The organism is Micromonospora sp. NPDC003197, from assembly GCF_053590565.1.
Window position 1 is genome coordinate 1 of record NZ_JBSFTE010000016.1, and the last position, 57671, is coordinate 57671.

A 57671-nucleotide genomic window follows, 5' to 3' on the forward strand; every position below is an offset into this window, starting at 1 on the left:
GTCGCCGGATTCGTCGGCGCACTCGGTTTCGGCGGGGCGATCGCCAGTGAACTGCTCGACGCCCGTTCGCCGGGGATGATCGCCGTGGCGGCCGCCGTCGGCATCATCGTCGCGATTCCCACCGGCTGGCTGACGGTACGACTCGCCCGCGCCGCCCGCAACATGCGTACCGACGCCACCCCCACCCGAGAGCACCTGGTCGGCTCGCTCGGTGTCGTGGTGACCCCGATCCCGGCCGGCGGCTACGGCGAAGTCCGAGTACGCATCAGCGGCCAGCCGGTCAAGCTCAACGCCAAGGCTGACGAACCAATCTCGACCGGCACCCAGGTCTTCGTCATCGAAGCCCTCAGCGACACCAGCGTCCTGGTCGAGGCAACCCCTCAGGTCGGATAAGGAGCTACATGCCACTGCTCGTCGCTATCGGCGGGGCGGTACTGCTCGCCATAGTCCTCGTTCTCTTCGTACTCTCCCGGATCAAGGTCGCCGGCCCCAACCAGGCCTTCATCGTCACCGGCCGCAAGGGCCGTACCACCCAGACCGCCGACGGCGGCCGGCTGACCGACACATCCGGCCAGAAGGTCGTGCTCGGTGCCTCGGTCTTCGTGCTGCCGATCGTGCAGAAGTTGCAGTCCCTCGACCTCTCCAGCCGGCGCATCGACGTCGGCATCAAGGGCGCGGTGAGCAAGCAGGGCATCCGGGCCGAGCTGCACGGTGTGGCGATCGTCAAGGTCGGCGGCACCGAGGACGCGATCCGGGCCGCCGCCCAGCGGTTCCTCAACCAGCAGGACGAGATCGAGGACTTCACCCGGGAGGTGCTGGCCGGTGCACTCCGCTCGATCGTCGGCCGGCTGACCATCGAGGAGATCATCCGGGACCGGGCCGCCTTCGCCAGCGCGGTCGCCGAGGAAGCCGAGCACTCGATGACCAACCAGGGGCTGGTGCTCGACACGTTCCAGTTGCAGGACATCCTCGCCGAGGGTTCCTACCTCCAGGACCTGGGCCGGCCGGAGGCCGCCCGGGTGCTCAAGGACGCGGCCATCGCCGAGGCTCGGGCTCGGCAGGCCGCCGAGCAGGAGCGGCTGCTCGCCGAGGAGGCGATCGCCGAGGCGAACCGGAACCTGGCACTCAAGCAGGCGGCGATCGCCGCCGAAATCGACGCGGCCAAGGCCAAGTCGGCGGCGGCCGGGCCGCTCGCCCAGGCCGAACGGGACCAGGCGATCCTCTCCGAGCAGCAGAAGGTGGCCGAGCGCAACGCCGAACTCAAGCAGCGCCAGCTCGACACCGAGGTCCGCAAGCCGGCCGACGCCGCCCGATACAAGGTCGAGCAGGAGGCGGAGGCGTCCCGCAACGCGGCCGTCCTGGAGGCGGACGCGAAGCGGCAGGCCACCATCGCCGCCGCGCAGGCCTCCGCCGAGCAGGCCCGACTGACTGGTGAAGGTGAGCGGGCCCGCCGGGCCGCGCTGGCCGAGGCGAACGCGATCGAGGGTGCCAAGGAAGGTGAGGCGGAGCAGCGGCGGCGTACCGCCATCGCCGACGCCATCGAACGGGAAGGCCAGGCGGAGGCAGCGGCGATCCTGGCCAAGGGACAGGCCGAGGCCGAGGCGATGGCCCGCAAGGCCGAGGCATTTGCGGAGTACGGCGAGGCCGCCGTACTCGACCTGCTGGTGAAGGTGCTGCCGCAGGTGGTCGAGGCGGCCAGCGCCCCGATGAGCAGCATCGACAAGATGACCGTCATCTCCACCGACGGTGCCTCCTCGCTGACCAAGTCGGTGGCCAGCAATGTGGCGCAGGGGCTCCAGTTGGGCACCGACCTGACCGGCATCGACCTGTCCGGGCTCCTCGCGAAACTGGCTTCCGGCGGCATCGGTGGGGCGAACGGCCCCGCCGAGGCTGGCAAGGTCATCGACGGCCGATAGGCGGCCACCCAGGTACGACCAGCGACCGGCCGGATCCGTTTGGATCCGGCCGGTTCCGTTGTTCGGACCAGCTCCGGCGCACGTTTCCGGACAATTCTTATACGCCCAGTTGGCGGTGATCATTCCCCTTTTAAAGTCGCCTTATACGACTTTTCGACAAGCTCACCTGTCAAGGCGCTAGCGTCAATGCGACAGTTGCCACCCGAGCCCGATAATGACCGGTAGCCTTCACTGCATTCGCCGACGGAAACCCAGGAAGTTCCCAGTCCACACACGGGTTCACGGCGGGAATATCCTCCAGCGGAGCAGCAAAGGGGCGGGCGACTGCAATGGACCGGCCGGAAAATGTCATCTGGGACACTACCTATGCCTGCCCACTCCGCTGCATCCACTGCTATTCGGAATCGGGTCGCCGAGCCTCCCAACAATTGAATCGCGACGCCCTTTTCCAAATAACCGACGCAATCATCTCCCTGCGGCCCCGGTCGGTTGCGCTCGCCGGCGGCGAGCCACTTCTGGTGCGGGAAGTATTCGAGATCGCCGCACGACTGACGCAGGCCGGAATCGCAGCGATTCTCTACACCAGCGGTTGGTCCCTGCGACCGGATCTGGCCGACCGGATCATGAGCGTCTTCCACCAGGTCGTGGTCAGTGTCGACGGCGCCACCCCGGAGGTGCACGACCGTATCCGGCAGCGCAACGGCTCGTTCGACCGCGCCATGAGTGCGCTCGACCTCCTCGACGCGGCTACCGTACGCAGCCGCGAATCCGGCCGCCAGCCGGCCCGCCTCAGCGTCGAGTACGTCGTCACCCGAAGCAACCTGCACCAACTGGAACAGGTCTGCACCGACATCGCGCCCCGATTCCCGAGTCTGCGTTTCCTCTCCTTCGGTGCCGTCGTACCGAGCGGACTGGCCAGCCGGATCAGCTTCACCGATCAGGAACTGCTCACCGACGCTGAGGCCGATGTGGTCGGCAGCCGGGACCGGATGGCTCGTCTCCAGTCCCTCGCCCCGGCCACCGTGCGGGTTTCCACGAGCGACAACCGGAATCTGCAGATGCGCCCCGACCAGATCAGCCGTGGCGACTTCGCCTCGCTGCTCCAGATCGAGCCGGACGGGGCGGTACGGGCAATGCCGATCTACGAGGGAACGGTCGGCAACCTGCGTACCGAACCGGCGGAACTGCTCTGGAAACGAGCCGTCGCCCGCTGGCACGACCCGTTCGTACAGCAGACCCTCGCGGCGGTGCACAGCATGGCCGACTGGGCCGAGGCGACCCGCCGCATCGACCTCCGCTTCGGTTCGGCCGCTGTCCGCGCCCGCATCGACCGTCGGCCCGAACTCTGACAACCGCGAAATCTCGGGGGAAACCGAATGGACAGCATGCACGCCACCAGGAGCCGTGCCGGCTCCGCCAGACTCCTCGTCAACTGTGTGCGGTCGGTGCTCGCCGGCGGGGACCCGGCAAGGTGGTCGGTGGAGGAATCCGACGACTGGTGTCATGTACGGCCGGTCGACCAGCGCCTCCCGGCGCAGGGATGGAAGTTGCACGTCTCCGCCACCCCGCTGTCGGCACCCCTGGTCCTGGACCGGGTGGCGCGGGTCCTCGTACGCCGACAGTGCCAGTTCAAGTTCGCCCCGACGATCGAGCGGGTGCGGGAGTTGGGTTCCCGGGAGGTGGACCGTGGGTCCGGCGGAAAGTTCCTGACCGTCTATCCCGAGCTCCTTGAGAACGAGTTGGTCGCCCTCGCCGACGAACTGCACCAGGCCACCCTCGGCCTACCCGGGCCGGCGATCCTCTCCGACCGGCGCTATCGACCGGGCAGCCTGGTGCACTACCGGTACGGCGTCTACGGCGGCGTGCGCATGCTCGGCAACGACGGCTCCTACGAGGCGATGTTGGTGACACCGGACGGAAGCATTGTCCCTGACCAACGAAAGGCGTGGTTCACCCCGCCGACATGGGCGCCACGGGACCCCTTCACTGACTCCCCGGCCGCACCGACCAGGGCAGCAGCGCCGACCTCCGTACTGCTCGACAAACGTTACGTGGTGGACGAGGTGATCCGGCACGGCTTCCCGGGCAGCGTGTACCGGGCCACCGACAAGACCACCGACCAGGCCGTCGTCATCAAACAGGCCCGTCCGTACGCCTCCGCCGACGAGTGCGGACTGGACATCCGCGACCGACGCCGGCACGAGGCCCGGATGCTCCACCAGTTTGGCTCCACCGGTTTCACCCCCCAACTGATCGGCTTCTTCGAACAGCAGGGTGATCTCTTCCTCGTCCAGGAGGCACTCCCCGGAAGCACCCTCCGGCAGTGGGTGGTGACCAACCTGGTGGCCGAGGCGGACAACGGCCCGTGGGGGCTGCCGCTGCCAGCGGCGCTCCGGGTCGCCCGGTGGCTGGTGGAGATCGTCCAACAGGTGCACGACCAGGACTTCGTGCTGCGTGACCTCAGTCCCAACAACATCATGGTCACCGACGACCGGCTGTGTCTGATCGACCTGGAGACGCTGGCCCCGGTGGACCAGCCGGCCGGAGTCGCGTTCACGCCAGGCTACGGAGCACCCGAGCAGCTCGACGCGCCGCTGATCATCACCGCCTCGAAGAGCGCCGACCTGTTCGGTCTCGGCGCAGTCCTCTTCTACCTGGTCAGTGGGGTCGATCCGGTGTTGACCCGGGACCAGCCGCAGGTCCGCTCCCGGCAGGAGCGAATCAACAACTGGTTGTCCCTCCTCTCGGTCGGGAACCCGGCCGCGCGGCACCTCGCCCCGCTCATCGAGGCGTTGATGTGTGACGACCCGGCGGGACGCCCCTCGCTCGACGCGGTGGCGGCGTTCCTCGCCGACAGCCCCGACCCGTCCCCCGCCCGGGTCCGGACGGAACCGGCCGACCATCCGCTCCGGTTCGACGACGACAACCTGCGAAGAGTGATCCGCGACGCGACCGACCACCTGGTGGCCACCATGGACCGGAGCGGTTCCGGACGTCTCTGGACACCGGGATCCACCGGGATGCGTACCGATCCGATCAACGTCCAGCACGGAGCTTCCGGGGTCCTGGCGGTGCTCGTCCGGGCGTACCAGGCTGAGCCGAACCCGGACCTGCGTCGTGCCATCACCGATGCCGCCCAGTGGATCAGCCAACGAGTCGTACGGGAGCCTCGCCTGCTGCCCGGCCTGCATTACGGGCGTTCGGGTACCGCCTGGGCGCTGCTGGAGGCGGGGAGAGCCATCGACGACGACCGGCTGACCAACCGGGCGATCGACCTGGCTCAGCGGGTACCGCTGCACTGCCCCAACCCGGACGTCTGCCACGGCATGGCGGGGGCCGGGCTCACCCAGCTCCGGTTCTGGGAGGCCACCGGCCAGGCGCTCTTCCTGGATCGGGCCCGTCAGGTGGCGGCCGACGTTGCCGCCATGGTGGAGCACCGGGACGGCCTGACCCTCTGGCCGATCCCACAGGACTTCCCGTCGGCACTCGCCGGGCTGGTCCATTACGGGTTCGCACACGGCGTCGCCGGCGTGGCGGCCTTCCTGCTCACCATCGGCCGGATCACCGGGGAGACCAGATACCTGGAACTCGCGGAATCGGCGGCGGAAACCCTCCGCTCGGTCGCCCTGGTCGAGGACGGTGACGCCCGGTGGACCAGCAGCGTCAAGGGCGGACCACGTCTGACGCACTGGTGCAGCGGTGCGTCCGGCATCGGCACCTTTCTCCTCGGGCAGTGGCAGCACGACCGGGACAGCCGCTGGGCGGATCTGCTCGACCAAGCCGCCCGGGCCGTTCGCCGGGCACGTTGGCAGGCCGGTACGGGGCAGTGCCACGGACTCGCCGGTGACGGAGAGTTCCTCCTCGACCTGGCCGAGGCGTCCGGAGACAAGCGCTACCGAAGCTGGGCGGAGGAACTGGCAAGCAACATCTACACGCCGGGAGTACTCCGGGACCGCCGGTTACTCGTCCCCGACGAGAGCCGTACGACGGTGGTCGCCGACTTCGCCACCGGACTCGCTGGTGTCCTCGCCTTTCTGCTTCGTCTGCGGGACGGCGGCCCACGGATGTGGCTGCCGGAGTCGTTCACCCGGATCGGCTCGGACCCAACGAACTGACGTTCCACCGCCTGACGTTCCACCGCCGAGTCGGGAAGGACCGATCGGCACTAAGCGACCGTGCCTGTGGTGTGCCACGGGCACGGCGGAGAACACCAGCGACGAAAGGAGGTGACTTTCTCATGGAGTCGAACATCGAGGCTCTCCAGATGTTGGAGGAGACCAACGTCGACGAGTTCGGTCGTTACCCGTGCACGGACGAATCCTGCACCGGCGCCACGTGCAACACGGTGGGCGGCGCAAGCTGCTCGGTGGCCACCATCTGGTGACCTACCACCGCGTGACCGGACAGATGACCGGAGTCGATCCAGCTACCGGTTACCGCCACCGGTGACGTGCTGACTGCCCCGGGCGGGTCTTCCGATCCGTCCGGGGCGGTTAGCGTCAGGGGGTCGGCTGGTCGGTCAGTCCCTCGGCCCGAGCCCAGCGCAGCAGTTCCGCCTCGGCCTCGTCCCGATCCAGCGGGCCGCGCTCCAGGCGTACCTCCTTGAGGTGCTTCCAGGCCCGCCCGACCACCGGCCCCGGCGGTACGCCGAGCAACTCCATGATCGCGTTGCCGTCCAGGTCGGGACGGACCCGGGCCAGGTCCTCCTCGGCCTCGATCCGAGCGATCCGCTCCTCCAACGCGTCGTAGTCGGCCGCGAGTTGGGCCGCCTTGCGCCGGTTGCGGGTGGTGCAGTCGGAGCGGGTCAGCTTGTGCAGTCGGGGCAGCAGGTCGCCGGCGTCGGTGACGTAGCGGCGTACCGCCGAGTCGGTCCACTCGCCGCGACCGTAGCCGTAGAACCGCAGGTGCAGCCCGACCAGCTTGACCACCTGGGAGGTCACGTCCTTGGGGTAGCGCAGGGCCTTCATCCGCTGCTTGGTCAGCCGGGCCCCGACCACCTCGTGGTGGTGGAAGCTGACCCGCCGGTCCGATCCGACCGCCTTGGTCGCCGGTTTGCCCACGTCGTGCATGAGCGCGGCCATCCGAAGTGCGAAGTCGCAGTCGCCCGCTTCGAGCCGGATCGCGTTGGCGACCACGGTCAGGGTGTGCTCGTAGACGTCCTTGTGCTGGGCGTGCTCGTCGATCTCCAGCTTCAGCCCGGACAGCTCGGGCAGGAACCGGTCGGCCAGCCCGGTATCCACCAGCAACCGCAGTCCGGTGATCGGATCAGCGCCGCAGAGCAGCTTGGTGAACTCGTCGCGGATCCGCTCGGCGGTGATCCGGTCCAGGTCGGTGGCCATCGCCGCCATCGCCGCGCGTACCGCCGGGTGCACGGTGAAGCGGAGCTGAGCGACGAACCGGGCGGCCCGCAGCATCCGCAACGGGTCGTCGCCGAACGACTCCTCCGGCGTGCCCGGCGTACGGACGACCCGGGCGGCCAGATCCTCCAACCCGCCGTACGGGTCGGTGAACTGGTGCTCGGGCAGGCTGACCGCCATCGCGTTGATGGTGAAGTCGCGACGCTTCAGGTCGTCGACGAGGTTCGTCCCGTACTCGACGATCGGGTTACGGGTGACCCGGTCGTAGGACTCGGCTCGGAAGGTCGTGATCTCCAACCGTAGCCCGTTGCGTTGTGCCCCGATCGTGCCGAACTCGCGGCCCGTCTCCCAGGTCGACTCGGCCCAGCCTTTGAGGATGCGCAGGGTCTGGTCCGGATGGGCGTCGGTGCAGAAGTCGAGGTCGTCGCCGAGCCGACCGAGCAACGCGTCTCGGACCGAGCCGCCCACCAGGTGCAACTCGTGCCCGGCCTGGGCGAAGCGACGGCCCAACTCGTCGGCGACTGGGGAGACCCGGAGCAGTTCGGCGACGGCGTTGCGTTGCGCGGCGGTCAGATCGCGCCGGTCGGGGGCGCTGGGTACGGAGGCTTCGGACATGGGATCGCCAGCCTATCGGGCGTCACCTGTTTCCCGACCAGCGGGCGGCGAAGAGCGGTAGCAGATGCCGGGCCGCCGGCCGGGGGTGCGGGTTGACTAAGGTCTGAGAGTGCTGGTGGGCAGACCGTCCGCCGTATCCCTTGGGAGGCTGGCATGGGTGGCGGGCTCTACCGCAGCGCGAACGCCACGCCCGACGGGGTTCCCCCACCACGCGACGGTGCCACCTTCATCTCGGTGGACCGGGTCGACCAGCCCATGGTCGAGACCACCGCGCCGGCACCGGAGCCACCCGTCGAAGGCAGCGCCGCCGGCAACAGCGCGATCATGGCGATCGGCAGTCTGGTCAGCCGGGGTACGGGTTTCCTGCGCACCCTGGTGCTCGGCTCCGCGCTGGGCACGTTCGCGGTCGGTAACGCGTACACCACGGCGCAGATCTTCCCGGGCATGGTCTACGAGTTCCTGCTCGGCGGCATCCTGACCAGCGTCCTGATTCCGGTGCTGGTGCAGCGGCGCAAGGTCGACCCGGACGGCGGCCAGGCGTACGCCCAACGGCTGCTCACCCTGGCAGTGATCGCCCTCTGGGTGGCGACGGTGGCCGCGCTCGCCTTCGCGCCGGTCCTGACCTCGCTCTATGGCAGCGACCAGACCAGCGGCGAGTTCCAGCGACTGGTCACACTGCTCTCCTACCTGATGCTGCCGATGATCTTCTTCACCGGCCTCTCCGCGTTGATCAGCGCGGTGCTCAACACCCGGGGGCACTTCGCTGCCCCGATGTGGGCACCGATCCTCAACAACCTGGTGGTCATCACCACCTTCGGGCTCTACATCGCCATCTTCGGGGCGGAGATCGTCGAGCCCAACCAGATGACCCCCGGCCGGATCATCCTGCTCGGTGGCGGCACCCTGCTCGGGGTGATCGTCCAGGCGGCCGGCCTGCTCCCGGCGCTGCGCAAGGTTGGTTTCCGCTGGCGCTGGCGCTTCGACTTCCGGGCCCTCGGCCTGCGCGAGCTGGGCCGGCTCGGCGCCTGGATGATCTGCTACGTCGCGGTCAGCCAGCTCGGTCTGGTCGTCCTGTTCAACCTGCTCAACCGCGCCGGCGACGAGAACGCCGCCGGTCCGCTGATCTACAACAACGTCTTCCTGCTGTTGAACATGGCGCACGGCATCATCGCCGTCTCGATCGTGACCGCGTTGATGCCCCGGATGAGCGCCGCCGCTGGTGATGGACGCTTCGCCGACATGACCCGCGACCTGTCCCGGGGCACCCGCATGATCACAGCGGTACTCGCGCCGGTCGCGGTCGTCTTCGGGGTGCTGGCGCTGCCGATCTCGGTGGCCCTGTTCAAATGGGGCGCGTACGGCGCGGACAGCGCGCTCGCCACCTCGACGGTGCTGATCGTCGCCGCGCTGGCGTTGGTGCCCTTCTCGATCAGCCAGCTCTTCACCTTCGCCTTCTACGCCCTGCCCGACACCCGGATGCCGGCCCTGATCAACATTCCGGTGGTGGTGCTACGGGTGCTGGTCCAGATCGGGCTCTTCGCCGCCTTCTCCGCCGAGTTCACTGCCTCCGGCCTGATGCTCGGCAACGCGGTGTCGTACGTCGCCGCCGCCGTACTCTCCGCCTGGCTGCTTCGGCCCAGAGTCGGCCGGATCGGCCTGGGCAAGATCATGCCTACCTTCGGGAAGGTGCTGGCCGCCGCGCTCGGTGCCGCAGTCCTCGGCCTAATCGTGATCAACCTGCTGCCGGGCGGGGATGACCTGAGCCGGGCGGAGGCGATCCTCCAACTGGTGGTGGGTGGTGCGGTGATCGGCGGCAGCTACGTCGGACTGGCCATGCTGCTGCGGATCCAGGAGATCAACGAAGTGGTCGGAATGGTCCGCCGCAAACTGGGGCGGTGATTCGCGCCACCTTTAGCGGGGCGGCTGTCCACACCAGGGAGCACAGCTGTGGATAGAGCTGTGGATAACTTGCTGATTTCCCTATCCACAGCCACGTCCAGCCTGTGGATAACTCACCGACCTGCCTGGTCCGCCCACCATTTCGGGGATCTTGGTCGAGGCTCGACACACCGGGTTGGCCGGGCTCGGACAGTCCCGACCAGTCCCGAGCAGTCCCGAGCGCTCCTGGCCGGCACGCTGGCGCGTCGGGCCCGCCCGACGCGCCGCACAAATCGGAAACTGCACTGACCTCGCATTTCACCAGCAGTCCAGACAAGTCCATCGATACAAACGGCGATTCTTCCGGTTCGCCATCAATTGTCGGAGCAGGCAACCCGGATGAGGCTCCCCGTACCCGGACGTAAGCCCGCACTCACGGCACCTTGGCGGGTACGACCGCAAGATGACATGTCGGGGATCAGTCGAACCCAGGTAAGGTCGCTCCCGTCGGGTGCGGCAAGCGCCTACGCTATGCAAGGACGCTGCCGGCCGGTCCCTTCGACGGCGGAGCGGGAAACCAATGCCCAGCAGTGCGGGTCCATCGATTGACGAGTTCACCGAGGGAGGACGGGTGACCCAGGTCGGCGAAGGCCAGGAGGCGGATGGAGCCGCCCCGCCGGTAATGACCTTTGGTGCGCCCGCGGTCGGTGAGCTCCTCGCCGAGCGGTACGAGTTGGCCGAGCACATCAACGACGACAGCGCCGGTCGCCAGGTATGGCGCGGCGTCGACGTGGTGCTCCGTCGACCAGTGGCGGTAGTACTACGTTACCCAGGTGGTGACTCGGCCAAGGAGATGTTGCAGGCCGCCGTCGCCGCCAGCCGCGTGATCCACCCCAACCTGGTCGGCGTCTACGACGCCATCGACGAGGAAGATCGCGCATACGTCGTACGGGAATGGGTGGCCGGCCGGTCGCTGCGTGAGATGGTCGCCGAGGGCGTCCTCGATCCGGCTCGGGCCACCAGCATCGCCCACGCCGTCGCCGCAGCCATCGCCGCCGTACACGCCACCGGAATGGTGCACGGCAACATCCATCCCGGCACCGTAATGATGGACAGCGACGGCCGCGTGGTGCTCGCCGACGCGCGCTCCGATGGTGCGGACACCCCGGAAACCGATGTACGTGCCGTCGGCGGCATCCTCTACTTCGCACTCACCGGTCGCTGGCCGCACGCCGAAGCCTCGCTCACCACCGGTTCGAGTGGCCGAGGCCGCTCGGCACTGACCGACGCGGTCCGCGACGGCAGTGGCGCAATCGCCGCACCACGCCAGGTCCGGGCCGGCGTCCCGACCTACCTCGACGACCTGACCATGGACCTGCTCGACTCCGAGCTCGCGATACCCGCCTCGGACGTGCTGGCCGCGGAACTCGCTCGACTCGACGCACCCGCCGAGGAGCAATACCTCGACACCGGGCCACTACGCTTCACGGCCAGCACCGAGGCGCTGCCGCCCCCAGTCAGCGGCGGCCGGAAACTCATCATCGGCGTCGCCAGCCTGCTGGTCATCGCCCTGGTCGGTCTCTTCCTCGGCGTACAGGCATTGAACAGCGACGACCAGCCTGAAGCTGGACCGGGTCCCTCGGCCAGCGCCAGCGACCCCGCCAACGGTGCATCCGCCCAACCGATCGGCAAGCCCGAGAAGATCTCGCTCAGCGCCGCTCAGGTACGGGTCATCGACCCCGACGGTGACGGCAGCCGCTCCGAGTCCCGGGACGCGGAAAAGACGGTCGACGGCGACACCAACGAGGGCTGGTACACCGAGAGCTACCGCGGTCGATCCAACTTCGGCAACATCAAGCGGGGAATGGGCATCCTCATCGACCTGCAACAGCCCCGCACCCTCAACTCCGTGCAGGTGCAGCTCTCCGCTCGGGGCGCCACCGCCCAACTGTTCACCGGCACCGTCAACCCACCAGCCACCCAGGCCGGCGACAAGCAACTCGTGACCGCCTACCTGAAGAACCCGGTCGGTGTGCCGTTCGAGAACGCCGGCTCCACCATGGACTTCAGTGCGTTCGACCCGGACGCGAAATACCAGTACCTGCTGTTCTGGATCACCGATCTGCCGCTCGACGAGCCGGGCAGATACAAGATCGGCGTCCAGGAGATCACGGTCATCGGGCTGTGACCAGCCGGTCCTGGCTGGTCGCCGGCCATCCGGCTGGGGGTCAACCATGACTGAGATGCTGCCCACCGGCCGGCCGGGTGAGCAGGCCAGGCCCGGGGACGGGACATCGCCCGGTGGCCTGCCCCGGCTCGCCGACCTGACCGACGAGCACCTGCTCCGCGCGCACGTCGACGGCGATCCCGACGCCTTCGCGGAACTCTTTCGCCGACACCGCGACCGGCTGTGGGCGGTCGCGGTGCGTACCGTCTCCGACCGGGAGGAGGCGGCTGACGCGCTCCAGGACGCACTGCTCTCCGCCCATCGGGCCGCCCCCCGGTTCAGGGGGGACGCCGCCGTCACCACCTGGCTACACCGAATCGTGGTCAACGCCTGCCTCGACCGGATCCGCCGTCGGCAGGCCCATCCCACCGTGCCGCTGCCCGATGGCTCCCGCCCGGCCGATTCCGACCGATTCAGCGGAGTAGAACCGGCCGCGCCCGCACCGGACCACGACACCGCGCTCGTCGTCCGACAGGCCCTGGCCGAGTTGCCCGTCGAGCAACGGACCGCCCTGGTCCTGGTCGACGTCCAGGGTTACCCGGTTGCCGAGGTCGCGGTCATCTTGGGCGTGGCCGAGGGCACGGTGAAAAGTCGCTGCGCCCGAGGACGGGCCAGACTCGCCCAGATCCTCGGCCACCTACGCACGGGCCCGACCGGCCAACGATCCCCAGGATCCGGCGGTGACCCAGCCCGAAGGCCCAGCGCGGCCCGATCCACGGACATCCCCGTACCCGCCCGATCCGGCACAGAGCGGCCCACCCGATCCGGCACAGAGCGGCCCACCCGATCCGGCGCTGACGTGCCCGCGGTCACCCTCGGGAACCCCGCGTCCGGCAACAGCGTCCGATCAGCGTCAGGTCAGTCGGGACACGACGTCAGCCAGGAGGAGAAGTGACGGGGGGGAAGTTCGGGGAGGTCGACTTCGACCTGCTGGCCGACTATGTCGGCGGGGCGCTGGACGGCACCCCCGACGAGGCCGAGGTGGCCCGGTTGGTCGCCTCGGACACCGCCTGGGCTCAGGCGTACGCCGAACTGACCACCGCCGTCGACGCGGTCCGGGTCGACCTGGCGAGTTGGGGCGCCGTACCGGAACCGATGCCGCCAGCGGTGACCGCCCGGCTGACCGCAGCGCTTACGACGGACGCCGCAGCGCTTACGGACGCCGCAGCGCTCACGACGGACGCCGCAGCGGTACGGGCTCCGAGGCCGGCGGCCGAGCCGGTCGACGCTGGCGAACGGTCGGAGCGGCGCCCGACGGGCGTGCCACCTGGGGGTGTCGCATCGTCCGGGCCGGGCCGCGCCGGCACCCGCTCCCGGCGCCGCTGGTCGCGGCTGGCCGGCCCCGTGGCCGTCGCCGCCGCCGTCACCGCGTTCGCCGGTTTCGGGATTCCTAGACTCACCGGTTCCCACGACACAGACACCACCCATGGGGCGGCGGTCAGCGACTCCGGTGCCGAACGCGCCACGACGGGTGACCAGCCACCCGCCAACATCCTCGGCAATCCACAGGCACCGGTGGATGCCGGCGCAGCGAGGCCGATCTCCAGCGGCACCGACTACGCCACCAGCACCCTGGGCCAGCGGGTGGCCGCCCTGGGCGGGCAGCGCATCAACACGACGGAAACGCACTCCGGCGAGCCCTCGAACGCGATACCCGAGCAGTCCCGGACCGTCGTCGCGTACGGCCTGGAACGGCTCTCCGATCGAGGCGCGCTCAGCGGCTGCCTCGACGCGGTGGCCCGCGCACACGGCGGCACCGGCACGTTGACGGTGGATATCGTGGACTACGCCAAGTTCGAGGGCAGCCCCGCTCTGGTGCTCTCCTTCACCGACCAGACCGGTACGCGGTGGGCCTGGGCAGTCGGTCCCGGGTGTGGTCTGCCCAACGTCGGCACCGACGAGCGGCATCACACCCGGGTAGGGTGATTCGACAGTCCCAGCGGGTATGGCCGTCCACGTGACGTGACCCACCGGATGACCGGCTCGGGAATGCCCGTCCATACGATGCTGTTCTGCTGTGCACGACCGGTGTCCCGCTGGATACCGGTGACGAGCCGGTGCCGGTACGCCGTACTGGTGACGAAGACACGACTATCGGGAGATGGCAGTGGACGAGGTCCGTAACCTGATCATCATCGGCTCAGGGCCGGCCGGATACACCGCGGCGGTCTACGCCGCACGGGCGAACCTCAACCCACTCGTCATCGAGGGTGTGCAGTCCGGTGGTGCGCTCATGACCACCACCGAAATCGAGAACTTCCCGGGTTTCCCGGACGGAATCCTCGGCCCGGAGCTGATGGACTCGATGCGCAAGCAGGCCGAGCGGTTCGGTGCCGAGTTCATCACCGACGACGTGACCCGGGTCGAGCTGGTCGACACCGGTACGCCGGGGTCGACGGCGGCAAGCACCGTCTACGTGGGGGAGACCGCATACCGCGCGAAGGCGGTCATCCTCGCCACCGGCTCGGCATGGCGTCCCCTCGGGGTCCCCGGTGAGCAGGAGTACCTCGGCCGGGGCGTGTCGTCCTGCGCCACCTGCGACGGGTTCTTCTTCCGCAACCAGGACATCGTGGTGGTCGGTGGCGGCGACTCGGCGATGGAAGAGGCCACGTTCCTGACCAAGTTCGCCTCGTCGGTGACCATCATCCACCGCCGGGACGAGTTCCGGGCCAGCCGGATCATGGCGGACCGGGCCCTCGGCAACGAGAAGATCCGGGTCGAGTGGAACAGCATCGTGGAGGAAATCCTCGGCGCGGACGGCAAGGTAGTCGGCGTCCGGTTGCGTAACGTGCACACCGGTGAGGCGAAGACGCTGGACGTCAGCGGGGTCTTCGTGGCGATCGGTCACGACCCGCGTAGCGAACTCTTCCAGGGACAGGTTGATCTGGACGAGAGCGGCTACGTCAAGGTCGATGCCCCCGGGACCCGTACCAACGTGCCTGGGGTCTTCGCCGCTGGCGACCTGGTGGACCACACCTACCGCCAGGCCATCACCGCAGCCGGCACCGGCTGTGCCGCCGCACTGGACGCCGAGCGGTTCATCTCAACGCTGGAAGAAGAGTAAGCACCGTCGAAAGACGAATAATCAGAAGTTGCCCGAGGAGGGTCTCAGTGGGAGCAGTAAAGCCGGTCACCGACGGTAGCTTCGTCGGCGACGTGCTTCAGTCCGACAAGCCGGTGCTGGTCGAGTTCTGGGCCGAGTGGTGCATGCCCTGCCGCAAGGTCGCACCGCTGCTGGAGGAGATCGCCGGCGAGATGGGCGACAAGGTGTCGATCGTCAAGCTCAACATCGACGAGAACCCGGAAACCGCCCGGGCCTACCGGGTGATGTCCGTACCGACCATCACCGTGTTCAAGGGCGGAGAGCCGGTGCAGTCGGTCGCCGGGGCCAAGCCGAAGGGCGCCCTGGTCAAAATGATCGAGGCAGCACTCTGACGGTTCAGTCGGTGCCCTGACCGCTGTACCGGACAGTCTCGTACACCGTCCCGTAACGACCACACCTCGCGCCTGCGGCCACCCGGCCGCAGGCGCGAGTCGTTCCTGCGGCGGCCCGGCGGCGAATCCGCGCGTTCGGCGCAATCAGTCCGGATGAACGCTCACCTGGGGCCGGGCGTGTTTCGCCGCAGGCAGGCCGGGTGTGCTGTCACCACAACGGCATCCGGCCAACCGGGCGCACCGCACATGGCGTCACGGTACGCTCCCGGAAGCGTGCTCACAGCGAAGCTGGAGTCTGCGTCGCCGGTCCCGGACGACCGACCGGGACGGACCCCACCAGCAGAGAATCGTGCAGAGGGGGGTGCTTCCGTGCGTCCGATCCGGCTAGGTGACCGCGGCCCTGCCGTCCAGGAGATTCGTGGCATCCTGGTCGGTCTCGACCTACTCGACACCGACCCCGTAGGGCCCAACGACGACCCGGTAGCGCCAGACGACGAGTTCGAGGCGAAAATCGAGCGCGCCGTACGCGCCTTCCAGCAGAGCCGAGGGCTGAGCGTCGACGGGCAGGTCGGCGCGGAGACCTGGCGGGCCCTGGACGCCGCCCGCTGGCGACTCGGCGCCCGTACGCTCTACCACGCCATCCCCGACCCGCTCACCGGCGAGGACGTACGGTCGCTCCAGGAACGCCTGCTGGAGATGGGGTACGACGTCGGTCGGGCGGATGGCGTCTACGGCGCCCGGACAGCCCGGGCGGTGGCCCAGTTCCAGCGCGAAGTCGGGTTGGCCACCTCGGATGGCGCGTGTGGGCCGCAGACGATGAACGCGCTACGCCGCCTCGGACGCAAGGTGGTCGGCGGCCGGCCGCAGTGGCTCCGGGAGGCGGACGCGTTTCGGCAGTCCGGGCCCACCCTGATCGGCAAGGTGATCATCATCGACCCTGGGCACGGCTCGTCCGACCCCGGCGTGGTGGTGCCCGATGGCCAGCTGCGCTGGGCCGAGTCCGACCTCACGTACGACCTCGCCACCCGGCTCGAAGGGCGGCTCGGTGCCGCCGGCATGCGGGTACACCTCACCCGGGGCCCCGCACCGGCCACCCCACTGCCGGACCTGGCCCGGGCGGAACTGGCCAACGAACTCGGTGGTGACCTCTTCATCTCCCTGCACATCGACCACCACGCCAATCCCGAGGCCAATGGGGTGGCCAGCTACCACTACGGCACGGACAACGGGGTCACCTCGACGGTCGGAGAACGGCTGGCCGACCTGGTCCAACGGGAGATCGTGGCCCGGACCGGGATGAAGAACTGCCGTACCCATGCCAAGACCTGGGAGTTGCTCCGCCTGACCCGGATGCCGGCGGTACGCGTCGACGTGGGCTATCTGACCTCGGCTGTCGATCGGGACCGGCTCATCGATCCGCGCTTCCGGGACCGGGTCGTGGAGGCGATCGTCGCCGCCGTACAACGGATGTACTACCCCATCGAGCAGGACGTGCCGACCGGGTCGATCGACGTCAGCGAACTCCGGGCGGCGATGGCGGCCGGCCGCTGAGCTGAGCCCGGACTGCGGGCTGATGTGCGGTGCCCGGGGCTGAACGTGACGCTGGCGCGGGGTCTCAGCTGATCGTGACGCTGGCTGTCGGGTCTCAGCTGATCGTCGTGGACCGGGTCGCCGGCCGTACCGGCCGGAGCAGGCTGTCCGGGCTCATCGAGCCGAGCAGCTTCTCCAAGGCGTACTCGACGTCGGACTTCCAGGACAGCGCCGTACGCAACTCCAGTCGCAGTCGGGGGTAGCGAGGGTGTTGCCGTACCGTCTTGAAACCGACGGAGAGGAAGAAGTCGGCCGGAGCGACACATCCGCCGCTCCCCTCACCCGCCTCACCGAACTTGGCGTCGCCAAACGCCTCGATGGCCTTGATGCCACGCTTGGTGAGATCCCGGGCGACACCCTGCACCAGCATCCGCCCCAACCCGCCTCCGGAGAACGCCGCCACGATGTGTGCCGTGGTGAGCAGCGCCGCATCAGCGGAGACCGGTGAGGTGGGAAACGCCATCGACCGTGGCACGTAGGCGGGCGGGGCGTACATGACGAACCCGGCGGGCATCCCGTCGACGTAGGCCAGCTTGCCGCAGGAGCCCCACTCCAGCAGGGTCTGGGATACCCAGGCTTCCTTCTCCAGACCGGGGTCGCCAAGCGTGCCGGCCCGTTCGGCCGCCACCGGATCCAGCTCCCAGTAGACGCACTGCCGGCATGGACGCGGCAGATCTTCCAGCGTGTCGAGGGTCAGACTGACCAGACGTCGCGACATTGGCGCATCCCCAAAGTATGGTCGGAGGCTGAAGCACCGTGCAGCATCGCCGCCTCCTTGCCCCCCGACGAGCGATCGTACGCTGGAACCACCCGCCGTGGGAGGGGTTGGGCGGTTTCGCACGGCTTCGGGTCGTGATCGGTGGTAAAACAGCAGGTCCGCGATGTGGACGGGGCCCTCGGTGCCGCTGACGTTGATCGTTGAGGCGGACTAGGATCGACTAGCCAACGCTGTGCCGCCCATTTTGTCGGCCCGCCCAGCGACCTGCCTGATCGAGGTGATGTCATGACCGGCACGACGCTCGACGACTATACCGATCGCTACGCCCGGCGCGTCCGCGGTATGACGGCATCGGAGATCCGAGCTTTGTTCGCCGTAGCCAGCCGCCCGGAGGTGGTGTCACTCGCCGGCGGTGCTCCGTACATCGCCGCACTGCCGCTCGACGCGGTGGGCGAGATGCTGGGTCGACTCGCCGCCGAGCAGGGCACGACCAGCCTCCAGTACGGCATCGGGCAGGGCACTCTCGAACTGCGTGAGCGGATCTGCGAGGTAATGGCGCTTTCCGGCATCGACGTGAACTGTGGCGCCTCCCCGGAGGACGTGGTGGTCACCGTCGGCGGGCAGCAGGCGCTCGACCTGGTCGCCCGCCTCTTCCTCGACCCGGGTGACGTCGTCCTCGCCGAGGGCCCCACCTATGTCGGCGCTCTCGGGGTCTTCCAGGCCGCCCAGGCGCAGGTGGTGCACGTACCGATGGACGACGACGGCCTGGTGCCCGAGGCGCTGGAGGCGGCGATCGCCGAGGTGGCCCGGTCGGGCCGGCGGGCCAAGTTCCTCTACACGATTCCGACCTTCCAGAACCCGACCGGCGTGACGCTGACCGACGAGCGGCGGGAACGGGTGCTCGACATCTGCGAGCGGGCCGGCCTGCTCGTGGTCGAGGACGACCCGTACGGGCAGCTCGGTTTCGACGGTGACGTGCCCGCCCCGCTGCGCGCCCGCCGCCGGGACGGTGTCTTCTATCTGAGCACCTTCTCCAAGACCTTCGCTCCCGGGCTGCGGGTGGGCTGGATCCTCGCCCCACACGCGGTACGCGACAAGCTGGTCATCGCCAGCGAGGCGCAGATCCTCTGCCCGAGCAACTACGCCCAGGCCGCGGTGACCACCTACCTGTCGACCATGCCGTGGCGGGAGCAGCTCAAGACGTACCGGGAGATCTACCGCGAACGTCGGGACGCGTTGCTGACGGCGCTGGACGATCTGATGCCGGCCAGCACCACCTGGACCGAGCCGAAGGGTGGCCTCTTCGTCTGGGCGTCCCTGCCGGATGGGCTGGACGCCAAGGCGATGATGCCGCGTGCCATCGCCGCACGGGTCGCCTACGTGCCGGGCACCGGTTTCTACGCCGACGGTTCCGGGGCCGGGAACGTACGGCTCAACTTCTCCTTCCCGCCGCCGGAGCGGATCCGGGAAGGGGTCCGTCGGCTGGCCAGCGTCATGGAGCAGGAGATGGCGATGCGCCAGGTCTTCGGCGCGGTGACGCGGCCCACCCATCGCCGCCGCGGCCAGGCCGGGGCGGATGTGCCAGGTCCCGACTTGGCATGATCTCCCCCATGAGTACGACCCCAGCCAGCAGCGCATATCCGACCGACCGGCCCGTGTCACCCCTGCCGGAAGCCCTTTCCGACTTTCGGGTCCTGGTATTGGCTGGTGGGCTCTCCTACGAGCGTGACGTGTCGCTGCGGTCCGGTCGCCGGGTGCTCGACGCGCTCCGGTCGGTAGGGGTAGAGGCGGAGCTGCACGACGCCGACAGTGCCCTGCTCCCCGTTCTGACCGCCGACCCGCCCGACGCCGTGGTGATCGCTCTGCACGGCTCGACCGGTGAGGACGGGTCGCTGCGCGGGGTCCTCGACCTGTGCGACGTGCCCTACGTCGGCTGCGACGCCCGATCAGCCCGGATGGCCTGGGACAAGCCGTCCGCGAAGACGGTGCTGCGTGAGGCGGGCATCCCGACGCCCGACTGGGTGGCCCTGCCGCACGACCGCTTCTCCGAGCTGGGCGCGGTCGCGGTGTTGGACCGCATCGCCGACCGCCTCGGGCTGCCGCTCATGGTGAAGCCGGCCCAGGGCGGTTCCGGGCTGGGGGCCGCCGTGGTCCGGGACGCCGCCGCCCTACCGGCCGCGATGGTCGGCTGTTTCGCGTACGACACCACGGCCCTGGTCGAGCGCTACATCCCGGGTATGGACGTGGCGGTCTCCATCGTCGACCTGGGCGACGGCCCCCGGGCTCTGCCAGCGGTCGAGATCGTCCCGCGCAACGGGGTCTACGACTACGCGGCCCGCTACACCGCTGGCCTGACCACCTGGCACAGCCCGGCCCGGCTGGCACCGGCCGTGGCGGCCAGGGTGGCCGAAGTAGCCCTGGCCGCACATTCCGCCCTCGGGCTACGTGACCTGTCCCGGGTCGACCTCATCGTGGACGCCGCTGGCGACCCACACGTGCTGGAGGTCAACATCTCACCTGGGATGACTGAGACATCGCTGCTGCCGCTGGCGGTACAGGCGGCTGGGCTCGACTTCGGCGCGCTGCTCGGGTCGATGGTCACGCGGGCGGCGGCCCGGCGCGGCTAGCGGCCGCTACGCCACCAGCCGCTACACCGTCAGCCGCCCGCCGAGCTGTCATTCACCCATCGGTACGCCGAGGCGGGTCGGCCCTGGCTTCGGTTCCGCCGTCCGGCTCGGCGCCCCTTCCGCCGCTCGTTTCGGCACCCGGGTCGACGCCGGTCTCATCGTCGATTCCACCGTCCACTGCTTCGTCCACTGCTTCGTCGGCTGCCTCGTCGAACCCCGGTGGCGGTTCCTCGGTCTCCGCTACCGACGCCCACTCAACCGCCAACTCGTCTACTGGGATGGTCACCCCGGCTGATGCCTGCTGAGCCAGGCTCGACGGTGCCTGCCACTCGATACGGGGCGGCTCCGCCAGCGTCCGACCACCGAACTCGGCGAGCCACGCCGCGACGAGTGCGAGGTTCTCCCGCCACACCGATTCGGGAATCGGCGGCAGGATGTCGTCCCACAGAGACAGGAACGTGCCACGAAGCTGCAACCGCCCGTACGGGCGGGCCAGGAACCACATGTGGAAATGGGCTGAGCCGTCTCCCCAGCGGTTGACGTGCACTCGCGCCACACCGTCGAGCGACCGGATGGCTCGCTCCAGCCGGACGGTCATCACCCCGAGTTCAGCGGCCAACAAGTTCGGCAGATCACCGAGGTCCAGATGGGATCGGGACTCCAGGATGAGCACCATCGGCAGCCCGCTCGGGCGGTCCATGGCACGCACCCGCCAGCGCTCGCTGACCCAGATGTACGCCTCGTCCGGCGTCTCGCACGCCGCGCAAACGCTGGATCCCTCACCCTTTCGGGCCGGTTCGATGGCTACCGGTTCGTCGAGCTGCTTGACGTGGAGATCGCCTTCGAATGGGAACGATGGCCATTGGGCGAACTTGGGAACAGGAGGGGTGTGGGGCACGACGCTGACACTAACCGAGTCGAGGACACCCCGGGAGGGCCCAAGGGGCCCATGCCTGCCGATGGATCGAGCCGACCTGACGCCGTTCATCCACAGGCTCAGACCGCCATCTACGCGCGGTTTCACGTGAAACCAGCACCACCTGTGGAAAACGCCTGTGGATTACTTTGGCTCCGACTGGGCGGCGACCACTCGGGGCGGTTTCACGTGAAACGGCGACCTGACCGCCGTCCGGGTCGCCGTCCGGGTCGCCCTCCCCGGAAGCAAGTCGCGGCGCCTGGCTCGCCCGCGAATGGGCGGCCCGCACAAACGGGCGGCGGGGTCTCCCAGAGTGGAGACCCCGCCGCCCGCGCACCAACCGCCAAGATCGATCCACACCAGCCGCCAGATCGAGCCGCGCCTACTGCCGGATCAAGGCGCACTACTGCCGAACCGAGCACCGAGCCGAGCGCCGGACCGAGAGTGCCGAGCCGTCAGGCGACGATCGACTCCTGTTCTTCGGTGCCGATGATCTCGACGATCCGCTCCAAGTCGTCCACACTGGCGAACTCGATGGTGATCTTGCCCTTGTTCCGCCCGAGGTCGACCTTGACCCGCGTGTCGAACCGGTCGGAGAGCCGTTCGGCCAGCTCCGTCAACCCGGGAGCATGCGGTTTGGGCCGCCGTTTCGCCGGCGTGGTGCTGGCCGGCGTCTCCTCCATGCTGGCGAGCTTCACCAGTTCCTCAGTCGACCGTACGGAGAGCCCCTCGGCCACGATGCGGAGCGCCAGCTTCTCCTGCGCCTCTGCATCGTCCAAGCCGAGCAGTGCGCGGGCGTGTCCGGCCGAGAGCACCCCGGCCGCCACCCGGCTCTGCACCTGTGCCGGCAGGTTCATGAGCCGGATGGTGTTGGAGATCTGCGGGCGGCTCCGACCGATCCGGCGGGCCAGCTCTTCGTGGGTGACGCCGAACTCCTCCAGCAGCTGCTGGTAGGCCGCGGCTTCTTCCAGCGGATTCAGGTTCGCCCGGTGGATGTTCTCCAACAGGGCGTCCCGGAGCATCGCGTCGTCCCGGGTGTCCCGGACGATCGCCGGAATCTTCTCCCGGCCGACGGCCTGCGCCGCCCGCCACCGCCGCTCGCCCATCACGAGCTCGAACTGCTCGCCGCCGTCCAGCTCGCGGACCACGATCGGCTGGAGGAAACCGACCTCCTCGATCGAGACCTTGAGTTCCTCCAAGGCCTCGTCTTCAAAGATCTGCCGTGGCTGCTTGGGGTTCGGCACGATCGCGTCGACCGGGATCTCGGCGAACCGCGCACCAGGTACCGGGGCCAGTTGAGGCACCGGCTCGACGTACGGCTCGGCCACAGGCGGGGCCGCTGGGATAGCCGTGGCGGCCCTGCGCTCCTCAACAGCCATCGGCGCACCGCCGGACGGCTGGTCGACCGGGCCTGTCAGGTCAACGGCTGGTTCGACCGGCTCCACTGGGCCGGTGGGAATCAGCGCGCCCAGGCCCCGTCCCAGGCCCCCTCGCGGACGGTTCTTCATGCCACGCCTCCCACCGAATTGACCGGCCTAGGCATTGCGGCCGACCGGCTCTCTGACCCCGCGCTCTGCAATCTCCTGGGCCGCCGCAAAGTAACTCATGGCGCCCCGCGAACCCGGATCGTAGGTCATGACCGACTGGCCGTAACTCGGCGCCTCGGAAACCCGGACGTTACGGGGGATGACGGCCTGCAAGACCTTGTCACCAAAGTGGTTACGGACGTCCTGCTCGACCGCATCGGCCAGCCGGGTACGCCGGTCGTACATGGTGAGCAGGATGGTCGAGACGTTGAGCGCCGGGTTCAGGTGCTGCTTGACCAGGTTGATGTTGTTGATCAGCTGGTTCAGCCCTTCCAACGCGTAGTACTCGCACTGAATCGGGATCAACACCTCTTGGGCGGCGACGAGCGCGTTGACCGTCAACAGACCGAGCGACGGCGGGCAGTCGATGAAGACGTAGTCGAACTGTTCGGGATGGGAGGCGATCGCCCGACCCAACCGGGTTTCGCGAGCCACCATGGAAACCAGCTCGATCTCGGCTCCGGCGAGGTCGATCGTGGCCGGTACGCACCACAGGTTCGGGATGCCCTCCACCCCCTGCGCCACCTCGGCCAACGGCAGGTTGTCGATCAGGCAGTTGTAGACGTCCGGAATCCCGGCATGGTGGGGCACGTTCAGCCCGGTCGAGGCGTTCCCCTGCGGATCCAGATCGACCACCAGCACCCGGTTGCCGTGTAGCGCAAGGGCTACCGCCAGGTTGACCGTGGTCGTCGTCTTCCCCACACCGCCCTTCTGGTTGGCGACGCAGATGACCCGGGATCTGGCCGGCCGGGGCATCGTCACCTCGCCACTCGGATTCAGGATTTGCACGGCGCGCATTGCCTCCATAGCCAACGGTGGGTCATCCTCTTCGCGCGGCGGCGTTTCACGTGAAACGTACGCGTCAACTTCGCCTTCGCTGGCAGCAGGCCCGCCAGCGGGCATGGGCGTGTCGTGAGGGGCCGGGTTCTGGCGCTCCGCCGTCTGGGCGGCGTCGGACGCGACGACTTCGGCTTCACGGGTGTTCGGGGGTAGTGACTGTCGGGCGTCCTGGACCGGTACACCGTCGGTCATCGGTCGTCTGCGCTTCGGCAGACCGACCGGGTCTGCTTGGGGTTCTGAAGAAAGATCACGATGGTGATGTGGCTGGGGCACGTCGTCGTCCGACTGACCGCCGCTCGCCCGAGCCCATTGCCGGTTGACTCGGTCCCGGGTAGCCCAGCCCTCGTATTTGGTTTCACGTGAAACGGCCGCCTCACTGGAGAGATCGCCGTGATCCGCTATTCCTGTCTCGTACCTACCGTCTTCATACACCGTGTCATCCCTGCCCGCTTCGGATGGATCGGTCGGCGCCAGTGGCAGCTCGAAGCCCAGCGCCAGAATCGGTGCGGTTCGGAACCGCAGGGGCCTTCTGTGGGACGCCACCGAGGTCCGGTCCACATTATCGACGCGCGGCCAGCCTACGGGGGACAGGCGGGCTGAGGCCACGGCTAACGGCCGGGTGAGTCGTCACATCCGCCTCCGACAGGCAGAAGGCGAGGAAAAAAGACCGAAGGTTCGGGCTACCACTGCGGCTAGGCTCGGCCGCCTCGGCCCCCGTCGGCCGCGGTCCCAGACACCGCGTCACCCCGGCGCTCGGCCCGAGCAGAACGGCCCGACTTCCGCGCCTTCTTCGACGCCGCACCCTTCGTCGAGCCCACCGCCCGCTCCCGAACGATCTCCACCACGGTGGTCGGCGGATCGATCACCCCGACCCCGCATCGTCGTACGCTTGCCGGCCCGCCACCCAGCCGCCCGACCGCAGCCTGGTGTTCGGCCACCTCGTCAGCGGCCGAGGCGCCCTTGAGGGCCAACAGCCGTCCACCCACGGCCGCCAGCGGCAGGCACCACCCCGCCAGCCGATCGAGTGGGGCCACCGCCCGAGCGGTCACCACGTCCGCGGGCGGCAGGCCACCGGACCCGGCCCGATTCGGGAAGACCTCTTCCGCTCGGGCCCGCAGCACGGTCACCGACCGGTCGAGGCCCAGCAGGGCGACCGCCTCCGACAGGAAGGCGGTCCGTCGGGCCAAGGGCTCGATCAGGGTGACCGAGAGGTCCGGGCGGGCCACCGCCAGAACGAGGCCAGGTAGTCCCGCCCCGGAACCGACATCCACCACCGAGCACTCCGGGGGCAGCAGCTCCGCCACGGCGGCACAGTTGAGCAGATGACGCTCCCAGATCCTGGGTGCTTCCCGAGGACCGATGAGACCGCGTACCACGCCGTCGGTGGCCAGCAATTCCGCGTACGTCGCCGCCAGCGGAAGCCGGTCACCGAAGAGCGTACGGGCGGCCGCCGTCAGCTCCGGCGGCAACGGCACGACCTGGGACTCGACAGCGGACGGGCCGGGTGGCATTCCACCCGGCCCGAAGGCGGCGTCAGCCGCCGGCTCGTTCGTCATGACTGGATCAGGCAACGGGACGAACGACGATACGCCGGTTCGGCTCGACGCCCTCCGACTCGCTTTCCACCCCGGCCAGCGCGTTGACCACATCGTGCACACACTTGCGCTCGAAGGCCGACATCGGTTCGAGGCGGACGGCCTCGCCGTACTCCTTCACCTTCTCGACCGCGTTACGCGCGACAGCGCCAAGTTCCTTGCGCCGGGTGGCGCGGTAGCCGCCGATGTCCAGCAGCAGCCGGCTCGGCGATCCGGTCTGCCGGAACACAGCAAGGCGGGTCAGCTCCTGGAGCGCCTCCAGGGTGGCACCCCGCTGGCCGACCAGCGGCTGCAACCGGCCACCGACCACCTCGACCATCGGCCTTCCACCGGAGACCAGCTCGTCGATGTCGCCGTCGTAGTCGAGGATGTCCAGCAGGCCCTCGATGTAGTCGGCCGCGATCTCGCTCTGCCGGAAGAGTTCGGCGTCCGATGCGCCGGACGAGGCCTTGCCGTTCGCCGGTGCCGTCGACTCCGCCTCGTCTTCGACGTCATCGTCGGTGTCGCTGTCGACCTGCGCCGCGACCGGGACGGCCTCTTCGTCGAGTGGCTGCTCGGTACGCGGAATGCTGGTGTCGGTCACGGTCTCATCTCCGTACTCGCTCGGCCGGACCGTAGTACGGTCCGTTGATTCCCCTGGTCGGCGGGAGGTCGCCGGAACCACGGGCACGTCTCTTCGGGCAGTTTCACCCTTGACCACACCGGTATGCGGCAAAATCCGGATCCGGCGCGCACCGATATGGCGGCTGCACGGTTCCGTCCTTCACCGGTTGCCGGCCAGTCCCATCGAGGCCGGCCGGCAACTCGGCGGGTCAACCCTGCCGTTTGGCCGGGCGACCCTTCTTGGGGTTGATCGGCTTCGCGCCGGGCTTGGGGCCCGCCACCTTGGGGGTGGGCTTGACCTCGGGCTTGGTTTCGACCGGCTTCCGACCGAACAGTCCGGGCTTGGCCGGCTGAGCCTTGGCGGCCGGCTTCGTGCTCTTGCCGGTGTTGGCGGTGGGCGGCGGCGGGAACTTGCGCAGCACCCACTGCTGCTGGGCGAGGGTAACCAGGTTGTTCGTGACCCAGTAGATGATCACACCGATCGGGAAGATCGCACCGGAGATTAGCAGCGAGAGCGGGATGCCGTAGAGCATCAGGCGCTGGATCATCCGCTGCTGCGGGTCCTCCGCCCAGCCGGTCTTGAGGATCATCTGGCGGCTGGTCAGGAACGTCGTCCCCATCATCAGCAGCACCAGGATGCCGGCGACGATCTTCACCGTGGTAGCGCTGGCACCAAGCGTGGCGAGTTCCGCGGCCGTCGAACCGAACTTGCCGGCAATCGGGGCGGAGAAGAGGCTCGCGTTCGAGGCGCTGTCGAACTGGTCGGCGGCCCAGCCGTAGAGCGTCTTGCCCTTCTCGCTCTTGCTCGGGTCGAGCCGACGAAGCACGTGGAACAGGCCCAGGAAGACCGGGATCTGCAGGAACATCGGGAGGCAACCCATCAGCGGGTTGGCCTTCTCCTCCCGATAGAGCTCCATCATCTCTTTCTGGAGCGTCTCCCGGTCACCCTGGTGCTTCTCCTGAAGCGCCTTGACCTTCGGCTGGAGCGCCTGCATCGCCCGCTGCGACTTGATCTGCTTCACGAAGATCGGGAAGAGGATCAGCCGGACGGTGACCACGAGGAAGATGATGGCGAGGATCCAGGACCAGTTGGTGCCCAGTACCTCGGCCGCCGACACTCCGATGGTGTCCCAGGCCGAATGCCAGAACAGCAGGATCCACGAAATGGCCCAGTAGATCCAGTCGAGACTCAATTCGGGGCTCCAGTCACATCGGCACGGCGGCGGCCGCCCGGCTCCGGCACCGGGTCATATCCACCAGGGTGGAAAGGGTGGCAGCGCAGCAGCCGTCGTACCGCCAGCGAAGCTCCCCGTAGCGCACCGTGCTGGGCGATCGCCGTCAAGGCGTAGGCACTGCACGACGGGTAGAACCGACAGCGGGCCGGCAGTGCCGGGCTTATCCAACGACGGTACGCGATTATGGGTCCGGCCAGCATTCGGGCACCAGGTGAAGTCGCCCGTGGCACGCTGTTCTCGCTGCTCACCGGGATCGCCGCCCCGCTCTGCGAGCGGTCCGGGCGGCGGCGAGCGCCGCGTCGAGGTCAGCCCCGAGCCGGGCGTACGACAGCTGGTCGGCACCGGGTAGCGCACGGACCACGAGGGTGCTCCCGGCTGGCAGATCAGCCAGCCGGTCCCGGACTAGGTGCCGCAGCCGACGCCGGACGGCGTTGCGGACCACCGCCCCGCCAACAGCCTTGGACACGACAAAGCCGGCGCGGGTCGGGGCGGAGGATTGCTCCACACCGGTACTCCGCGCCGGCTCAGCCGACGGGCTTCCGTCTGGTGCCCCGTTCGGGGCGATGGGGGTCGGTAGGTCGAGGTGTACGACAACAGCGCCACGGCCTGCACGGCGCCCGCCTCGAATCGCCGCAGCGAACTCGCGGCTGTGGCGGAGGCGTTGCGTGGCCGCCAGCACGACTGCCTACATCCCCTGACTCAGACCCCCGGTCGACACTCAGGCCGACAGGCGGGCACGGCCCTTCGAGCGGCGGGTCGAGAGGATGGCACGGCCGGCCCGGGTGCGCATGCGCAGCCGGAAGCCGTGGGTCTTCGCGCGCCGGCGGTTGTTCGGCTGGTAGGTGCGCTTGCTCACGTCAGGCTCTCCGTCTTCGTACGTCCCGAGCATGGGAGCCGGGGATCGTCGTGGTCAGGCGTCGGCCCCCTCAGTAGGCGGCCATGATCGATCTAGGCCACCCTGGCGGGCGATCATGATCGATCTAGGCCACCCAGGTGGGTGGCCGCAGTCGATGCTGCCCGACGACGCGTAGCTGGCAGGCCTGAACAGGTAGCCAGCAGCCGTGAACAGCAAGCACTCATCACCCTAGCAGAGGGCAATAGAGCAGCCGATCGAGCCTACGCACGCGGACAACAGGCGTCAAACACCACCAGCGACGGCGGGTACGGGTGAAGCGGCGTCAGAAGCTCTTCTCATGTCTTCTTGCCCACCTCGCCGAGCGCTCTTCGCCGTGTCGTCCCCACCCCGCCGGGCCCGTCGGTTGTAGGGGTGTGGACAACGCTGTTAGCGTGCCCGATTGCGGTCAGCGTCAGAAGAGCCAGCCCCCGGGGGAACTCACTGCCGCTGCCGGGCAAGACCGAACAAGGCGGTCGATCGTTCGGCACGGTGAACCCGCTTCAGCGCCACAAAGGCACAAACAGGTCCGACGCAGGTCTGGCGGCGGCCGCGATTCGTCGGTACACAGGTTGTGGATAACCTGTGGATGACGAGTCGGCCAGGTGCCTTTCCAGCAAGGTCATGCCTGTTCGAGCGCGGTGCAGGCCCGGAACGGCCGACTGACGACGACACGGCGGCCGGGAACGCAGGAGCTATGGGGGTGGCGTGACGGTGGCCGAATCGATCGACCTCGCCGCAGTGTGGCTGGCGACGACGGACGAGATGGCCGACGAGATCGTCTCGGCCCAGCAACGCGCCTACCTCCGGCTGACCCGGCTACGGGCAATCGTCGAGGACACCGCCCTGCTCTCCGTACCGGATGCCTTCACCCGGGACGTGATCGAGTCACGGCTCCGCCCCGCCATCACCGAGACCCTGTCCCGCCGGCTCGGTCGCCCCATCCAGGTGGCGGTCACCGTACGCCCGCCCGAGGACAGCCAGGGACGGCCCACCGGCACCATCTACGGCACCAGTTCGGCCAGCGCAGTCGGTGGGTTCCCGCTGCCCGACGGTTACGGCGGGTCCGCCGACACCGGCCAGCACCCCGTCTCCGGGGCACCTGTCCCAGGTGGGCCGCCGATGGGATATTCCGGTGATCCCGGCGGCGGGCAGCAGTTCGGCCCCACCGAGAGCGAGCAGCGACCGGGTGGTGGCCCCCGGGCGGGCCTGATCCCGGCCAGCCGGGATGGTCAGGAGACCCTCTTCCCCGCGCCCTATCCGCCGCCGCACCGCAGCCCCGCCCCGCACCAGGAGCGGCGTGGGCTCGACGAGCGGGCGGCCGAACCCACCGGAGTGGGTCAGGCCGCGATCGACCACCGGCAACTCGATCGCCCGTTTCCGGACGACGACCCACTACTGCACGTCGACCCGGCGCTGCGATTGCCGCGCCCCGGGGACACCGACAGCGGCCCGGGACGCGCTGCGCCCGTCGACCGGCCGGGTGGGCGGGACGACCGGCGGGGCCTGCCTGGTACGGAATCCGGCGGTAACCGGCTCAACCCCAAATACATGTTCGAGACGTTCGTCATCGGCTCCTCCAACCGGTTCGCCCACGCTGCGGCAGTGGCGGTGGCCGAGTCGCCGGCGAAGGCGTACAACCCGCTGTTCATCTACGGCAGCTCCGGGCTGGGCAAGACCCACCTGCTGCATGCCATCGGCCACTACGCCACGACGTTGGGCAACGCCCGCTCGGTGCGGTACGTCTCGACCGAGGAATTCACCAACGACTTCATCAACTCGCTGCGGGACGACAAGACCAGTGCGTTCCAGCGGCGCTACCGGGACGTCGACATCCTCCTGATCGACGACATCCAGTTCCTGGAGACCCGCGAGCGGACCCAGGAGGAGTTTTTCCACACCTTCAACACGTTGCACAACGCCAACAAGCAGATCGTGATCACCTCCGACCGGTCGCCGAAGCAGCTGGCGACCCTGGAGGACCGGCTGCGGACCCGGTTCGAGTGGGGCTTGCTGGCCGACATCCAGCCGCCGGACCTGGAGACCCGGATCGCGATCCTGCAGAAGAAGGCCGCCCAGGAACGCCTGTTCGCCCCGCCGGACGTACTTGAGTTCATCGCGTCTCGGATCTCCGCCTCGATCCGGGAGTTGGAAGGTGCCCTGATCCGGGTCACCGCGTTCGCCTCGCTGACCCGTTCGCCGGTCGAGTTGTCGCTCGCCGAGGAGGTCCTGCGGGACTTCATTCCGGACGGTGCCGGGCCGGACATCACTGCGGACCAGATCATGGTCGCCACCGCCGACTACTTCGGGGTCAGCCTGGAGGATCTACGTGGGCACTCCCGTTCCCGGGTGCTGGTCAACGCTCGACAGGTCGCCATGTATCTGTGTCGGGAGCTGACCGACCTGTCGCTGCCTCGGATCGGCCAGGCATTCGGGGGGCGGGACCACACCACGGTGATGCACGCCGACCGGAAGATTCGGCAGCAGATGGCCGAACGTCGCTCGCTCTACAACCAGATCGCCGAGCTGACCAACCGGATCAAGCAGACCCCCTGAGTCGGCCTGCGTTTCCGCACAGCACCCGGCTCACTCGTCTCCCCGCACAACACTTCGTCGCCGTCCCTACCGATGGGGACCACGCTGCCTGCTACCCCAAGCCTGCCTGATATGTGAGGTTTCGCGCTTCCCGAAGGCGGGTACGGGGAATTCTGGCTACCAATCGGGCCTCCGCTCTGCGCTACCGCCAGTCTGGTTGTCCACCGCCCCTGTGGATAACCAGGGTGTCGCCAGCCACAGTTATCCACAGGTTGTGGACAAGGGCTGGGGATAGCACTGTGGACAAACACGAAGAGTAGTCGAGTTGTCCACAGCTCTCCCCGGGCCTGTGTATAGCCTGTTGAAGGTTCTGTGGATAACGAGCCGCATTCGGCTACCGGCCATCCACAGGCCTGGGGAGAAAGTACGTGGATAACCGGTGGAAAACCTGTGGATGACGGTGGATAACCTGAGGCCGACTCGGGGGCTGTGGATGAAGACCCCGGTTTATCCCCTGGTTATCCACCGGCTACCCACCGGTGCATAACTTCCTGACCTGCGGAAACGTTGGATATCCACAGTTTGCACAGCACCGATGAAGACGATGAGTTATCTCTTCAAGAGAACAAAAACCAATCATCACCGTTGGGGATTCTGTGGATTGTTCGATCGGGCTTCCGCAGTGAAGGACTCATCGACCGGAACACCCGGGGGCGGGCACGCAGACATGGATGCGGCGGCCTAAGGTGCGAGGGAGAGCCGCACGGACCGCCGGCTCGGAAGACAGTCGCCGGCATGAGACAGTTGTTGCTGACGTCGACGCGGAGGCATGACATGAAGTTCCGAGTGGAGCGCGACGCGCTCGCCGACGCGGTGGCCTGGACGGCAAAAAGCCTGCCCAGCCGCCCTTCGGTGCCGGTGCTAGCCGGGGTGATGCTGCGGGTCGCCGAGAGCAGCCTGCACGTCTCCGGGTTCGACTACGAGGTTTCCAGCCAGGTGACCGTCGAGGTGCAGGGGGACTCGGACGGTGCCGCCCTGGTCTCCGGTCGCCTCCTTGCCGAGATCACCAAGGCGTTGCCGGCGAAGCCGGTGGACATCGCCGCCGTCGGCGCCCACCTGGAGCTGGTCTGCGGCAGCGCCCGTTTCACGCTGCCGACGATGCCGGTCGAGGACTACCCAAGTCTGCCGGAGATGCCGGCCAGCGCCGGCACGATCGACGCTGCGGCGTTCGCGGCGGCGGTGTCACAGGTCGCCGTTGCCGCCGGCCGGGACGAGACCCTGCCGATGATGACCGGCGTACGTATCGAGCTGACCGGCTCGACCCTGGCGATGCTCGCCACCGACCGCTATCGGCTGGCCATGCGCGAGATGCAGTGGAACCCGGACGACCCCGAGGTGAGCATCACCGCCCTCGTACCGGCCCGGACCCTGCACGACACCGCGAAGACGCTCGGCCCAATCGGTGGCAACGTGACGATGGCCCTGGCCCAGGGCGCCGCCGGGGAAGGCATGATCGGCTTTGCTGGCGGTACCCGCCGGACCACCAGTCGGCTGCTGGACGGTGCCAACTACCCGCCGGTTCGCTCGCTCTTCCCCGCCAGTCACAACGCTGAGGCCCGGGTCGCGGTCTCGTCGTTGGTCGAGGTCGTCAAGCGGGTCGCCCTGGTCGCCGAGCGGACCACTCCGGTGCTGCTGAGCTTCAGCGCCGACGGCCTGGTCGTCGAGGCAGGCGGCACGGAGGAGGCCCGAGCCAGCGAGGCGATGGACGCCACCTTCACCGGCGAGCCGCTGACCATCGGCTTCAACCCGCAGTACCTCATTGACGGCCTGCAGAACCTTGGCGCACCGACTGCGGTGTTCCGCTTCGTCGACGCGTTCAAGCCAGCGGTTATCTCCCCGTCCGGTGAGGATGGCGAGATCATTCCGGGGTACCGCTACCTGATCATGCCGATCCGGGTCACTCGCTGACCCGACTGGCACCAAACGCGTCAAGCGCACCGAACGCACCGAAGGGGAAGTAGATGCAGCTCGGCATCGTGGGGCTCGGCCGGATGGGCGGCAACATGCGCGAACGGCTACGCGCTGCCGGCCACGAGGTGGTCGGCTACGACCAGAGCCCGGAGGTGAGCGACGTCGCGAGCCTGGCCGAGCTGGCCGAGAAGCTGACCGCACCGCGAGCGGTCTGGGTGATGGTGCCGGCGGCGGTCACCGAGGCGACCATCGACGGGCTCGCCGAGGTGCTCTCCCCGGGCGACATCGTCATCGACGGCGGAAACTCCCGGTTCAGCGACGACGGGCCGCGTGCGGAACGCCTCGACCAGCAGGGCATCGGTTACCTCGACGTCGGGGTCTCCGGCGGTGTGTGGGGCCGGGAGAACGGCTACGCCCTGATGGTCGGCGGCGACCAGGAGCACGTCGACCGCCTGATGCCGATCTTCGAATCGCTCAAGCCGGCGGGGGAGTTCGGCTTCGTACACGCCGGACCGGTCGGTGCCGGGCACTACGCCAAGATGGTGCACAACGGCATCGAGTACGGCCTGATGCACGCCTACGCCGAGGGCTACGAACTACTGGCCAAGTCCGAGCTGGTCACCAACGTGCCCGGGGTGTTCAAGTCGTGGCGGGAAGGCACCGTCGTCCGCTCCTGGCTGCTCGACCTGCTCGACCTGGCCCTTGAAGAGGACCCGGAGCTGTCCAGCCTGCGCGGCTACGCCGAGGACACCGGCGAGGGCCGATGGACGGTCGACGAGGCGGTGCGGCTGGCCGTACCGATGAACGTCATCGCCGCCGCCCTCTTCGCCCGGTTCGCCTCGCGGCAGGACGACTCGCCGGCCATGAAGGCCGTCGCGGCGCTGCGGTTCCAGTTCGGCGGCCACGCCATCCACAAGAACTAGGCGGCGAGCCCGAGATCGTGTACGTCCGTCGGCTTGAACTGGTCGACTTCCGCTCGTACGAGCGGGTCGAAATCGACCTGAACCCCGGCGGGAACGTACTCGTCGGTTCCAACGGGGTGGGTAAGACCAACCTCGTCGAGGCGCTCGGCTACGTGGCGACCCTGGGCAGTCATCGGGTCGCCACCGACGCACCGCTGGTCCGAGCCGGCGCGGACGCGGCGGTCATCCGGTGTGCGGTCGTGCACGACGCCCGGGAACTGCTGGTCGAATTGCAGATCGTCCCGGGCCGGGCCAACCGGGCCCGGCTGGGTCGATCACCGGTCCGGCGGGCCCGGGACGTGCTCGGCGCGCTGCGCCTGGTGCTCTTCGCCCCGGAGGATCTCGAACTGGTTCGGGGCGACCCGGCAGAGCGACGGCGCTACCTCGATGATCTGCTGGTTACCCGGATGCCCCGCTACGCCGGGGTACGCGCCGACTACGAGCGGGTGGTCAAGCAACGGAACGCCCTGCTCCGTACGGCGTATCTCGCCCGTCGGGCCGGTCGTCCCCGGGGCGCGCGTCCCCGTCCGGAGGCCGGTGACCCGGCGTCGGGCGGAGCCGCTACCGACCTCTCCACCCTCGATGTCTGGGACACCCACCTGGCGCACCACGGGGCGGAACTGTTGGCGGGCCGACTCGAACTCGTCGCGGCCCTGAGCCCGCACGTGGCCAAGGCGTACGACGCGGTCGCGGCCGGTCGGGGTGCGGCCGGGATGAACTACCGGTGCTCGATGGATCTCACCGACGTACCGCCGGACCGGCCTGCCCTCCAGACCGCGTTGGCGGCCGCGCTGGTCGAGTCCCGGGCCGCCGAGGTGGAACGGGGTGTGACCCTGGTCGGGCCACATCGGGACGACCTCGCGCTCAGCCTCGGTCCGTTGCCGGTCAAGGGATACGCGAGCCACGGCGAATCCTGGTCGTACGCGTTGGCGCTGCGGCTGGCCGCCTACGACCTGCTTCGCTCCGACGGCATCGAGCCGGTGCTGGTCCTCGACGACGTCTTCGCCGAGCTGGACGCCGGTCGGCGGGAACGGCTGGCTGACCTGGTCGCCGGGGCGAGTCAACTGTTGGTCACCTGCGCGGTCGCCGAGGATGTACCCCGGGCACTGCGGGGTGCCCGCTACGAGGTGGCCGGAGGCGAGGTACGCCGTGTCGAGTGATGCCGAGCCGCGTCGGACCGGACGGGACGGTCCACAGGTGGACCGTGGGGCCGGCGATGAGGAGCTGGCCGGCCCGGAACTGGCTCGCGCGGTGCTGGACGCGGCCAAGGCCCGGCGGGCGGCGGCCGGGCCCAGACGACGTACCCCGGGTGGAGCCGACCTGGAGGGCGGTGATCGCACCCCGACCGCCGGTCGGAGCGGAACAGGTCGACGGCTTCGAGGCTATTCCGGGCCGGGGCCCGATCCCCGCGACCCGCAGTTGCTCGGCAGCGTGCTCGCCCGACTGGTCAAGGCCCGGGGCTGGCAGCGGCCGGCGGCCGAGGCGACGGTCTTCGGCGAGTGGGAACGGGTGGTCGGTGCGGAGATCGCCAAGCACAGTCGACCGGTCAAGCTGGAGAACGGCGAGTTGACCGTGGAGGCGGAATCTACCGCGTGGGCGACCCAGCTGCGGCTGCTTGCCGCCTCGCTTTTGCAGCGGATCGCCGCCGTGGTCGGCCATAACGTGGTGCGCAAGCTGCACATCCATGGACCGGCCGCGCCGTCATGGTCCCGGGGGCCGCGTCGGGTGCCGGGCCGTGGCCCACGGGACACGTACGGCTGACCGTCGCCCGGTGCCGTAGTCGGGCGGTGCGTCGGGCGGCCGACTGACGTACCGGCTCGGGCAGGCGTACCGAGTGTCCGTGCTGTCGAGCCAGCAGCAGACCGGCCGCCACCGAGGCCAGGGTCGTGACGATTCCGGCCATCACCAGTGTCTCCCGGGGACCCACGTACTCGGAGAGCCAACCGAGCAGGGGCGCGCCGACGGCACCCGAGATGGAGCCGGTCACCGCGATCGCGGCGAGTACCCGGCCGCGCATCCGGGCGTCGGTGTCGAGTTGGGCCCGGGTGCCCACCGTGGTGTCGATGATTACCGCGGCTGCCGCGATCGGCAGGATCAGCGCCGCGAAGCTCCAGCTGCCGGGGGCGAGGCCGGCGAAGATCTGCAATCCGCTGCCGAGGAGTCCGGCACCGACCAGGATGGCGTAGCTCAGGTTTCGGGTTCGGGCGGCGAGGAGCGCGCCCACCACGGTTCCGACGGCGAAGACCGTGGACAGGAAGCCGTATCCGGAGGCGCCGGAGTTGAGTGGGCCGTCGCTCATGGCGGCCATGGTGACCTGGTAGTTGCGCCCGAAACTGCCCAGTACGAAGGAGAGTGCCAGCGCGGTCAGGATCACCGGTTGCCGGCGCAGGTAGGCGAAACCGGCCCGGACCCCGTTGCCGCCGGCTGGGCGATCGGCGTCGGCTGGGTGACCGTTGTCGGCTGGGTGACCGGTGTCGACCATGCCCTGGGTGTGTAGCTCGTTGGGGCGTACGGCCATGAGGGCCAGCACCACGGCGGCGAAGCTGGCCGCGTTGATGGCGAAGAGTGGTGCCGGGCCGGCTGCGGCGACCACGACCGCACCCACGCTCATGCCCAGGATGCGGCCGGCGGAGTTGGTGAGCGAGCCGAGGGCCAGCGCGTTGCCGAGGGTCTCCCGGTCCACGAGGGTGGAACCCCAGCGGCCCATCACTGGGCCTTCGATCGCGGAGACCGCGCCGCTGATCAGGGAGATGGCGTAGATCAGTGGCAGGCCGGCGGTGTCCGACCAGGCGACGGCGGCGAGGCCGGCGGCGAGTACGGCGTGGGCCACCTGGCTGGCGATCAGCAGCGGCCGGGCGGGGATCCGGTCGGCGAGGGCCCCGCCCCAGGTGCTGAGCAGCAGGCTGGGGATCGTCTGAAGGAGGATGGTCAGCCCCATCGAAGTGGCCGATCCGGTGGCCTGTAGGACGTACCAGTTGACCCCCAGCACCTGCATCCAGGTGCCGATGACCGACACGAATCCGGCAGCGGCCCAGATCCGATAGTTGCGATGACGCAACGCGGCGAATGTCGTACCCATGGCCGCGACCGATTCCTCTCCCCTGGCCGCAGCGCCTGGCTGACGACACTCCCGATGGAGTCACCGGAGCCTGGCCGGCAACGCGGGCAAGTCTTGCCCGGATTGCCAGGAAAGCCGGTATCAGGTGATCGATTTCACGCAGAGTGATGGTCCGATCACCTGAATTGCCGAGGTGGTGAGAGAGATGTGGCGGATTGGGGGTGACCGTTCAGCGGTTCGTCATTGGAACGGTCAGTCAGGACATCGGGTCCTACCGGTGGAGCGGTCAGCCGTTCGCGTAGACGGCGAAGCCCCGGTCGGCGCACCGGCGGTAGAAGCCGGCGAGCACGCTGAGCTCGGAGTGGAAGAAACGCCAGTGCGGGGCCGCCCCGGACTCGTCGCGCAGCGTGTCCAGGCGGCTGTCCAGCCACCGGAGCTGCTGCTCGGCGAGGCGCCCGTCGGCGAGCGCGGCCCGCAGCACGGCGCTGACCGTGTCGAAGGTCACCGACTCCCCGTGTGGGCGATGTCCTTCGGCAAAGCGTTCGAGGCCGCCCGCGATCCAGGCGCAGCCGTCCGGGTCGATCACCGGGTCCTCGTCCTCTGCGGCAGCTTCTGTGGCATAGAGCACACCGTCGAGTCCGAGGAGCAGGTCCACCAGTTCCGTGTAGGCGGTTGCTGGCACCGTTCCGGTCTTCGCGATGTGGGTGGCGAGGGTGGCGGTCGGTGCGGGTACTTCAGGCAGGTCAGCGACCGTCCCGAAGTCGACGAACTCGGCCGGGGCGACCGGATCGTAGAACCGGCCGGTACGAGGCCAGTGCACCGCGACGTTCTCCAGCCCCACGGGCGTCACCTTCCTGAGCAGGTTAATGGCCGATCGTCCGGTTTCCCGGAGCGCGTAACGCGAATTGTCGGGAATGATGATCGGCGACGCAAAATTACGGTACGACGATGGCTTCGCGCGACCCCCGGTCGGACACCTTCCGAGCCACGAGATCGGGTTGCCTCGGCGGGTTAACCGCCCAAGATCCGAAGCTGGGCCTGTGGGGGGAGTCGTGGGCGGGCCAATTTGGCCGCTACGGGGGTCTCAGGTCGTTTCCGAGGGTGCCGAGTACCTGTTCTGTCGCCGCAGCACAGTAGGATCGATGCAGAGACGAGGACGCGGTATGGAGCGACGACACGGGCCGGTTGCGGCCCGGGCCGCCAGTCCGCCCCGCGTCTGAGCCGATCGCGATCCGCGGGCATTTCGCGGCGAGCGGCGCTTCGGCCCGTACCCCGAATTTCGATGGTGGTGCCGGCCCGTGCCAACGTCGCGTCCTACCCGCCGAACCCGCGCCCCGGACGCCCACGTGGTGCCTGGCGGGTGCGAGAAAGTGGCCGAAAAGGTGGCAGCGCAGAATAAGCAGGAGTACGGCGCCGAGTCGATTACCGTGCTGGAGGGCCTGGAAGCGGTCCGTAAGCGGCCCGGTATGTACATCGGCTCGACCGGTGAGCGGGGTCTGCACCACCTGGTCTGGGAGGTCGTGGACAACGCGGTCGACGAGGCCCTCGCTGGTCACTGCGACACGATCAACGTGACGCTGCTCGCTGATGGTGGCGTCCGGGTGGTCGACAACGGCCGGGGCTTCCCGGTCGACCTGCACCCGAAGCTGAAGAAGCCGGGTGTCGAGGTCGCGCTGACCGTGTTGCACGCCGGCGGCAAGTTTGACGGCAAGGCGTACGCGGTCTCCGGTGGTCTGCACGGCGTGGGTGTCTCGGTGGTGAACGCGCTCTCCGTCCGGATGGCGGTGGAGATCCAGAAGTCGGGTTACTTCTGGCGGCAGCAGTACACCAACTCCAAGCCCGGTCCTCTGGAGAAGGGTGAGGAGACCGACAAGACCGGTTCTGCCGTGTCGTTCTGGCCGGATCCGGACGTCTTCGAGACGGTCGACTTTTCCTTCGAGACCATCTACCGGCGGATCCAGGAGATGGCCTTCCTCAACCGGGGGCTGACCATCCAGTTGCGGGACGAGCGGGTCCAGGAGGAGGACGGCAAGCCGCGCGAGGTGACGTTCTGCTACAAGGGCGGCATCTCGGACTTCGTCCGGCATCTGAACGCGCCGAAGACCCCGATCCACCGGTCGGTGATCGAGTTCGGGGCCGAAGAAGAGGGCATGTCGGTTGAGATCGCCATGCAGTGGAACGAGTCATACGGCGAGTCGGTCTACACCTTCGCCAACACCATCAACACCCACGAGGGCGGTACCCACGAGGAGGGCTTCCGGGCCGCGTTGACCAGCGTGGTCAACCGGTACGGCACGGAGAAGAAGCTGCTCAAGGGTGACGAGAAGCTCTCCGGTGAGGACATCCGTGAGGGCCTGGCCGCGATCATCTCGGTCAAGCTGACCAACCCGCAGTTCGAGGGCCAGACCAAGACCAAGCTGGGCAACACCCCGATCAAGAGCTTCGTACAGCGGGTCTGCAACGAGTGGCTGGTGGACTGGTTCGACCGCAACCCGGCCGAGGTGAAGACCATCATCACCAAGGCGTCGCAGGCTGCCCGGGCCCGGATCGCCGCCGCCCAGGCGCGGAAGTTGGCCCGGCGTAAGTCGCTGCTGGAGTCCGGGTCGATGCCCGGCAAGCTGGCCGACTGCCAGTCGACCGATCCGCGCGAGTCCGAGCTGTTCATCGTCGAGGGCGACTCGGCCGGTGGCTCGGCCAAGCAGGGGCGTGACCCGCGGACCCAGGCGATCCTGCCGATCCGGGGCAAGATCCTCAACGTGGAGAAGGCGCGGATCGACCGCGTTTTGAAGAACGCCGAGGTCCAAGCGCTGATCACGGCGCTCGGTACGGGCATCCACGACGACTTCGACATCGAGAAGCTGCGCTACCACAAGACCGTGTTGATGGCTGACGCCGACGTGGACGGCCAGCACATCCAGACGCTGCTGCTGACCCTGCTGTTCCGGTTCATGCGGCCACTGGTCGAGTTGGGGCACGTCTACCTCGCGGCCCCGCCGCTTTACAAGATCAAGTGGAACAGGAAGGGCGACGACGCCCAGTACGCGTACTCCGACCGCGAGCGGGATGGGCTGATCGCCCTCCGGCAGCAGAAGAAGCCCAACGCCAAGCCGGATGACATCCAGCGGTTCAAGGGTCTGGGTGAGATGAACTACCCCGAACTGTGGGAGACCACCATGAACCCGGCGACGCGCACGCTGCGTCAGGTCACCCTCGACGACGCGGCAACCGCCGACGAGCTGTTCAGCGTCCTCATGGGTGAGGACGTGGAGGCGCGGCGGTCGTTCATCCAGCGCAATGCCAAGGACGTGCGGTTCCTGGATATCTAGTCGGTGGCGGTGTCACCGGCCAACCAGCCGGCGACACCGTTACCCACAGAGTTATCCACAGCTTCGACGGTTTCCACAGTCGTTATCCACAGCGGAATACGGCTTTAAGTCTGATAAGGGTTGACAGTGACGGATACTCCCGAAAACCCCATTAACGAGCCGACGGAGCCGGCCACCGGCGGTAGCCCGGTCGTCGAGCATGACCGCATCGAGCCGGTGGGGCTTGAGGTGGAGATGCAGCGGTCCTACCTCGACTACGCGATGAGCGTGATCGTCGGGCGGGCCCTGCCGGACGTACGGGACGGGCTCAAGCCCGTACACCGAAAGATCCTCTACGCCATGTTCGACTCTGGCTACCGGCCGGACCGGGGGTACGTGAAGTGCGCCCGCGTCGTCGGTGACGTGATGGGTAACTACCACCCGCACGGCGACGCGTCGATCTACGACGCGCTGGTCCGGATGGCCCAGACCTGGTCGCTGCGCTACCCGCTGATCGACGGCAACGGCAACTTCGGCTCGCCTGGTAACGATCCGGCCGCCGCGATGCGCTACACCGAGTCCAAGCTGTCCCCGCTGGCGATGGAGCTGCTGCGGGACATCGACGAGGACACCGTCGACTTCCAGGACAACTACGATGGCCGTGCCAAGGAGCCGGTGATCCTGCCCTCCCGGATCCCCACCCTCCTGATCAACGGCTCCGAGGGCATCGCGGTCGGTATGGCCACCAAGATCCCACCGCACAACCTGCGGGAGATCGCGGCGGCGGTGCAGTGGTGCCTGGAAAACCCAGAAGCGGACGAGGCGACCACGCTCGAAGCGTTGCTCGAGATCGTCAAGGGGCCGGACTTCCCCACCTACGGTCTCATCGTCGGCACCGCAGCGATCCAGGACGCGTACCGCACCGGTCGCGGGTCGATCCGGATGCGGGCCGTGGTCGAGGTCGAGGAAGACAAGAAGGGCCGCTCCTGCCTCGTCGTCACCGAGCTGCCCTACCAGGTCAACCCGGACAACCTGGCCGAGCGGATCGCCGACCTGATCAAGGAGGGCAAGCTCGGCGGCATCGCCGACATCCGGGACGAGTCCTCGGGCCGTACCGGTATGCGCCTCGTCCTCGTGCTCAAGCGGGACGCCGTCGCCAAGGTGGTGCTCAACAACCTCTACAAGCACACCCAGCTCCAGGAGACCTTCGGCGCCAACATGCTGGCGCTGGTCGACGGGGTGCCGCGCACGCTCAACCTGGCCCAGTTCATCCGCTACTACGTCCACCACCAGATCGACGTCATCCGCCGTCGTACGGCGTACCGGCTGCGTAAGGCCGAGGAGCGGGCGCACATCCTGCGCGGGTTGGCGAAGGCGCTGGACGCGCTCGACGAGGTGATCGCGCTGATCCGGCGCTCGCCCACCGTCGACGAGGCGCGGCAGGGCCTGATGCAGCTGCTGGAGATCGACGAGATTCAGGCCACTGCGATCCTCGACATGCAGCTGCGCCGGCTCGCCGCCCTGGAACGGCAGAAGCTCATCGACGAACTCGCGAAGATCGAGATCGAGATCGCCGAGTTCAAGGACATCCTGGCCAAGCCGGAACGGCAGCGGAAGATCGTTTCCGAGGAGCTGGGCGAGATCGTCGCCAAGTGGGGCGACGAGCGTCGTACGAAGATCCTGCCCTACGAGGGCGAGGTCTCCATGGAGGACCTCATCGCCCGCGAGGACGTCGTTGTGACGATCACCCGTACCGGTTATGCCAAGCGTACGAAGGTGGATCTCTACCGGTCACAGCGGCGCGGCGGCAAGGGTGTCAGCGGTGCCACGCTGCGCCAAGACGACATTGTCAGCCACTTCTTCGTCTGCTCCACTCACGACTGGATCCTGTTCTTCACCAACAAGGGTCGGGTTTACCGGGCCAAGGCGTACGAACTTCCGGAAGCCAGTAGGGTGGCAAAGGGCCAACACGTGGCCAATCTGCTCGCCTTCCAGCCGGGTGAGCAGATTGCTCAGATCATCGAAATTCCGAATTACCAGGTCACGCCGTATCTGGTGCTCGCCACCAAGAGCGGCCTAGTGAAGAAGACCAGACTGGAGGAGTTCGACTCCAACCGGTCTGGTGGTGTTATCGCGATCAACTTGCGCGATGAGGACGAGCTGGTCGGCGCGGCGCTTGCGGGCCCCGAGGACGACCTGCTGCTGGTGTCCAAGAACGCGCAGGCGATCCGGTTCAACGCCACCGACGAGACGCTGCGACCGATGGGCCGGGCCACCAGCGGGGTCATCGGTATGCGCTTCTCGGACGAGGACGTCCTGCTGGCGATGGAGGTTGTACGCGACGGCATGGAGGGTATGGACGTCCTGGTGGCGACGAACGGGGGATACGCAAAACGTACTCCGATCGAGGAATACCCGGTCCAGGGCCGGGGAGGTAAAGGGGTGCTGACCGCGAAGATCACAGAACGTCGTGGCGGGCTGGTCGGCGCGGTCGTGATCAGTGCAGATGACGAGCTGTTTGCGATCACCAGTAACGGCGGCGTGATTCGGACTCCGGTGAAGCCTGTACGCCGTACACGCGATCGGAACACAATGGGTGTCAAGTTGATGGACCTACCAGACGGCGTAACCATCGTGGCGATTGCTCGCAATGCCGACGAGCCTGACGAACAGGACTAGTTAATGACGGAGACACAGGCGAAGTCGGGGAGCGCGGGGACCTCGGCCAACCCGGTCGAAGAGGAGGCGTCCAGCGGGGGCGCCACCGCGGCCGGCCGGGCAGCTGTCGGCCGGGCGACCGTTCCCGCCGACGCGCCGTCCCCCAAGTTCACCCGGGCCCCGGGGATGCCGCCCCCGCCGGACCAGCCCGGTGGAGAAGCGGACAGTCGCCCCACACCGGCCCAGGGTGGGGCGGACGGGGGTGCGCCGACCTCGGCCACCGCCAAGGTAACTCCGGCGAAGGCCGCAGCCGACCGCGCCGAACCGTCGGCCAGCGCCGGTCGGGCCAAGCCTGAAGCAACCCGCCCCAGCCCCGGTCGACCGTCCACCGGTACGCCGAGCCCGTTCGGCAGTCGTACCTCGGCGGCCCGGTCGGTGAGCGACCCGGCCGGCGGCAACGTGGTGGGGCCGGTTGGCGGGGGTGCCGCCGCCGTCGGTGCGGCCCGGGTCAACGAGGCGGTACGGGCCGCCCGTAGCTCCGTCAGCTCCGCCGCCTCGCGTGGTCCCCGCCGGGCCCGGCTGAACCTCAAGCGGATCGACCCCTGGTCCGTCATGAAGTTCTCGTTCGCGGTGTCGTTGGTGCTCTTCATCGTCATTGTCGTGGCGACCGCCGTGCTCTACCTCGCGCTCGACGCGATGGGTGTCTTCGAGAGCGTTAACAACAGCCTGACCGACCTGCTCAGCGCCACGGGCGGGCAGGAGGCCGACAGCCTTGAGATCACGGCGAAGGGGGTCATCCTCACCTCCGTTCTCCTTGGTCTGGTGAACGTGGTGCTGTTCACGGCGCTCGCGACGCTCGGTGCGTTCGTCTACAACGTCTGCGCCGACCTGGTCGGCGGTATCGAGTTGACATTGGCCGAACGCGACTGACGCTCGATGAAGCTCCGGGGCGCGCCGTAATCCGGTCGCCCCGGAGTTTTGTCTTCCGGTACCGTCGACCTCGATGGCGACCACTCCTCCGGGTGGCTCGCCGCCCCGGTCGTAGTGGGGGAAGCCCCGAGTTGGGGACTGCCGCCAAGGTGCGATACCCTTGCTCGGCACGCGGGGGGCTATAGCTCAGTCGGTTAGAGCGCAGAGCTGATAACTCTGAGGTCGATGGTTCGATTCCATCTAGCCCCACTTCACACCGTCCGACAGTAGTCGAGCGTGAGGGATCGCCCCATGTTGAAGAAGCTTCTGATCGTCGTCGGCGTGGTTGGTGTAGCAGCGCTGATCGCCAAGAAGGTCATGGACGCCAACGACGAGCGTGCGCTCTGGCACGAGGCCACCACCTCGCCCGACCTTCGATAACACGGATCCGGGCCACCGTTACTGGTGACTCGGATCTACCGGGGCCGTAGCTCAACTGGCAGAGCACTGCCTTTGCAAGGCAGGGGTTAGGGGTTCGAGTCCCCTCGGCTCCACATTTTGTCTTCCTGACCAGGCATTCTGTGATCTCCTTGATCATCAAGTACAACGTCAGTACAAACTACGGTTGATCTTGTTGTGGGGTCCTGCCCGACTTGGCTGCCGCCGAGTTGAGCACCGCACCGATGACGCCGCGAGGCCGATCCCGCTTTGGCCACCAGTGCACGTAGGTCTCCAAGGTGATCCGGAGCGTCTTGTGACGTAGCAGGCGCTGCACTTCCTGCGGTTCGGCGTGGTTGGTGATCAGCGTGGTGGCGCTTGGCGGTTGGCCTAGACAACCTGGTGGTAGCGGGTGACTGCGGGCGGCGCAGCTTGCGGCATGATCGGCGGGTGGCCAGCCGTGTGGAGAACTATCTTGCCCATCTCGACCGACTCAGCGGTGGTGTCGAACCCAGGTTCCTAACGGTTGCCTCGACCAAGGATGACCTGAAGGCCGTCACCGTCATCGCCTACCAGCAGCTACCTGACGACCTGGCGACCGCTCTTACCTACGGAGTCTCGCTGGCAGAGCACCCGGACTGGAAGCTCGGAAGCCCGGAGTTGTGCATCAGTGTCCGCTCGGACGATGACCGTTGGGTCTGGGCGTTCGGGAACCTCGCAGAGAGCCTGCGCGGCTCATGTCCCTTCAGCTGCGGCAACACGATCAGCTTCGGCGAGCGGATCTCGACCGAGTCGGACATGACGTCATTCGTCGTCGGCCCCCCGAGTGTCATCGCGGCCGCCGATCGCCGCGTCGACGTCGGCGGACCCGGACACGAGGGCCACGACATCATCCAACTCGTCGGTATATACCCGATCTACGAGGCAGAGCGACAGTACATCCGCGACTACGGCATCGAGTCCTTCTGGAACCTCGACTGGGACCCCTACGCCGTCACGCGGCGTCCGGCCGTCTGACTCCCCGCGCCCGTTGAACTTGTGGCAGGCCAGCCGCCGGGACACGTCAAGCATGTAGTGGGACTCCAGCGTCAAGCATCTCCCGTGACGGGACAGCGTGGCCGGAGCGTAGTGTGTTCAAACTTTCTTTACTTGTTCAAGGCGGGCCTTCGGCCCGCCGCCGTGCCTGCGCCGGGGCGCGCGTGCGGCCTGGCGGCCGGTCACGCCCCGGCGCGCACGGCGTGGCGGTGGGGGCCATGGACATAGCCGCGGACCGGGCCGGCCGGCGTCAACGAGCACCAGGCGCACGCGCAGCATCGGCGCTAGGCGTCGGCCGGACGCTTGCGGCGGTGGGGGCGACCGGTGCGCGGGGGTCGGCCTGGCAGGGCACGTTTCCGGGTCCGTCTGTGGCTGAGCTTTTGAAGACCGGGAAGAGTGGTCACCCGCCTGCCTGCTCACGGTGACCACTCATCCCGGCAGGGATGCTGCCGGGTCCGTCGTGGTCATCAGTCGGTGGCTGAGCTTGTTCGAGGTGGGATTGCCGAGCTGGTGACCGGTGAGTGTGGGCAGGTCGGTAGGCCGGGTCAGGGCATGCCTCCGGCGGGGGCCTCGGGCTCCGGGATGGCAGGGGTCGGACCGGCGGTCACGGTGGTGGGTGGTTGAGGGGAGGCCATCCCGTCGCCGTCGTCCCAGGCAGAGCCGAGCAGATCCGCTCTCCTGGCCCAAGGTCGTTCAGTCGTGGAGCGCTCCACCTTGGTCCAGGAGGGCGGACCCGCTCCACAGGGTGTGGGACGACGGTGACGGGATGGCAGCAGGCGATACGGGTACGCGCTATGCCGGGCGACGGACCGCGCGACGTAGACCGGCCAGCCGTACGAAGATCTCCCGCTTGGCGACGGCATTGCCCTGCTCATCGAGCTGATAGCCAGTCACCCACGCCCAGCCCCGATAGGTGGGTTTCGGGTCGACCGAGATCACCCGAAACACGAACCGCTGTCGCGCGAACTGCACAGACGCTTCCCGGCTGATCCACAGTTCGTCACCGGGTTCCGGCGGGCGAGGTTGTGGCCTGGCCCATGTGCGGCCGTTCTGTTCCACAGGCATCGGGGGCTCCCATGGTCGGAGGTTCGCCCTGCCCGGCGGTTCGGAGGTCACCGACCAGGCAGGGCGCTTCCGCCGTGCTGGGGCGAGTTCGGGTTCTCCACGACCAGCACAGCGGGTAGCCGCACGGTACCCCAACTGGTACATGGTCGTCCATGGTCCGCCATGCCTGACCAGCGTCGTCTCTGCCCGCATACCGTCGAGAACGTGATCGATTTTGAAGGTCCGGTGCCGGTCTACCGGCAGCTCGCGGCGATCCTGCGCGAGCAGATCGAGCGCGGGGACCTGGTGCCCAATCGGCCGATCCCGAGCGTGGCTCGGCTCCAGCAGGAGTACGGCCTGGCGCGCGGCACCATCCTGCACACGGTTCGGGTCTTGGTCGATGAGGGCTTGGTCTACGTGGTGCCCGGGAAGGGCACGTTCGTGAAGCCGGCCGACGAGGTGTGAGAAGCCGATCCGGCAGGCGTAGATCCGGTCGCTATCGACAGCGACGGTGACAGCAATAGGGGCAGGTGGGGAGAGTCGGGCGTCGAGCGCTACGGATAAGCGCCCGACGTCAGAGGCGTGCGCGGACGCACCCGGACGAAGCGCGCAGAGCTTACAAGCGAGGGTCGCCAGGCCATGCTCTACTGGCTGCCATGCATGAGCGACGCCTCGCGTACTTGCTGATGGTGGCAGTCGGTGTCCTGATGGCTGCCGTAGGGCTTGGCATGGCCTTGGGATACCTTCCCGAAGCTCGTTGGCCGCTAAACAGTGTAACCCTGGGCGGGACAGGTGGAGGACTGGCTGGAGTCGGTTTTCGGGGCTTCAGGAAGGGTGTCCAGCCCATGATCATCGAGTACAAATCCAGTACAACTGAGCCCGAAAACCCGTGTAAAACGTCGAGAGACGTTGAGGGTTCCCGCCCTGCTCAGCGGCCAGATCTGCCCGATTCCGGATGATCTTTACTCCGCCTGCGACATTAGGGGTTCGAGTCCCCTCGGCTCCACATTTTGTCTTCCTGACCAGGCGTTTTGTTCGCCCGGGATTATCGGGCGCAGATCCGGCACAAGTTGTTTTTGATCTTGGCCAGCGATCGCGCGCTTCATTCACACGGTTTGCCGCTGAGTTAGCACCACGCCGACGAGCCCTCGGCCGGGCTCCGGACGGTCAGCAGGGAGCGCAAACGATCCCGGGGCTCGCCACACCCGACCTGATCCGCAAGATCAGCTTGAAAAAGCCTTCCTGGCGCTACGCGGGCAAGGTCCACTGAGGAAGGCCGGGGTGCACCCGCGAGCCGGGCGGGTGCGCCCCGGCTTCACGGGGTGTACGGCGTAATCTCGATCTGAAACGGATCCGGCCAGTTGAGGTTGTCGCGTCGGCAGCGCCTCGGCCCAACACTGTTGACGGCGTAGCTGCGGGCGAGCGTCTGGACCAGCGTGGTGAGGGTCGTGGTCGCGACCCGGGATCCCAGGCAGAACCGGGGGCCCGCGCCGAAGGGAAGGTACGCCCCCGGGGTGTGTGGACGATCGGCGTCCCACCGTGCAGGGCAGAACCGCTCCGGGTCCTGCCCCCAGAGCCCCGGATCGTGGTGGAGCCCGGCGATGTCCATCAGGACGGTGCTGCCTTGCGGGACCGGGTGGCCGCCGAGTTCGGTGGTGGCGGCGGCGGTGCGGTTGAGCATCTCCATGACGGGGGTGTGGCGCAGCACCTCGCGTACGAAGGTCTCGGCGGTACCGCTGTCGCGTAGACCCGACCGGGTGGCGGGGGTGCAGTCGGCGTAGGCGAGCAGCGTCCAGCAGGCGGCGGAGCCGGTGGTCATCATCGCGCTGTCCAGGCAGATGGCGAGGGACTGGGCGATGTCCAGGTCACTGAGCGCACCGGAGCCGTCCGTCAGCAGCGAGTCGAGCAGGTCGGGCGAGGCGGTCTTGTCGGGCGATGCGCGGCGATGCGCGACGGTTGCCAGCAGCGCTTCGATGACCTGGTCGAACTGCTTGCGCAGGCGGTACCTTCCCCAGGGCGTGAGTCCGTTGATGCTGCGCTGACGTCGGTGGGAGGTCGCCAGCAGCAGCGGTCCGAGGTCGGGGCGCGCGCAGTCGCGCAACAGGAAGGGCCACTGGACGGCCGCTGTGGCGTCCACGACGGGGCCGACGGAGCGGAAGCGGGCCCCGGCGGCGAACTGCTCGTGCCACCGCAACGCGAGCTGTGGTGCCGCCGACGCGCAGCCGGCGGCGTCGAGGTGGTCCCAGATGAGCCGCCGGGCGAGCCGCCACCGGTCGGGGTGGTCGATCTGGATCGAGTCGCGGGTGGTGTTCACCAGCGCGGGCGCGAGGGGGAACTCGGTCTCGCTGCGCAGCACGTGCCGCACGATCTCGGGTGGCCGTACGTGGGTCTGATCGGCGGTCAGGGTGAAGACCGGGCCGTAGCGGTCGGCGCAAGCGTCCAGGTAGGCGCGGGGATCGCGCCGCGGATCGCCGGGTGGCCCGCCGTCGTCGAGAACACCGGGAGGGCGGCGGAGATCACTGGACATCGAGGACTCCCGTACGTCGTTGCGGGCAGCGAGCAGCGCCTCCGGCTGCGTTATCCGGAGGCGCTGTCGGAGGTCGACGATCAGACCGGGTACATGCGGATGTAGTAACCCTTGGTGGTGCGGGCAGCACGACGGGCGCGGAGAATGTTGACGAGCTTCGACATATTTGCCTCCCTTCGAATTCAAGATCATGATGATATGTGGGATCCGGGGAAAACGAAAGGTGTTGATCGACCGGAGTGTGGTGGGCGATGGGTGCATCGATCCCCGTGCGGCCATCCGTGAGGTCTCGACGCGGCCCGGTGGGCCGGAGCCGACGAGATCGGGCCGGTGAGACCCCCGAGTGGGTGCGGATGGCAGGCGACCTCATCCGCAGGCGGCAACAAACCGCCGGATGAGTTGAGCCTCCCGTAGCCCCGTGCCCCCGTGTCGTTGGATCCTCGTTCGAGACGCCCGTCGCAAGGAGGACGGCATTGCAGGCGATCCAGAAGGTCCGTCACCGGCAGGCCGGCGTCAACGGTCTGGAGGTGTTCTTCCGCGAGGCCGGGCGTCCCGGCCGGCGGTACTGCTGCTGCGCGGTCTCCCGAGTCTGGGTTCGGTAGGGCCAGAACAAGACTGTTTTTTGCCGGCAGTGTCGGCAGTCTCTCTTGGCGTGGCCACTGACAATTATCCCGTGGACCTAGCTCGCCGTCTTTCGCATGTTCGTTGGCTCGCCGGGGGCACCGGTTCAGGCAAGAGCACCCTCGCCCAGGTCCTGGCGGAGCGCTACGACGTGCTGATCTACGACGGGGACCGCGCGGAGCGCGACTACGTCAGCCGGTGCACTGCGCAAGAACAGCCGTACCTGTGGGCGTTGCTGCAAGCTCCGCCGGTGCGGAAGTGGAACGGCCGCAGTGCACAGGAGATCTTTGAGTCGATGCCGAGCCTGCACGGGGAAACGTTCGGATTTGTTGTCGATGACCTGCTGGCGATGCCCACGGAGCGTCCGGTCCTGGTCGATGACTTCCGAATTCTGCCCCGCGAGGTTGCTCCGCTGCTGACGTGGCCGGAGCAGGCAGCCTTCCTCCTGCCAACGCCGCAGTTCAGGAATCGGGCATTGCGCGCTCGATTCGCCGACGCCGCGAGAGCCCGAGCGAACTGGGGAGACAGCGATCACGGCGAGGCGCTCGCGCTACGACTGGCTCGCGATGAACTGTGGGACGCTGAAGTGCGGCGTCAGGCCGTCGAACTGCACCTGCCGGTGGTAACCATCGACGGATCTCGTGAGGCCCATGACCTTGCCGATGACCTTGCTGCTCGGTTTCGTCTCGGCCCCGCCAGGTCTATGGACCGTGCAGAACGATGCTTCTGACTTCTCCGGCACGTGATCGACGCGAACGGCCAGGTCAAGGGCACACTCGGCGCATGACGGGTTAGTCCGATTGGCGGCTTGCGTCCAGCCACTCTGCGTCATTCCAGACCACGGTACCGCGCCAGCCGGCTGTAACAGAGGAGGTGGACAGCGGTGGCGAGAGAACATCGCCGAACTCTGCGCCACCCTCACCGACGACCCCGTCGCCATCGCCGGAGTGGTCGCTGCCTCCGACGGACTTTGCACCGCCATTCTCCTCGACAACGGACCCGCCGACCCGGAGCACCTTCGCGCCGTCCTGCAACGAGCACTCCACAACCGACCATCTCGACGCGCGGCGTTTTGGCCGGTCTAGTGGGGGCCACGTCTTCGTAAGGAGCCCCGGTCTTCGTCCTGCGTAGCGGGCCCTCGAGCTCCGAGGAACTCCGAGACGCCCTCGGCCTCAGCTCCGGAGCGGTGCGTACGGCGGTGCGGGCGGTGACCTTGCAGGGCGGTGACATCCACCCCCAGCGGTACGGAAGGCAGCGTCAGCAGCCCCAGCCCCATTTACTTGCGGACACCTGTTCGGCGGATTACCGCAGCTGGCGCGATGGTCCTCCTCGAACATCACAGGGGGTCGAGCGTGGTGCCTTCCGTCGAGCGCGGGGTCGCCGCATGGTGTGCGCACTGGTCAGCCTCGGCGCCGTAACGGTCTTGCAGCCGCATCCAGGAGTAGGTCGGCTCCTGCGGCCACCCTTCCGGGGAATCCTCCCAAGACTCCTGTCGTCCGTAGGGAGTGAGATCGAGAAGGTCGAAGACGAGCATGAACGGCTCTTCGCCCCGAGCAAACGTCGACCACGAATGGAATATACGGTCACGGCGTCGAATAAAGACGCTGATCGCCTGCTGTTCCTCGCCGTCCTGCGTGGCACCGAAGTCGTCGTTGAAAGTAGTCCCTCCGGAAGACACCCACGGCAGCTTCCAGCCCATCCGTGTGCGAAACGCCGTGAGCTTCTCGATCGGCGCACGGGACACGAGCGCGAACGATGTGCGTCGCGCCTGCAGGTGGCTGAGCGGGCCGATGTGATCGGCCATCATCGAACAGCCGTCACATCCTTCCTCCCAGTCCTCAGCGAACATGAAGTGCTGCACGATGAGCTGCGGCCGGTCTCCGAAGAGGTCGAGGAGACTGACCGGGCCATCGGCCCCTTCGAAGACGTAGGGGGTGGTGACTTCCACGACGGGCAGCCGCCGCCGCATGGCCGCTACGGAGTCCTTCATCCGCGTGAGCGCCTTTTCCTGCAGGAGAAGCACGCGCCGCGCTTCCGCCCACGCTTCGGCGTTCACAACGGGAGGCAGAGGAAGGTCGATCTCGGTCATGTGACGCTCCATCCGTTTGTCCGTACAAAATGTCGTCGGCGGTGTTCGGCCCGTCAGGCGCGGCGGATCAGGGCCCGGATACTGATCGCGAGTGCGAGCGCGCACCAGACCAGTAGCACGATGAGATCGCGACCGCTGGCACTGTACGTCTCGGACAGCAAGCCGGCACGGATCAGGGGCGAGCGCATGCAGGTAATGATCGACGCGTACCAGCGCGTCTCGTCGGAAGGATGCCCCAACGGCGAGAACCTTCCCACCGAGGACGTCGTACGGCTGATGGCCGCACTCGATCAGGTTCAGCCGAGGAGAATCCGCTGGCTGACGCCGCAGACGGGGCGAAGACGACGGACACCGTGTGACAAGACGATGGACGGCGTGCCAGGACAGCTCGCTCGACGGGCGGTCTCAGGAACTGGGGGCGCGGCCGAGGACCTGGGCGAAGACACGGTCGAGGGTGTGGTCGACATCGTCCGCCGCTGAGCGTGAGCGCCAGGCCACATAGCCATCCGGGCGCACCAGTACGGCTCCCGCTGGCTCGATGGCGTACGCAGTCAGGAAGGCGTAGTCATCGTCCTCGATCCCGGGGTCGCCGATGGTGAAGGACGCCAGCGGTGCGCCGTACCCGCGGGCGGTTTGCTGGGCGCCGGAGTGCCAGGACGCGCCCTCACCACCGGTCAGCAGTGTGAACCCGGGACCGAACAGGTCCAGGATGGAGAGCTGATTCTCTCCCCGCCCCAACCACACATGCGGCGCACGACATCCAGGCGTAGCGCTCGGCCGGTAGTCGGCATAGGAGTCGTCGACCTCCGGCGGAACGGTGCCGTCCGGTACGACCGCGGTGGAGGCGTACGCGGTGCCGAACTCGACACCGAGGTGGTTGCCGTACCGGTGTGCCGCCTGGATGACCTCAGCGGGGCTGAGCTGCTGATGCATCCCGTAGAAGGAGACCGAGACCTGCATGACGTTGAAGAAGTTGGCGAGGGACTGCTGGACGGTCGTCTTGGTCGGCGGACGACGCTCGGCGTCGTAGGTTTCCAGTAGTGACCAGTCCGCGATGCCGCGAATGCACAACGCCAGTTTCCACATCGCGTTGTGCATGCCCTGCAGTCCGGTGTTGACGCCAAGGCCGCCGGTTGGCGGGAACTGATGGGCGGCGTCGCCGCAGAGTACGACCCGACCCATGACGAGCCGGTCGGCGATGGTGGCGTTCATCTGCCAGCGTCCGACGGTAAGTATTTCCACCTCGAGGTCGTCGATGCCGGAGCCGGCCCGGATCCATTCGGTGCACGCCGAGGCGTCGAGCTTCTCGGCCTCCCAGTCGTCGCGGGAGACGGGTATCTGGCACAGCCAGCGGCCTCGGGCGTCCAAGGGCTGGAAGATCCCGGCGGCTCGTGGGCCGCCGACGTAGAGCAGGACGCCGTGTCGGTCCCCGAGGTGGGATTCCAGGTCGGCGCGGAAGTAGCAGTTGACGAAGTGGTGGACGGCTTCCGCACCGTCGAGGGTGAGCCCCAATTGGGTACGGACGAGGCTGTCCCTGCCGTCGGCGGCGACCAGGGCGCTGCCGGAGATGGTGTAGCTGTCCCCCGCCGGGTCGATCACCTCCAGGGATGCTTCGGCGTGCTCGGGCAACCATCCCGAGAGCACCCGGGTGACCCGGTGACCGAACCGTAGGTCTACGAGCCCGGTGGCGAGCGCCGCGTCCCACATGATTTGTTCGACCAGGTCCTGAGAGGACATGACAGGCTGGGCCGGGCTGATCGACGCCCCGGGCCCGAGAAACCCGTGGGTCTCGATCTGTCCCAGTTCGGTGCCGGTGAGGGTGTCGAAGAACCGGATTGGGCTTTTCCAGCCCGGCGGGGTGTCGATGCCCCGAAGCCGCTGGTAGGTGGCGATTCCCCAGCCGCGGGCAAGCTCCATGGTGCGGGTGTTGAGGTTACGGGTCTTCGGGTGCCGGGACGTTTCCGTTCGCTGTTCAAGGACGACGGAACGAATGCCGAAGCGGGCCAGTTCAAGGGCGGCGGCGAGACCAACCGGGCCACCACCGAGTACGAGGACAGGAGAGGTGGGAGAGATCTGCGTCACGGCCAAATGCTAGTGGCGCAACTGTTGCTGTCAATGTCTTGGTGGAAAGTCCATGAGGGGCTCGATGGCAAGCAGTCACGTCAAGTGAGACGCGGCTTACCTCGTATCGTTGCTGCTTGACTTCAACCCCGGTTCAGGTCGGAGGCTCTTCCGGTGTCGATCGAGCTCTCGTCGCCGCCGCAGGAGTCACCGAAGCGGCCGGCCGACCCACCACCATCTGCGCCGGGGCTCTTCACGGGCCGGTTTCGCGCGTTGACGGTGGGCGCCGTGGCGCTGGTCTCGCTGTCGGCGTTCGAGGCGCTCGCGGTTGCCACCGCGATGCCGAGCGTCGCCCGTGTCCTGGACGGACTGTCGTTGTATGCCCTTGCCTTCGGTGGACCGTTCGCGTCCGGCGTACTCGGCATGGTCGTCTCCGGCATCTGGAGCGACGCGCGCGGCCCGAGCGCCCCAACCCGACATGGTGTCTTCTGGTTCGTGGTCGGCCTGTTGATTGCCGGCAGCGCACAGAGCATGGGATTGATCGTGCTCGGTCGGGTCGTACAGGGCTTCGGCTCGGCTCTGCTCTCGGTGGCGCTGTACGTCATGGTCGCCCGCGTGTACCCGGAGGAGCTGCATCGACGTATTTTCGCGGCCTTCGCGGCGGCCTGGGTGGTGCCGTCGTTGGTCGGTCCGGGCATCGCCGGCCTGATCGTCCAGTACGTCGGTTGGCGCTGGGTGTTCCTGGCGGTGCCGCTGCTGGCGGTGCCCGCACTGGCACTGATCCAGCCGGCGCTGCGGCGGCTCGACGAGGCGACCACCAACAGCCCGTTGGCCCCTGGTTCGGCCCGACGCGTCGGTTGGGCGGTCGGGGCGGCGGCGAGTGCCGCGCTGTTGCACTACGGGGGGCAGCAGCGCGGCCCGCTTGCCGTGGGCCTGCTCGTGGTGGCGCTCGTCGGGCTCGGTGTCTGCGTACCCCGGCTGCTGCCGGCCGGCTTTGTTCGGATCCGGCGGGGACTGCCGACGGTGATCGCCCTACGTGGGCTGGCCTCGGCTGCCTTCGTCGGTGCGGAGGTGTTCATTCCGTTGCTGCTGTCCCGGGAACGCGGGCTGTCCCCGGCGGCTGCGGGATTCGCCCTCATGGCGGGTGCACTGTCCTGGTCCGCCGGTTCGGCGGTGCAGAGCCGGTTGCGACACCCGGGGCTACGGGATGCCCTGCCCCGGGTCGGCATGCTGCTCATCGCATTCGGCATTGGAGCCGTGGCGAGCACCGTCTGGCACTCGGTGCCGGTTCTCGTCGGCATCCTTGCCTGGGGCGTGGCGGGCCTGGGGATGGGGCTGGTCTTTCCCACGCTCTCCGTCCTGACGCTCGAACTGTCCGCCCCTGGTGAGCAGGGCCGCAACAGTTCCGCACTGCAACTGGGGGACTCGATCTTCTCCGCCACGGTGCTCGCGCTCAGCGGGGCGTTGCTTGCCGCGACGGCGGTGCCGGGCTCGTCGACCTATCTCGCCGGGTTCGCGGTCGCCGCCGTACTCGCGCTCTCCGGAGCTGCGATTTCGGGACGGGTCCGTCCGCGTACCGGCTCGTAGCCCCGTACCGGCTCGCGGTCGGACCGATCGGCGGGCCGAAGCGTCAGTCCGGCTGCGTCGGCGGCCAGGCGGTGAACGCCTGATCGAGTACGGAGATCAAGCGTTCGTACGAGCGGTCGACGTCCTCGGGCAGGCCGAAGCCACCGACTGCCTCCAGGGCGACGAAGCCGTGCAGGCCGCTGCGGAGGACCCGGGTGGCGTCCACCAGTTGGTCGGCGGTGAGGCCATATCCGGCGAGTACGGCGTAGACGATCCGTACCGCTCGGTCGCTGGCGGCGAGGTAGGTGGCGTCGTCGCTGGCTGCCGCCGACCGGAGGGTGGCCGCGTAGCTACCTGGATGGTTGCCGGCGTACGTCCGGTAGGCGCTGGCCAGGTGCCGCAATGCGGCCGATCCCGACCGCCCCACCGTCGCCTCGCTGAGCTGGTCGGCCAGTTCTTGGAGGGCCCGGATGGCGAGCAGGCGGTGCAGGTCGTCGAGGCCACGGACATGTTTGTAGAGGCTGGGTAACGCCACCCCGAGCCGTTGGGCGACAGCGGCCAGGGTGAGCCGGTCGAGACCGGTCTCGTCGGCGAGCTGTGCGGCTTCGGCGACGACCCGCGTGGGCGTCAGGCCGGCCCTAGCCACGGTTGACGACCTTGTTCAGGAACGAGACCAGCGCCGGGTTGACCACCTCGGGATATTCCGCCATCGGGTAGTGACCGGAGTGGGGCACCATGAGCAGTTCGCCGTCGAGGCGTTCGGTGACGAACCGGGCCTCGGCCGCCGGGTCGGGGAAGTCGCTGTCCTTCTCACCCATCACCACCAGCGTCGGAGCGGTCACCTGACCGAGCCGTTCCTCGGCTGGCCGGTGGCTGGTCCGCGTGGTGTGGACGAAGGAGCGCCAGTGGTCGCCCCGGCGCATGCTCTCCTGAATGCGCGCCAGGTGCGCTGCCTGGTCGGCGGGTGGGCGGCCCGGGTAGAGCTTGCGGTAGTAGGTCTGCCAGGCGGCGGGTCCCCAGGGCTTGAGCAGTAGCAGCCGGAGCAGGAGTGGCATCAGCGGGTTGCTCTGTGGGTCGCGGACGAATGGTCCCAGCAGCGCAAGTCCGGCGACCTTGCTCGGGTTCTCCGCAGCGGCCCAGACCGAAGCGCCGGCCCCCATCGACTGGCCGATGACGACTGCCCGGCCGCCGAGGTGTTCGATCAGCGCCAGCACGTCGCCGCCCACGGCCACGTCGTCGTAGCGGCTGAAGCCGTCGTCGCTGTCGCCGTGCCCGCGCAGGTCCATCGTTGCTACGCGGTAGCCCGCCTCGACCAGCGCGGGAACGGTGAATCGGTAGGCCGAACGTAGGTCGCCCATGCCGGGTACACACACCACGAGCGGGCCTTCGCCGTGCACCTCGTAGGCGATTCGGCCGTCGTCCCGCATCAAGAAGCTAGCTGTCATAGCCAACAAGCTAATGTCATTAGCTTTTCCCTGTCAAGTGAGGACGTCTCGAACGGGCGATATGAGGGCAAGCGAGAGATTTTCCGGTCCCTTGTCCGCCTAAGGTGGGCGGCATGACTGATGTCTTCTTCGTATTAGTTTTGTATGTCTTTGGCTTCGTCCTCCTGTACGGAGTGGTTCGACTGGCGGTGAAACACGCCATCGAGGACGCCACGCAGCGACAACATCGGAACGTGCTGCCGGAAGAGGTCTTCTTCCCCGGCGGTTGATCGGCGAGTACGCGGGCGGGCGTGCGGGGCGGTCGGAAGGTGATCACTCACCGGTGCGAGGATCGGCGGCGTGATCGGAACTCTGCTTACCGCACCCGCCCGCACCCGCCCCGATCTACTCGCGCCGCCCGTGGTCGCCGTACTCGAACAGTGGTCGGCTGACGCTCCGGTGCCGGTCGACGAGGTGCAGGCCAACGAGGTGCTGGTTGCCCCGATTGATGCTGAACTCGCCGACACGGCGGCCTTCTGTGCGGCGTACGACGTGGGGCTCGACGCTTCAGCAAACTGCGTCGTGGTGTCCGGCAAGCGGGACGGGGTGACCCGGTATGCCGCCTGTGTCGTCCTGGCCACCACCCGGGTCGACGTCAACGGGGTGGCCCGCCGGCAGCTCGACGTACGCAAGGCGAGCTTCGCGCCAATGGCCGAGGCCGTGGAACTGACCGGGATGGAGTACGGGGGAATCACCCCGATCGGGCTGCCCGAACAGTGGCCGATCCTGGTCGACTCGCGAGTGGTCGACGTCCCGTACGTGATCGTCGGTTCCGGGGTACGACGCAGCAAGATCGTCGTGCCTGGACGGGCCCTGGCGACGCTGCCGAACGCTCAGGTGATCGAAGGGCTGGCCAAGCCGGCGGCAGCCTGAATCGAGACAGTCGACGACACCCGAGACGGCCGACGGCACCCGAGACGGCCGACGGACGGCACCCACCGAAAGTAGTGGGTGCCGTCGATGTTGTTGCACGTGAAACCAAGCGGCTGCCTGCGCTGTATGCAGGCCGCTAAGCGTCATGGGCCGCTATGCGTTGCGCGCCGCTATGCGTTGCTGGCCGCTTCCCGCTGGGCCACCTCGGTCAGTGCGGCCCGCAGCACGTCCGGCTCCTGCGCGCCGGTGACGGCGTACTTTCCGGCAAGGACGAAGGTCGGCACACTCGTCACGCCCAACTCGCGGGCGTTGGCCAGCGCCGCGCGTACCTCGGTCTCCCCGTCGGTGGAGTCGAGGAACTGGCGTACCTCGGGCTCCGGTAGGCCGACCCCGGCGGCGACGGTGGCGAGCGCGGCGCGTGACCCGAGGTCGACCCCGTCGGTGAAGTAGGCGCGGTAGAGCGCCTCGGTCGTCTCGGCGGCCAGGCCGTGGGCCCCAGCGAACC

General features: G+C 68.1%; 50 protein-coding genes, 2 tRNA genes and 1 pseudogene (1 of these 53 running past the window's edge). 32 read left to right on the top strand and 21 right to left on the bottom strand.

What is annotated here, in order from left to right; translation table 11 throughout:
• The 5 genes from ACWDV4_RS18755 to ACWDV4_RS18775 all read left to right on the top strand — a co-directional run.
• The coding region (locus tag ACWDV4_RS18755; protein WP_449980418.1) for a hypothetical protein at positions 1 to 393 on the top strand (393 nt) is incomplete at its 5' end.
• An 8-nt stretch (positions 394 to 401) separates the two neighbouring features.
• Positions 402 to 1916, top strand: coding sequence for a flotillin family protein (locus ACWDV4_RS18760; RefSeq protein ID WP_449980421.1), 1515 nt, complete (start codon positions 402 to 404; stop codon positions 1914 to 1916).
• A 329-nt stretch (positions 1917 to 2245) separates the two neighbouring features.
• The gene (locus tag ACWDV4_RS18765; protein ID WP_449980424.1) at positions 2246 to 3265 is read left to right on the top strand and encodes a radical SAM protein; all 1020 of its coding nucleotides are present in this window, start codon (positions 2246 to 2248) and stop codon (positions 3263 to 3265) included.
• Positions 3266 to 3292: 27 nt separating this feature from the next.
• A complete protein-coding gene (gene lanL, locus ACWDV4_RS18770; RefSeq protein WP_449980427.1) occupies positions 3293 to 6031 on the top strand; it encodes a class IV lanthionine synthetase LanL in 2739 nt (912 codons plus the stop codon).
• A 122-nt stretch (positions 6032 to 6153) separates the two neighbouring features.
• On the top strand, positions 6154 to 6300 hold the full coding sequence (locus tag ACWDV4_RS18775; RefSeq protein ID WP_449980430.1) for a hypothetical protein: 147 nt from the start codon (positions 6154 to 6156) through the stop codon (positions 6298 to 6300).
• A 115-nt stretch (positions 6301 to 6415) separates the two neighbouring features.
• On the opposite strand, the gene ACWDV4_RS18780 is transcribed toward ACWDV4_RS18775, so the two are convergent.
• On the bottom strand, positions 6416 to 7888 hold the full coding sequence (locus tag ACWDV4_RS18780) for a CCA tRNA nucleotidyltransferase (RefSeq protein ID WP_449980433.1): 1473 nt from the start codon (positions 7886 to 7888) through the stop codon (positions 6416 to 6418).
• Positions 7889 to 8041: 153 nt separating this feature from the next.
• On the opposite strand from ACWDV4_RS18780, the gene murJ reads away from it, so the two are divergent.
• From murJ to ACWDV4_RS18815, 7 genes are all read left to right on the top strand, one after another.
• Positions 8042 to 9787 carry a murein biosynthesis integral membrane protein MurJ gene (gene murJ, locus ACWDV4_RS18785; protein WP_449980436.1) on the top strand — a complete coding sequence of 582 codons (1746 nt, stop codon included), beginning with the start codon at positions 8042 to 8044 and terminating at the stop codon, positions 9785 to 9787.
• A gap of 559 nt (positions 9788 to 10346) precedes the next feature.
• Complete coding sequence (locus tag ACWDV4_RS18790) at positions 10347 to 11954, top strand: protein kinase family protein (RefSeq protein WP_449980439.1); 1608 nt, start codon at positions 10347 to 10349, stop codon at positions 11952 to 11954.
• A 55-nt stretch (positions 11955 to 12009) separates the two neighbouring features.
• The gene (gene sigM / locus ACWDV4_RS18795) at positions 12010 to 12888 is read left to right on the top strand and encodes an RNA polymerase sigma factor SigM (protein WP_449980779.1); all 879 of its coding nucleotides are present in this window, start codon (positions 12010 to 12012) and stop codon (positions 12886 to 12888) included.
• Positions 12885 to 13919 (top strand): hypothetical protein, encoded by a 1035-nt coding sequence (locus ACWDV4_RS18800; RefSeq protein WP_449980441.1) that lies wholly within the window; start codon positions 12885 to 12887, stop codon positions 13917 to 13919. Before sigM ends, ACWDV4_RS18800 begins: the two co-directional genes overlap by 4 nt.
• A 181-nt stretch (positions 13920 to 14100) precedes the next feature.
• A complete protein-coding gene (gene trxB, locus ACWDV4_RS18805) occupies positions 14101 to 15057 on the top strand; it encodes a thioredoxin-disulfide reductase (protein ID WP_449980781.1) in 957 nt (318 codons plus the stop codon).
• Between the two features lie 47 nt (positions 15058 to 15104).
• Positions 15105 to 15428 carry a thioredoxin gene (gene trxA, locus ACWDV4_RS18810; RefSeq protein WP_449980444.1) on the top strand — a complete coding sequence of 108 codons (324 nt, stop codon included), beginning with the start codon at positions 15105 to 15107 and terminating at the stop codon, positions 15426 to 15428.
• A 369-nt stretch (positions 15429 to 15797) separates the two neighbouring features.
• Entirely contained in the window at positions 15798 to 16979 is a 1182-nt protein-coding gene (locus ACWDV4_RS18815; protein ID WP_449980447.1) for an N-acetylmuramoyl-L-alanine amidase, read from the top strand.
• 94 nt (positions 16980 to 17073) lie between these two features.
• Here the strand turns inward: ACWDV4_RS18815 and ACWDV4_RS18820 are convergent, their stop codons facing one another.
• Positions 17074 to 17736: a GNAT family N-acetyltransferase gene (locus ACWDV4_RS18820; protein ID WP_449980449.1), complete on the bottom strand. Its 663-nt coding sequence runs from the start codon at positions 17734 to 17736 to the stop codon at positions 17074 to 17076.
• Between the two features lie 285 nt (positions 17737 to 18021).
• Here ACWDV4_RS18820 and ACWDV4_RS18825 point away from each other — a divergent pair, with 285 nt between their 5' ends.
• Both ACWDV4_RS18825 and ACWDV4_RS18830 read left to right on the top strand, forming a co-directional pair.
• The gene (locus tag ACWDV4_RS18825; RefSeq protein ID WP_449980452.1) at positions 18022 to 19338 is read left to right on the top strand and encodes an aminotransferase-like domain-containing protein; all 1317 of its coding nucleotides are present in this window, start codon (positions 18022 to 18024) and stop codon (positions 19336 to 19338) included.
• Between the two features lie 8 nt (positions 19339 to 19346).
• The gene (locus ACWDV4_RS18830; protein WP_449980455.1) at positions 19347 to 20363 is read left to right on the top strand and encodes a D-alanine--D-alanine ligase family protein; all 1017 of its coding nucleotides are present in this window, start codon (positions 19347 to 19349) and stop codon (positions 20361 to 20363) included.
• A gap of 52 nt (positions 20364 to 20415) precedes the next feature.
• On the opposite strand, the gene ACWDV4_RS18835 is transcribed toward ACWDV4_RS18830, so the two are convergent.
• From ACWDV4_RS18835 to rpmH, 9 genes are all read right to left on the bottom strand, one after another.
• Positions 20416 to 21261, bottom strand: a complete 846-nt coding sequence (locus ACWDV4_RS18835) for a hypothetical protein (RefSeq protein WP_449980458.1) — start codon at positions 21259 to 21261, stop codon at positions 20416 to 20418.
• A 473-nt stretch (positions 21262 to 21734) separates the two neighbouring features.
• Positions 21735 to 22787, bottom strand: a complete 1053-nt coding sequence (locus tag ACWDV4_RS18840) for a ParB/RepB/Spo0J family partition protein (protein ID WP_449980460.1) — start codon at positions 22785 to 22787, stop codon at positions 21735 to 21737.
• A gap of 27 nt (positions 22788 to 22814) precedes the next feature.
• Positions 22815 to 24137: a ParA family protein gene (locus ACWDV4_RS18845; protein ID WP_449980783.1), complete on the bottom strand. Its 1323-nt coding sequence runs from the start codon at positions 24135 to 24137 to the stop codon at positions 22815 to 22817.
• A gap of 260 nt (positions 24138 to 24397) precedes the next feature.
• Complete coding sequence (rsmG, locus tag ACWDV4_RS18850; protein ID WP_449980785.1) at positions 24398 to 25216, bottom strand: 16S rRNA (guanine(527)-N(7))-methyltransferase RsmG; 819 nt, start codon at positions 25214 to 25216, stop codon at positions 24398 to 24400.
• A gap of 52 nt (positions 25217 to 25268) precedes the next feature.
• Positions 25269 to 25883, bottom strand: a complete 615-nt coding sequence (locus ACWDV4_RS18855; RefSeq protein WP_449980463.1) for a Jag family protein — start codon at positions 25881 to 25883, stop codon at positions 25269 to 25271.
• 229 nt (positions 25884 to 26112) lie between these two features.
• Complete coding sequence (gene yidC / locus ACWDV4_RS18860; RefSeq protein WP_449980466.1) at positions 26113 to 27096, bottom strand: membrane protein insertase YidC; 984 nt, start codon at positions 27094 to 27096, stop codon at positions 26113 to 26115.
• Positions 27093 to 27338, bottom strand: a complete 246-nt coding sequence (yidD, locus tag ACWDV4_RS18865; protein ID WP_221449685.1) for a membrane protein insertion efficiency factor YidD — start codon at positions 27336 to 27338, stop codon at positions 27093 to 27095. Before yidD ends, yidC begins: the two co-directional genes overlap by 4 nt.
• A 44-nt stretch (positions 27339 to 27382) precedes the next feature.
• Complete coding sequence (gene rnpA / locus ACWDV4_RS18870) at positions 27383 to 27817, bottom strand: ribonuclease P protein component (protein WP_449980469.1); 435 nt, start codon at positions 27815 to 27817, stop codon at positions 27383 to 27385.
• 39 nt (positions 27818 to 27856) lie between these two features.
• Positions 27857 to 27994 (bottom strand): 50S ribosomal protein L34, encoded by a 138-nt coding sequence (gene rpmH, locus ACWDV4_RS18875; protein WP_089002791.1) that lies wholly within the window; start codon positions 27992 to 27994, stop codon positions 27857 to 27859.
• Between the two features lie 750 nt (positions 27995 to 28744).
• Between rpmH and dnaA the strand changes: the two genes are divergently transcribed.
• The 5 genes from dnaA (at position 28745) to ACWDV4_RS18900 (ending at position 35259) form a co-directional block, all read left to right on the top strand.
• Entirely contained in the window at positions 28745 to 30586 is a 1842-nt protein-coding gene (gene dnaA, locus ACWDV4_RS18880) for a chromosomal replication initiator protein DnaA (RefSeq protein WP_449980473.1), read from the top strand.
• 813 nt (positions 30587 to 31399) lie between these two features.
• Positions 31400 to 32533, top strand: a complete 1134-nt coding sequence (gene dnaN, locus ACWDV4_RS18885; RefSeq protein ID WP_449980475.1) for a DNA polymerase III subunit beta — start codon at positions 31400 to 31402, stop codon at positions 32531 to 32533.
• 53 nt (positions 32534 to 32586) lie between these two features.
• Positions 32587 to 33459, top strand: a complete 873-nt coding sequence (gene gnd, locus ACWDV4_RS18890) for a phosphogluconate dehydrogenase (NAD(+)-dependent, decarboxylating) (protein ID WP_449980478.1) — start codon at positions 32587 to 32589, stop codon at positions 33457 to 33459.
• A 17-nt stretch (positions 33460 to 33476) separates the two neighbouring features.
• Positions 33477 to 34658: a DNA replication/repair protein RecF gene (recF, locus tag ACWDV4_RS18895; protein ID WP_449980481.1), complete on the top strand. Its 1182-nt coding sequence runs from the start codon at positions 33477 to 33479 to the stop codon at positions 34656 to 34658.
• Positions 34648 to 35259, top strand: coding sequence for a DUF721 domain-containing protein (locus ACWDV4_RS18900; RefSeq protein ID WP_449980484.1), 612 nt, complete (start codon positions 34648 to 34650; stop codon positions 35257 to 35259). The genes recF and ACWDV4_RS18900 overlap by 11 nt, the downstream gene beginning before the upstream one ends.
• A 118-nt stretch (positions 35260 to 35377) precedes the next feature.
• Here the strand turns inward: ACWDV4_RS18900 and ACWDV4_RS18905 are convergent.
• Positions 35378 to 36577 (bottom strand): annotated as a pseudogene (locus ACWDV4_RS18905) (MFS transporter); the annotation flags it as partial.
• Positions 36578 to 36842: 265 nt separating this feature from the next.
• Positions 36843 to 37397 (bottom strand): hypothetical protein, encoded by a 555-nt coding sequence (locus ACWDV4_RS18910; protein WP_449980487.1) that lies wholly within the window; start codon positions 37395 to 37397, stop codon positions 36843 to 36845.
• 541 nt (positions 37398 to 37938) lie between these two features.
• Here ACWDV4_RS18910 and gyrB point away from each other — a divergent pair.
• The 7 genes from gyrB to ACWDV4_RS18945 all read left to right on the top strand — a co-directional run bounded on the left by gyrB (position 37939) and on the right by ACWDV4_RS18945 (position 44883).
• Complete coding sequence (gene gyrB / locus ACWDV4_RS18915; protein WP_449980787.1) at positions 37939 to 39882, top strand: DNA topoisomerase (ATP-hydrolyzing) subunit B; 1944 nt, start codon at positions 37939 to 37941, stop codon at positions 39880 to 39882.
• Positions 39883 to 40008: 126 nt separating this feature from the next.
• Positions 40009 to 42540, top strand: coding sequence for a DNA gyrase subunit A (gene gyrA / locus ACWDV4_RS18920; RefSeq protein ID WP_449980490.1), 2532 nt, complete (start codon positions 40009 to 40011; stop codon positions 42538 to 42540).
• Positions 42541 to 42543: 3 nt separating this feature from the next.
• Entirely contained in the window at positions 42544 to 43449 is a 906-nt protein-coding gene (locus ACWDV4_RS18925; protein ID WP_449980493.1) for a DUF3566 domain-containing protein, read from the top strand.
• Positions 43450 to 43624: 175 nt separating this feature from the next.
• A tRNA-Ile gene (locus ACWDV4_RS18930) sits at positions 43625 to 43698 on the top strand.
• A gap of 42 nt (positions 43699 to 43740) precedes the next feature.
• Positions 43741 to 43869, top strand: a complete 129-nt coding sequence (locus ACWDV4_RS18935; RefSeq protein WP_221449017.1) for a DLW-39 family protein — start codon at positions 43741 to 43743, stop codon at positions 43867 to 43869.
• 40 nt (positions 43870 to 43909) lie between these two features.
• Positions 43910 to 43982, top strand: a tRNA-Ala gene (locus ACWDV4_RS18940).
• A 334-nt stretch (positions 43983 to 44316) separates the two neighbouring features.
• Positions 44317 to 44883: a suppressor of fused domain protein gene (locus ACWDV4_RS18945; protein WP_449980496.1), complete on the top strand. Its 567-nt coding sequence runs from the start codon at positions 44317 to 44319 to the stop codon at positions 44881 to 44883.
• A gap of 810 nt (positions 44884 to 45693) precedes the next feature.
• Here the strand turns inward: ACWDV4_RS18945 and ACWDV4_RS18950 are convergent.
• Positions 45694 to 45966 (bottom strand): hypothetical protein, encoded by a 273-nt coding sequence (locus ACWDV4_RS18950; protein WP_449980499.1) that lies wholly within the window; start codon positions 45964 to 45966, stop codon positions 45694 to 45696.
• 204 nt (positions 45967 to 46170) lie between these two features.
• On the opposite strand from ACWDV4_RS18950, the gene ACWDV4_RS18955 reads away from it, so the two are divergent.
• Positions 46171 to 46410 (top strand): GntR family transcriptional regulator, encoded by a 240-nt coding sequence (locus ACWDV4_RS18955; protein ID WP_449980502.1) that lies wholly within the window; start codon positions 46171 to 46173, stop codon positions 46408 to 46410.
• Between the two features lie 850 nt (positions 46411 to 47260).
• Here ACWDV4_RS18955 and ACWDV4_RS18960 read toward each other — a convergent pair.
• Positions 47261 to 48472 (bottom strand): cytochrome P450, encoded by a 1212-nt coding sequence (locus ACWDV4_RS18960; protein ID WP_449980505.1) that lies wholly within the window; start codon positions 48470 to 48472, stop codon positions 47261 to 47263.
• Positions 48473 to 49145: 673 nt separating this feature from the next.
• Here ACWDV4_RS18960 and ACWDV4_RS18965 point away from each other — a divergent pair.
• Together ACWDV4_RS18965 and ACWDV4_RS18970 are read left to right on the top strand one after the other, a co-directional pair.
• Positions 49146 to 49823 carry a hypothetical protein gene (locus ACWDV4_RS18965; protein ID WP_449980508.1) on the top strand — a complete coding sequence of 226 codons (678 nt, stop codon included), beginning with the start codon at positions 49146 to 49148 and terminating at the stop codon, positions 49821 to 49823.
• A 70-nt stretch (positions 49824 to 49893) separates the two neighbouring features.
• Positions 49894 to 50178 (top strand): TetR family transcriptional regulator C-terminal domain-containing protein, encoded by a 285-nt coding sequence (locus ACWDV4_RS18970; protein WP_449980510.1) that lies wholly within the window; start codon positions 49894 to 49896, stop codon positions 50176 to 50178.
• A gap of 251 nt (positions 50179 to 50429) precedes the next feature.
• Here ACWDV4_RS18970 and ACWDV4_RS18975 read toward each other — a convergent pair whose 3' ends face one another.
• The 3 genes from ACWDV4_RS18975 to ACWDV4_RS18985 all read right to left on the bottom strand — a co-directional run bounded on the left by ACWDV4_RS18975 (position 50430) and on the right by ACWDV4_RS18985 (position 53264).
• Complete coding sequence (locus tag ACWDV4_RS18975) at positions 50430 to 51182, bottom strand: DUF899 domain-containing protein (RefSeq protein ID WP_449980513.1); 753 nt, start codon at positions 51180 to 51182, stop codon at positions 50430 to 50432.
• Positions 51183 to 51235: 53 nt separating this feature from the next.
• Positions 51236 to 51421, bottom strand: coding sequence for a hypothetical protein (locus ACWDV4_RS18980; protein ID WP_449980516.1), 186 nt, complete (start codon positions 51419 to 51421; stop codon positions 51236 to 51238).
• A 166-nt stretch (positions 51422 to 51587) separates the two neighbouring features.
• Positions 51588 to 53264, bottom strand: a complete 1677-nt coding sequence (locus tag ACWDV4_RS18985; RefSeq protein ID WP_449980518.1) for an FAD-dependent monooxygenase — start codon at positions 53262 to 53264, stop codon at positions 51588 to 51590.
• 153 nt (positions 53265 to 53417) lie between these two features.
• On the opposite strand from ACWDV4_RS18985, the gene ACWDV4_RS18990 reads away from it, so the two are divergent.
• Complete coding sequence (locus ACWDV4_RS18990; RefSeq protein WP_449980521.1) at positions 53418 to 54830, top strand: MFS transporter; 1413 nt, start codon at positions 53418 to 53420, stop codon at positions 54828 to 54830.
• A 43-nt stretch (positions 54831 to 54873) separates the two neighbouring features.
• On the opposite strand, the gene ACWDV4_RS18995 is transcribed toward ACWDV4_RS18990, so the two are convergent.
• Both ACWDV4_RS18995 and ACWDV4_RS19000 read right to left on the bottom strand, forming a co-directional pair.
• Positions 54874 to 55455: a TetR/AcrR family transcriptional regulator gene (locus tag ACWDV4_RS18995; RefSeq protein WP_449980523.1), complete on the bottom strand. Its 582-nt coding sequence runs from the start codon at positions 55453 to 55455 to the stop codon at positions 54874 to 54876.
• Positions 55448 to 56254, bottom strand: coding sequence for an alpha/beta fold hydrolase (locus tag ACWDV4_RS19000; protein WP_449980526.1), 807 nt, complete (start codon positions 56252 to 56254; stop codon positions 55448 to 55450). The genes ACWDV4_RS18995 and ACWDV4_RS19000 overlap by 8 nt, the downstream gene beginning before the upstream one ends.
• A 113-nt stretch (positions 56255 to 56367) precedes the next feature.
• Here ACWDV4_RS19000 and ACWDV4_RS19005 point away from each other — a divergent pair, with 113 nt between their 5' ends.
• Together ACWDV4_RS19005 and ACWDV4_RS19010 are read left to right on the top strand one after the other, a co-directional pair.
• A complete protein-coding gene (locus ACWDV4_RS19005; RefSeq protein ID WP_449980529.1) occupies positions 56368 to 56523 on the top strand; it encodes a hypothetical protein in 156 nt (51 codons plus the stop codon).
• Between the two features lie 73 nt (positions 56524 to 56596).
• A complete protein-coding gene (locus tag ACWDV4_RS19010) occupies positions 56597 to 57166 on the top strand; it encodes a YbaK/EbsC family protein (protein ID WP_449980789.1) in 570 nt (189 codons plus the stop codon).
• Positions 57167 to 57336: 170 nt separating this feature from the next.
• Here ACWDV4_RS19010 and ACWDV4_RS19015 read toward each other — a convergent pair whose 3' ends face one another.
• Positions 57337 to 57671: the 3' portion of a DsbA family oxidoreductase gene (locus ACWDV4_RS19015; protein ID WP_449980532.1), read on the bottom strand. 304 nt of this gene lie beyond the right edge of the window; 335 of the gene's 639 nt are visible here — the last part of the coding sequence; the start codon falls outside the window, past its right edge — the gene reads right to left on this strand; it ends in the stop codon at positions 57337 to 57339.

Excerpts from the sequence above, each read along its gene's own strand:
- ACWDV4_RS18760 (WP_449980421.1), top strand. The coding sequence starts at position 402 with ATGCCACTGCTCGTCGCTATCGGCGGGGCGGTACTGCTCGCCATAGTC.
- ACWDV4_RS18765 (WP_449980424.1), top strand. The coding sequence starts at position 2,246 with ATGGACCGGCCGGAAAATGTCATCTGGGACACTACCTATGCCTGCCCA.
- lanL (WP_449980427.1), top strand. The coding sequence starts at position 3,293 with ATGGACAGCATGCACGCCACCAGGAGCCGTGCCGGCTCCGCCAGACTC.
- ACWDV4_RS18775 (WP_449980430.1), top strand. The coding sequence starts at position 6,154 with ATGGAGTCGAACATCGAGGCTCTCCAGATGTTGGAGGAGACCAACGTC.
- ACWDV4_RS18780 (WP_449980433.1), bottom strand. The coding sequence starts at position 7,888 with ATGTCCGAAGCCTCCGTACCCAGCGCCCCCGACCGGCGCGATCTGACC.
- murJ (WP_449980436.1), top strand. The coding sequence starts at position 8,042 with ATGGGTGGCGGGCTCTACCGCAGCGCGAACGCCACGCCCGACGGGGTT.
- ACWDV4_RS18790 (WP_449980439.1), top strand. The coding sequence starts at position 10,347 with ATGCCCAGCAGTGCGGGTCCATCGATTGACGAGTTCACCGAGGGAGGA.
- sigM (WP_449980779.1), top strand. The coding sequence starts at position 12,010 with ATGCTGCCCACCGGCCGGCCGGGTGAGCAGGCCAGGCCCGGGGACGGG.
- ACWDV4_RS18820 (WP_449980449.1), bottom strand. The coding sequence starts at position 17,736 with ATGTCGCGACGTCTGGTCAGTCTGACCCTCGACACGCTGGAAGATCTG.
- ACWDV4_RS18825 (WP_449980452.1), top strand. The coding sequence starts at position 18,022 with ATGACCGGCACGACGCTCGACGACTATACCGATCGCTACGCCCGGCGC.
- ACWDV4_RS18830 (WP_449980455.1), top strand. The coding sequence starts at position 19,347 with ATGAGTACGACCCCAGCCAGCAGCGCATATCCGACCGACCGGCCCGTG.
- ACWDV4_RS18840 (WP_449980460.1), bottom strand. The coding sequence starts at position 22,787 with ATGAAGAACCGTCCGCGAGGGGGCCTGGGACGGGGCCTGGGCGCGCTG.
- rsmG (WP_449980785.1), bottom strand. The coding sequence starts at position 25,216 with ATGCCACCCGGCCCGTCCGCTGTCGAGTCCCAGGTCGTGCCGTTGCCG.
- yidD (WP_221449685.1), bottom strand. The coding sequence starts at position 27,338 with ATGCTGGCCGGACCCATAATCGCGTACCGTCGTTGGATAAGCCCGGCA.
- dnaN (WP_449980475.1), top strand. The coding sequence starts at position 31,400 with ATGAAGTTCCGAGTGGAGCGCGACGCGCTCGCCGACGCGGTGGCCTGG.
- gnd (WP_449980478.1), top strand. The coding sequence starts at position 32,587 with ATGCAGCTCGGCATCGTGGGGCTCGGCCGGATGGGCGGCAACATGCGC.
- ACWDV4_RS18925 (WP_449980493.1), top strand. The coding sequence starts at position 42,544 with ATGACGGAGACACAGGCGAAGTCGGGGAGCGCGGGGACCTCGGCCAAC.
- ACWDV4_RS18935 (WP_221449017.1), top strand. The coding sequence starts at position 43,741 with ATGTTGAAGAAGCTTCTGATCGTCGTCGGCGTGGTTGGTGTAGCAGCG.
- ACWDV4_RS18950 (WP_449980499.1), bottom strand. The coding sequence starts at position 45,966 with ATGCCTGTGGAACAGAACGGCCGCACATGGGCCAGGCCACAACCTCGC.
- ACWDV4_RS18960 (WP_449980505.1), bottom strand. The coding sequence starts at position 48,472 with ATGTCCAGTGATCTCCGCCGCCCTCCCGGTGTTCTCGACGACGGCGGG.
- ACWDV4_RS18975 (WP_449980513.1), bottom strand. The coding sequence starts at position 51,182 with ATGACCGAGATCGACCTTCCTCTGCCTCCCGTTGTGAACGCCGAAGCG.
- ACWDV4_RS19000 (WP_449980526.1), bottom strand. The coding sequence starts at position 56,254 with ATGACAGCTAGCTTCTTGATGCGGGACGACGGCCGAATCGCCTACGAG.
- ACWDV4_RS19005 (WP_449980529.1), top strand. The coding sequence starts at position 56,368 with ATGACTGATGTCTTCTTCGTATTAGTTTTGTATGTCTTTGGCTTCGTC.